The organism is Massilia scottii, assembly GCF_030846495.1.
Taxonomy (GTDB): Bacteria; Pseudomonadota; Gammaproteobacteria; order Burkholderiales; family Burkholderiaceae_D; genus Telluria_A; species Telluria_A violaceinigra.
The window spans coordinates 1-57671 of sequence record NZ_JAVCWM010000037.1; the positions used below are offsets into that span (position 1 = coordinate 1).

A 57671-nucleotide genomic window follows, 5' to 3' on the forward strand; every position below is an offset into this window, starting at 1 on the left:
CCGCACAAGGCGGCTTTTGCACTAACTGGCGTCCCCAAGGGGATTCGAACCCCTGTACTCACCGTGAAAGGGTGATGTCCTAGGCCTCTAGACGATGGGGACCTGAACTGTTGTCAGGTAGTGGCAACTACCCGCAATGTACAAACTACATCAAAACTTGGTGGAGGTAAGCGGGATCGAACCGCTGACCTCTTGCATGCCATGCAAGCGCTCTCCCAGCTGAGCTATACCCCCCATGTAACGCGAACTACTCTGCGCTGGAATAACAAAGAACCGATTCATCGACTCTCTGGTAATACTGGCGTCCCCAAGGGGATTCGAACCCCTGTACTCACCGTGAAAGGGTGATGTCCTAGGCCTCTAGACGATGGGGACAGAAATCTGTCCTGGACGTATTCTACATCCTGACCTGCCCTACTGCACCAATAAAAAACCCTGACGTATCAGGGCGTTTAGCGGTACTAAACTGCGGCTGCATTCTACTACATCTTGCTGCTATTTACTACTCGAATCCTGGCGTCCCCAAGGGGATTCGAACCCCTGTACTCACCGTGAAAGGGTGATGTCCTAGGCCTCTAGACGATGGGGACCCGGTACTGCAATCAGGTAGTGGCATCTACCTGCAATCTACTGCTACAACTTCTTCGATTAGTGGTGGAGGTAAGCGGGATCGAACCGCTGACCTCTTGCATGCCATGCAAGCGCTCTCCCAGCTGAGCTATACCCCCGTCCGTCGAAGAAGCAGAATTATATACTAGGGCTTGCAATATGCAAAGCCCCGAGGCCAACAATTTAAACTTCGACTTTCAGGCGTGACAGAACCAGTTCACGGCCCAGCAGCACCAGCACGGCATCGATCGCCGGGGTCTGCAACTGGCCGGTCAGCAAGAGGCGCAGCGGCATGGCCAGCACCGGCATCTTGATGCTGTTAGCAGCCAGCACTTCCTTGATCATCGCGGCCAGCGCTTCGCGCGTCCACTCGACCGTGGCGCAGCGCTCGGCGAATTGGGCCACGACAGGCTTGACGGCGTCGGTCAGGTGCTGGGTCATCAGCGCCGCGTCCGGCTGCGGCGTGCGGTAGAACAGCATCGCCGCATCGGCCAGTTCATTGATGGTATTGGTGCGATCCTTCATCAGCGCCAGCGCGGCAGCCAGGTCGGGCGCGCCGTCGAACTGGGCGCCCTGCGCTTCCATCCGCGGACGCGCCAGCGCGGCCAAGCGGGTGTTGTCGGCCTGCTTGATATAGTGATTGTTCAGCCAGGCCAGCTTTTCCAGGTCGAACTGGGCAGCCGAGCTGGTCAGGTGATCCGTATTGAACCACTCGCAGAACTGCTCCATCGAAAAGATTTCATCATCGCCGTGGCTCCAGCCCAGGCGCGCCAGGTAGTTCAACATCGCTTCCGGCAGGATGCCCTTGGCCGGGTAATCCATGACGCTGACGGCTGAAGTGCGCTTGGACAGCTTCTTGCCTTCATGATCGAGGATCATCGGCAGGTGACCGTACTTCGGCAAGGGCGCACCGATGGCGCGCAGGATATTGATCTGGCGTGGGGTGTTATTGACGTGGTCGTCGCCGCGCAGCACGTGGGTAATCTGCATGTCCCAGTCGTCGACCGCCACGCAGAAGTTATAGGTCGGCACGCCGCCCGGACGGGCGATGACGAGGTCGTCCAGCTCCTTGTTGGAAATCGTGATCGTGCCCTTGACCACATCGTCCCAGCTGACATCGCCGTCGAGCGGGTTCTTGAAGCGCACCACCGGCTCGCGGTCGGCCGGTACCGCAGGCAAGGTCTTGCCCGGCTCCGGACGCCAGGTACCGTCATAGCGCGGCTTTTCGCCGGCAGCCGTAAAGCGCTCGCGCATGGCGTCCACTTCTTCCTTGGAGGAATAGCAGTGGTAGGCGGTGCCCGCTTCCAGCATCTGGGCCAGCACGTCGCGGTAGCGGTCCATGCGCTGCATCTGATAGAACGGGCCTTCGTCGTGCGTCAGGCCCAGCCACTGCATGCCGTCGATGATGGCCTGCACCGCTTGCGGCGTGGAACGCTCGACGTCGGTGTCTTCGATGCGCAGCACGAAGGTGCCGCCGAAATGGCGGGCATACGCCCAGCTGTAGAGCGCGGTGCGGGCGCCGCCAAGGTGGAGGTAGCCGGTAGGGCTGGGGGCAAAACGGGTGCGGACGACGGTCATGGGATCGGTATGCGTAGATAAAGAGAAGTATTTTACAGCGTCGCCGCCGCGCCGCCCATCGGCGCCGGCGCGGCGGCGAAACAAACGTGCCCCTACAGGCTGACGACCTGCAGCATCGGCGCCGGCACGCTGCGCTCGGCCACGCCGAGCAGGTGGGCATGGTGGGTGAACACGATCACCTGGTGGTCCTTGGCGAAATCGGCGATCGCGCGCAAGGCCAGCGCCGCGCGGCCGTCGTCGGAGGTCATCAAGACGTCGTCGAGCACCACCGGCAGGTCGTAGCCGGCGTCGCGCCGGATTTCCAGCGCGGCCAGCCGCAGCGCCAGGTAGAGCTGGTCGCGCGTGCCCTCGCTCAAGCCCTCGACCCGCACCTGGCCGCCATTGTCGCGCTGCGCCAGCAGGACCGGCTTGGCACCGGCATCGTCGCTGACCAGGCGCACGAACAGGCCGTCGGTCATCTGCTGGAAGTAGCGCGAGGCCGCCAGCAGCATCGGCCCTTGGGCGCGCTCGCGGAAACGCTTGAGCGCCTCGTCGAGCAAGGCATGCGCCAGGCGCGAGCGCATCCACGGCGCGATCGCCAGCCGTACCCCGGCCGCATCGCGCTCCATGAGCTCGCGCGCCACGGCCGCGGTATCGGCGGAATCGACCGCTTCGAGCGCGCGGCGCGCCGTTTCTTCGGCCTGGCGCGCGCTGCGCAAGCCCTCCTCCAGCGTCGCCAGCTCGGCCGAGACCTGGTTTTGCTCGTCGTTCATGCGCTCGGCATCGTAATCGCGCAGGAGCGCGCGCAGTTCGTCCACCGGCCGTGAGGATGCCGTGGCGAGGTCCCTGCGCACCCGGTCCGCCTCGGCCTGGGCCTGGCGCTTGCGCTGCGATTGCGCCTCCGCCGCCGGCAGCGCCTCGGGCGAATCGACCTCGGCCGCGCGGCACAGCCGCTCCAGTACCGCTTCATGGCGCAGCGCCAGGCTTTCCTGTTCGCGCTGGCGTTCCTGCCCCTCTTCCAGCGCCTGCTGCTTGAGCGCGCGTTCGCTGTCGATCCGCCTTGCTTGCGCCAGCCTCGCCTTGAGCTGTTCGACGTAGTGCCGCAAGTCAGCGGCCGGCGTATCGCCCAGCGCCTGCGCCAGCTCATGCCCCTGCCCCAGCAGCCGCTCGAAGGCCTGCTGCGCGCGCAGCTCGCGCGCGGTAACGCTGTCGAGTTCCGCCTTGGCCTCGCCCAGGCGGCCGAATTCGAGCAGGCGCGCGCCCGCCGCGGCCACACCGGCCTGCGGATCGAGGTGCAGCGCGCCGTACACGCCCGACGACACCGCCGCCGCCGCGCCGGCCAGTTGCTCTTCCAGGGTCTTCTGCTGCGCCTTGAAGCGGCGCTGGTGCTGTTCGCGCTCGGTGCGCTTGCCCAGCGCCGTGCTGAGCGCATGCTGGCGCCGCTCGATGTCGTTCTCGATCTCGCCCACCAGCGACCACAGGGTGGCCAGCGAGCCGTTGGCCGGCGCTGCCACGCCCACCGCCGATATCGCGTCGCACAGATCGTCCACCAGCGCGCGCTCGGTTGCGCGCGCCATCTCCAGCTCATCGGTCAGCGATTGCAGGTTGGCGCCCTGCTCGCGCGCCTCGGCAAGCCGGGACTGCCATTCGCGCAGCGCTTTCGGCGCCAGTTGCGGCAAACCGCGCGCCGCCAGCGTGGCGTTCCAGCGTTCCTGCGCTGCCGCGCTGCGCTGCCCGGTCGCCGCGCGTTCGTGTTCGATGTCGGCCAACTGCTGCACAAGCCGTGCCAGCTCGTCCTGGCTGCCCTGCAGCTGCGTGGCGCGTTCGGTGTCGCACGCCAGCTCGTCGACCAGCCGGTCGGCATCGCGGACATCGGCTTCAAAGCTGTCGAGCAGTGTGCCGGGCGCGGGATTGCCGCCGGCGTTCGCCTCGCGCACCTGCGCCCAGTGGCCGTCGCGCTGGCCACGCGCAGCGCGCACCTGCGTCATCGTCGGTACCGCGCCGGCGGCCAGCAACTGCTCGCATCTGGCCGCGGCCCCCGCGTGCTCGGTCTTGAGCTGCGCAAGCTGCTTGCGCAGCGCGGCCAGTTCGGCGTCCGCCGTGTCGAACTCGCTGCGCGCGGCATCGATTTCACTATCGAGCAAGGCGCGCACCTTCGTGAGCGCCACCTCGTCCGCCAGCCCCAGTGCCGCCACATCGGCCGCGACCTGACGCTCCAGCTGCCGGATGTCGGCCGGAAGCTGCTCCTTGCGCTTCATCAGCACTTCCTTGCGCCTCGCTTCGTCGCGCACCGCATGCAGGGCGCTGACCAGTGCGGGCGCCGGTAACGCGTCGGCGGCCTGCTCTTCATCGTCCTCCAGCGGGAGCGCCGATTCCAGATGCTGGTGCAGCCGCTGTTGCGCCACTTTGAAGTCGCCGAGCACCTCCTCGATACGGGCGCGCGCGGCCGGCGCCGGCGCCAGTGCCAGCACGGCGAGCGCCGCCTCGCCGGGCAGGATGGCGCGCGCGCGTTCGTCCAGCAGGCGGCGCGCCTCGGCCACCTGGTCCGCGGCGTCGGCAATCGTGTTGCGCAGGCTCTCGAACGATTCCGCACTGGCGGCCAGGCGCTCGATGCGGGCGGCCGCGTCGAGCGCCGCCTGGTCCGGCGCCAGGGCCTTGAGCTGGGTGGACAAACGCTGCACGGCGTCCTGCGCCGCTTGCGCGTTCTGGCATGCGGCGGCCAGCCCCGCCTGCGCGGCGGCCCGCTCGGTGGCGGCGTTTTCCGCCAGCAGCGGCACGTCGTCGAGTTCCGACAGCATGGCGCCAGCCTCGTCCTGGGTGCGGATCAGCGGCGCCACGCCGCGCAATTCGGACAGGCGCAGCTGCCGGCGGTTGGCCTCCGCGTGGCGCACCTCCAGTTCGGCCAGCCGCTTGGCCGCCGCCTGGTGCTCCTTGAAGCGCTCCGCCCACCATGCCGGCTTGATCTGGGCGGTCTTCAATTCGGCATGATGTTCGCCGTAGCTGCGCAGCGCCTCGTTGATGCGCCCATTCTTTGCGCGCGCACCGGGCATGAAGTAGGTGCGGGCCGACTGGTCGAGCCGCTCCAGCACCGACGGAATGCTGCGCACGCCGGCGCTGGCCTCGAACAAGGCCGCGCCGATCTCGCCGTGGCCAGCCAGCAGCGCCTCGCCGCCGTTGCGCAGGCGGTCGTGGTCCAGGCCGAACATGGCCTCGTAATCCTCCTTCGACAAGCCGCAGGTGATCAGCGCCTCGACATCGGGCGTGACCGGGCTGCCGTCGGCATACTGCAGGGTGTTGGTGCGGCCCTTGCGGCGCATGATGTGATAGGACTTGCCGTTGCGGTCCACCAGCACCCCGCCCAGCAGCATGTTGCGGTGCTCGTGCACGAAATTATCGCGGCTCAGCTGCGGTATGCCGAAGCGCAGGTCCGAGATCGCGCGCAGGGTCGACGATTTGCCCGCTTCGTTGGGGCCATGGACGAACACCACGTTCTGTCCGGCGCTGCCGAAATCGAGCTTGCGGTCGGTGAAGGGACCGAAGGCGGTGAGGTGCAGTTCGCGCAGTTTCATCGTGCGATTCCTTCCATGCCGCCCAGATGGGCGAGGACGGTCGCCTCGGCGTCGGCCAGCAGCGCGCGCAGCGCTTCCGGCGGCAACCCGGCAGGGTCGCAATCGGCAAGGCCGGGCGGCAAGGTCCCCAGGGCGCCGAGCTGCGCGAGCGCCCATGCGCGCAGGTGTTCCTCGCTTGACGCGATCTCGTCGACCAGCTGCACCACCTCGCCGACCGCATCCTCGCGCTTCAGGGCAGCGTCACGGTCGAGCGGCGAGCGCAGGTCGAGCTGGACTTCCTCGACCCACAGGTCGGCGCCTTCGAAATCCTGGGTGCCGGCCTGGATGGCGGCGGCAATGGTGCCGGGCTGCTCGGCCTCGATGCGGTGCAGCTCGGTCTGGCCGCCGACGATCACCCGCAGCGCATGCAGGCGCCCGAGCTCGCCGGCCACCAGCTCGCCTGCCGCCTTCATGAAACGCTGGCGCAAGGCATTCAGGTCGGGCGCGCCGCCGGCGTCCAGTTGCAGCCGGTGCCAGCGCACCACGTCCAGCGGCACGAACTGTGCGCTCGTGATGGCGCCGCCGTCCACCGTCACCAGTTCGCAGCCCTTGGGGCCGGTCTCCTTGGCGTGTCGTCCCTGCAGGTTGCCGGGATAAACGATGCGCGGATGGGCCTCGCGCACGACCTCGCGCGCATGCACGTGGCCCAGCGCGAAATAATCGTAGCCCTTGGCGCACAGCGCCTCGACCGTGGTCGGCGCATACACGTCGTGCCCGCCCCGCCCATTCAGGCTGGTGTGCAGCACGCCGATGTTGAACATATTGGCGATGGCGTCGGGATAGTGCTCGACCAGGTCTTCCGGCACGGCGCGGTTCGGGAAGCTGCGTCCATGCAAGGCCACGCCGAGTCCGTCGATCGTGAAGGTCTCGACCGCGCTGGACTTGAACGTATGCACGCCATCGACCGGCGGAAGCTGCTTGGTGATCTGGCTTTCGGCGTCGTGGTTGCCCTTGACGATGTAGACGCGGATGCCCTCGCGCGTCATGCGTACCATCTGGTCGCGAAAAAACAGGCCGGTGCGGAAGTCGGCCCAGTTGCCGTCGTAAATATCGCCCGCCAGGATGACGAAATCGACTGTCTGCTCAATCGCGAGGTCGACCAGGGCCGACAAGGCCCGGCGCGTAGCCCCGCGCAACTCCTGCACCGGAGCGCCATCGTAGCCGTTCAGCCCGCGCAAGGGGCTGTCGATGTGCAAATCGGCGGCGTGAATAAATTTCATAATCTGACCTCGGTAAGTGACCTCGACAAACGGCAGCCGTATTGTAGTGGCTACTGGCAAGGATTTGCTTACTCTTGCGAACTGCGGACCAGGCGCCCGCCTGCCGCACCGCCGTCGCACGTCCACGCAACGAAGTCCGGCCATGCGACGACTCCTGTTTTTGCTGCGGTACTGCGGCTGCGTCGGCTCAAGAACAGCGTGGCGGCTGCGCGCTATCGTCGCCACGTAAGTCACCTCATCGATGGCCGTGCCGCCAGGCATCCCGCGCTTCCCGGCCGGAAGCGACCTCTCTGGGAAATCACCATGAAACGACGCACCTTCTTAACGATGGGCAGCGCAGCCGCCCTCGGCAGCGCCCTGACGGCTTGCGGCGGGTCGGACGAGCCGCCACCTTCTTACCAGCCGGAACCACCGGCGCAGCTGGGCTCGGTGATTGCCTGGAATAATATTGCCCTCGACGCCGTGCGCGCCACCCGCATGGCGCCGCCGATCGCCGCGCGCGCACTGGCGATCGTCCATAGCGCCATGTATGAAGCATGGGCCGCCTACGACAGCGTCGCCCTCGGCCAGTACCTTGGCTCCCAGCTGCGCAGGCCGGACGCCGAACGCACGCCCGCCAACAAGGCGCTGGCGATCAGCTTCGCCGCCTACACGGCCCTGCTCGATCAGTTTCCCAGCCAGCAAACCGCCTTCGATGCGCACCTCGCCGCGCTGAACAGCCGCCCGATCGACGCCTACAACAACAGCGCCACGGCTCCGCGCGTGGGCACCATTGCCGCGCACGCGGTGCTCGACCGATGCCGCGACGATGGCGCCAACCAGGACGGCAAGCTGACGCCGGGCGGCGTGCCGTTCGCCGATTACAGCGGCTACCAGCCGCGCAATCCGCCGCTGCTGGTCACCCAGCCCACGCCGCGCGCCAGCATTCCCTTCCCCGGCCTGTGGCAGCCGCTTTCTTTCGACGCCGGCGGCGTGCGCCGCACGCAAGCGTTCCTGACGCCTTTCTGGGGCGGCGTGCGTCCGTTCGCCCTGGGCGCGGGCGGCCAGTTCCGCCCGCCCGCGCCCGCCGCCTTCGGCAGCAGGGAATTCATCGACCAGGCCGAGCAGGTCGTCCAGGTCCAGGCCACCCTGACCGAACGCCAGAAGGCGATCGCCGACTACTGGGCCGGCAGCACCGTCGGCGAGCTGCCCGGTTCCTACTGGTGCCGCTTCGCGCAACTGATATCGGAGCGCAACGATTACAGCGACGATGACAACGTCAAACTGTTCTTCGCCCTGGCCAATGCGGTGTTCGACGCCAGCATTGCCGCCTGGGACGCCAAGCGCGCCTACGATTCGGCGCGCCCGATCAGCGCCATCCGCTATCTGATGCAGGGCCGCATCATCCAGAGCTTCGGCCCTGAAGGCCCGGCCGGCGGACTGCGCGCGGTCGCCGGCGAAGCGTGGATGCCCTTCCATCTGGCAAGTTCGCCCACGCCCGCGTTTCCCGACCACGTGTCCGGCCACAGCACCTTCAGCGCCGCCTCGGCCGACATCCTGCGCCGCTTCACCGGCAGCGACACCTTCCGGCACGAGGTGACGATAGCGGCGCGCTCGCTGCTGATCGATCCGGCCCTGCCGTCCGCGCCGGTGACCCTGGCATGGGAAACGTTCAGCGATGCCGTGGCCGAAGCGGGGATCTCGCGCGTCTACGCCGGCATTCATTTCGAGCGCGCCAGCACCGATGGGCGCACCCTGGGCACCCAGGTTGGCGCCGCCGTGTTCGCACGCGCACAGGCGCTCTGGCTGGGTTACGCCTGAGGCGGTAGCCTGAGGCGGTAGCCTGAGACGGCAGCCCGGGCCGCGAGCGCACCTGGCCCCGGCTGTCCGCACCCTGCCCTTCCGGCAAAAAAGACTTCCCAAAATTAACGTCAGCGGTTAACTTACTATCTTTAATCATTTGCCAACGGTCATGGGCCGCTGGCATTGCTCCTCCATGACTTTGAACGCCGATCAAATCCTCGCACTGGCGCCCGATGCGAGTTCCGCCAAAGCCGGCAGCCAGCTGGCAGGGCCCGCCAAGTGGGGCAACCTGGGCCGGACCGACACCGCCGTGTGGGGCGAATGCCAGGGCAGCGGCACAGTCCCCTACCGCACCCAGATCGACCTGGGCGAGCCGGCCTTCAAGTGTTCCTGCCCCAGCCGCAAATTTCCCTGCAAGCACGGCATCGGCCTGTATCTCTTATTAGCCAGCCATGGCCCCCTGTTCGCCGACGGCGCACCGCCCCAGTGGGTCAGCGACTGGCTCGACAGCCGCCAGCAGCGCAGCGAAAAGAAACTCCAGACCGCCGCCGAAAAAGCCATTGCCACCACGCCCGAGCAGGCGGCAGCCCAGGCCGCGGCGGCGCAAAAGCGCGAGGACAAGCGCGACAGCAAGGTCGCGGCCGGCATCGCCGAACTGCAAACCTGGCTCGAAGACCTGGCGCGCGAAGGCTTGTCCACCCTGCGCGCACGCGGCCCGGCGTTCTGGAACGACATTGCCGCGCGCATGGTCGACGCCCAGGCCGCCGGCCTGGCAGCGCGCCTGCGCCGCGCCAGCGGCATGTGCTTCGACACCACCCTGCCCGACTGGGAAACCCAGCTGGCGCGCGAACTGGCGTCGATCTACCTGCTCGGCACCGCCTGCCGCCGCCTGCCGGACCTGCCGCCCGAACTGCAAAGCGACGTGCGCACCCTGGTCGGCTGGACCGTCACCCAGGAAGAGGTGCTGGCCCAGGCCGGCGTGCAGGACCGCTGGCAAGTGCTGGCCCAGCACACCGGCGACAACGAGCGCATCCGCGCGCGCACCACCTGGCTGCGCGGCATGGCGAGCGGACGCTGGGCCATGATCCTGCAGTACGCCGCCGGCACGCAAGGCTACGACAAGGTGCTCGCCCCCGGTACCCAGTTCGATGGCGAACTGTGTTTCTATCACAGCGCTTATCCGCTGCGCGCCCTGATCAAGCAGCAAGACGCCTTCAGCACGCTCGATACCAGCCTGGCAAGCCCCCCAACGCTCGACGCTTCGCTGGCGGCCTACGCCGGGGCGCTGGCGCGCAACCCTTTCCTCGACCGCTTTCCGCTCGTGCTCGACGCCATGGTGCCGCATGCGGGCGGCGCGCCCCACCTGGCTGGCGCCGACGGCCGCATCATCGCGCTGCACGCTGGTTTTCGCCACCTGTGGCCCCTGCTCGCGCTCAGCGGCGGCCATCCGGTGACCGTGATTGGCGAATGGGACGGTTATGCCATCGTCCCGCTCAGCGTGTTCGCCGAAGGCCGCTTGCATCATTTTGACAACGAGACCGTAGCATGAGTTCCCCGCTCCCGATAAAGATTCACAAGACACTCCAGATCGGCACCTCGCGCGCCGCCCCCGGCTTCGACGACGACTTGCCGCTGGCCCTGCGCGAAAGCGTGCGCGGCCGTCCCGGCGCCGCTGCCGCCACACAGGAAGAAAACCTGTGGCTCTCGCTGGCCGCCCATGCCCTGTGGCAGCGTGCCGGCCATCAACCAGCCGCGCCGGAGCCGGCCGCGCCCGCGGCGCCATCGAGCGACAGCGATACCCTGCGCGCCTGTCCGGCGCAGGCCGAACGCGCGCTGGCGCTGCTGCTCCAAGATGAATTTGCGCAGGTGCGCTCCGAATGGCTGCGCCTGGCCAACGCTTACAAATGCCGCCTGCCGCCCCGTCTGCTGCCGGGTGTGCTGGACATGGGCACCGCGCATCGCCCCTTGCGCGCGCTGATCGACGGCGTGCTCGGCGCGCGCGGCCACTGGCTGGCGAAGCAGAATCCCTCCTGGAACTGGGTGGGGGCCGATACCGACGATGTGCGCCTGCTGTGGGACGATGGCAATATCGAACAGCGTGCCAACGCCCTGCGCGACATGCGCGCCCAGGATGGCGCCGCCGCCCTGCAGGCCCTGCAAGCGACCTGGCCGAGCGAAACGCCGGAACACCGCGCCACCCTGCTCGGCTGCCTGTCGGTGGGCCTCGGCCTGGCCGACGAAGCCTTCCTGGAAAGCGCGCTCGACGACAAACGCAAGGAAGTGCGCAGCGTGGCCCAGCGCCTGCTGGCCGGCCTGCCCGGTTCGCAACTGGCGCAACGCATGCTGGCGCGCGCCATGCCGCTGCTGCGCGTCGAGCGCAACGGCGACTCGGCCCACCTGCTGGCGGACGTGCCGCATGAGCGCGACAAGAGCATGCAGCGCGACGGCGTCGGCGCCGGCCTGTACCCCGCCATGGGCGAAAAATCGGGCTGGCTGGTCGACATTCTGGCAGCCGTGCCGCCGACGTACTGGTCGAGCACCTTCGATGCCTCGCCGCGTACCTGTTTGACCCTGGCCATGGCCAGCGAGTTCAAACACACGCTGCTGCTGGGCTGGTCGAGCGCGCTGCAGCGCAGCCTGCAGGCCGGCTACGATGCCGGACTGCACGCCTGGTTCACCGCCTTCCTCGACCTGTATTTGAAGTCCTCCGGCATCCACACCCACATGCCGCGCGATTTTTTCGGCCTGTTCGGCACCCTGCCCTTCGATGCCGCCGACGACTTGCTCAGCACCCTTGTCGAAGCGACGCCGGCAGCGTGGATGCGCGCCCATTCGAGCCTGATCGACATGCTCGACGACGCTGCCAAGAGTGCCCAGCGCAACTGGCCGCTGGCCTTGTCCAGGGCCGTGGTCAGCCGCATCCAGGCCGGCTGCGCGGCCAACACGCTGCAGAGCTGGTCGCTGAGCTACACCATGGCCTCGCTCGCGCTGGTGCTCGACCCGCGCGCCATCGACGCCTACGAAAACGGCTGGCCGAAAGACATCCCCGAGTTCGCGCAATGGGAAGACACGGTCGACAAATTCCTGCGCACCCTGCGTTTCCGACACGATATGTATCAATCTTTTCAGGAGCAATCCGTATGACCGCCATTTCTACCATCCTGCGCCAGCACGCTGAAACGCAGTACGCCGAGGAACTCGCAGCGCTGGCCGCGGTCGACACACGCCAGCGTCCGCCGCGCTGGAAACTGTCGCCATGGGCAGTGTCCAAATACCTGCTGGGCGGCACGCTGGACAATGGCGTCGAGATCAGCGCCAAGTACATCGGCAATGCGCGCGTGATCGAAATCGCCGTGGCCACGCTCGCTACCGACCGCGCCCTGCTGCTGCTCGGCGTGCCGGGCACGGCCAAGTCGTGGGTGTCGGAACACCTGGCCGCCGCCATCAGCGGCGATTCGACCATGATCGTGCAGGGAACCGCCGGCACCAGCGAAGAAGCGGTGCGCTTCGGCTGGAACTACGCGCAGTTGCTGGCCAAGGGCCCGTCGATGGAAGCGGTGGTGCCAAGCCCGATCATGCGCGCCATGCGCGACGGAAAAATCGCCCGCGTGGAAGAACTGACCCGCATCCCGAGCGAAGTGCAGGATAGCCTGATCACCATCCTGTCGGAAAAAATGCTGCCGATCGCCGAGCTCGACGATGAAGTGCTGGCGCAAAAAGGTTTCAATATCATCGCCACCGCCAACGACCGCGACCGCGGCGTGAATGAGCTATCGAGCGCGCTCAAGCGCCGCTTCAACACCGTCGTCTTGCCGCCGCCGGCCACCGCCGACGAGGAAGTGCGCATCGTCGAAACCCGCGTCGCCAGCCTCGGACGCGCGCTCGAGTTGCCCGGCGAAGTGCCGGCACTGGAAGAAATCCGCCGCGTCGTCACCGTGTTCCGCGAACTGCGCGCCGGCGTCACCACCGACGGCAAGCGCAAGATCAAGGCCCCCAGCGCCAGCATGAGCACGGCCGAAGCGATTTCGGTCATTACCAACGGCATGTCGCTGGCCGCCCACTTCGGCGACGGCACCATGCGCGGCGCCGACGTGGCCGCGGGCATGATCGGCGCCATCATCAAGGATCCGGTCCAGGACCGCGTCGTGATGCTGGAATACCTCGAAACCGTGGTCAAGGAACGCGAAGGCTGGAAAGACCTGTACCGGGCTTGCCGCGACGTGATGAATTGACTGGCCGATGAGCGTTCATTTATTCGGCATCCGCCACCACGGTCCGGGCTGCGCGCGCAGCCTGGCGCAAGCCTTGCAGGCGCTGCAGCCGGACTGCATCCTGATCGAAGGCCCGCCCGAGGCCGACGACCTGATTGCCTTCGCCGCCGATCCGGCCATCAAGCCGCCGGTCGCGCTGCTGGTCTACGTGCCGGCCACGCCGCAGCGCGCCGTGTTCTATCCGTTCGCCGAGTTCTCGCCGGAGTGGCAAGCCATGCGCTATGCCACCGCCAACGGCGTGCCGGTGCGTTTTTGCGACTTGCCGCAGGCGCACCGTTTGGCCGAGCCTGAGGCGTCCGAGCCGGCTGCCGATGAATCCGAAGCCGGGGAATCCGATACCGACACCGACGAACTGCACGAAGACCCGCTCCAATGGCTGGCCAACGCGGCCGGTTTTTCCGACACCGACACCTGGTGGGACCATCTGGTCGAGCAGCGCGCCGACAGTCTCGACCTGTTCGCCGCCATCGCCGAGATGATGACCACGGTGCGCACCGAGATCGCCGCGCCGCCCAATCTGCGCGAGCAGCAGCGCGAGGCGTGGATGCGCAACGCCATTCGCCTGGCCGAAAAACAGGGCCACCAGCGTATCGCCGTGGTCTGCGGCGCGTATCACGTGCCGGCGCTGGCGACCATGCCATCGGCCAAGAGCGACAACGACTTGCTCAAGGGTTTACCCAAGGTCAAGCTGGCCGCGACCTGGACGCCGTGGAGCTACGGCCGCCTGGCGTTTCGCAGCGGCTACGGCGCCGGCGTCACCGCGCCCGGCTGGTACCACCACATGTGGAGCCACCCGGCCCAGGCCAGCCTGTACTGGCTGACCGATGTCGCCATCCTGCTGCGCAAACACGACCTGGACGCCTCGTCGGCCAGCATCATCGAAGCGGTGCGGCTGGCCGATACGCTGGCGGCAATGCGCGAGCGGCCCCGTCCGGGCCTGGGAGAGCTGCAGGAAGCGGTGCGCGCCGTGTTCTGCTACGACAGCGACACTCCGCTGCGCCTGATCCACGACGCCCTGCTGATCAACGACCGCTTGGGCGAAGTGCCCGAAGGCGTGCCGACCCTGCCGCTGCCGCAGGACGTGCAGGCCCAGCAAAAGCGCCTGCGCCTGCCGGTCAAGGCCGATCACAGCCAGCTCGAACTCGACCTGCGCCAACCGGCGCATCTGGAAAAAAGCGTGCTGCTGCACCGCCTGGTGCTGCTCGGCGTCGACTGGGGCCGTGCCGAACGCGTCACCGGCAAGACGGGCACCTTCCACGAATGGTGGCGCCTGGCATGGGAGCCGGAATTCGCCATCCGCCTGATCGAAGCGAACGTCTGGGGCGGCAGCGTCGAAGCGGCCGCCACCGGCAAGGCGGTCAGCCAGGCCACCGAGGCGACTACCCTGCCCGAGCTGACCGCGCTGATCGAACAGGTACTGCTGGCCGACCTGCCGCGCGCGGTCGATTTGCTGATGCAGCGCATCCAGGAAGTCGGCGCACTCACGCCGGACGTGGGCTTCATGCTCGCGGCCCTGCCGCCGCTGGCGAGCGTCATGCGCTACGGCAGCGTGCGCGGCACCGATACCAGCGCCATCGGGCAAGTGGTCGACGGCCTCGTCAGGCGGGCCTGCATCGCCCTGCCCTTCGGCGTGCTGGGCATGGCCGACGAACCGGCGGCCGAACTGGTCAGGCAGCTGATCGCCGCCGACCGCGCCATCCGCCTGATCCAGGAAGAAGCGCTGCTGGACGCCTGGTTCGGCGCGCTCGACCAGGTGGCGGGCAATGAACTGTCGCATCCGCTGATCAGCGGCCGCTGCGCCCGGATTTTGTCGGAGCAAGGCCACTGGGATGAAGAACGCACCGCGCGCGCACTGGCCTTGCGCTGTTCGCATGCGAGTGCGCCGCTGGCCAGCGGCAACTGGCTCGAAGGCTTCCTGCAGGGCAGCGCCGCCCTGCTGCTGCACAACGACAGCCTGTGGAGCTTGGTTAACAACTGGATCAATCGCCTCGATCCGGAAAGCTTCGTCGAACTGCTGCCGCTGCTGCGGCGCACGTTTGGCGCCTTTGAAGCGCCGGAGCGGCGCCAGCTGAGCGAACGCGCCGGCAGCGCCGGAGGCACGGTGATTATCGCCGCGTCCGCCGGCAGCCTGGATGAAGCGCGCGCGCGGCTGGTACTGCCGGTGCTCGGCATGATCCTCGGCGTCAGCACTGCAACCTCAACACCGGAGACCGTTCATGTCCCATGAGCTCACCCCGCAGGAACAAACGCGCCGCTGGCGCATGGTATTGGGCAGCGAACCGAACCAGCCGGAAGTGTCGCTGGGCGCCGATGACCTGGCCATGGACCGGGCGTTGTCGGCCCTGTACAACCCGCCGCCGGGGCGCAATGGCGGGCTGGGCGCGTCGGCGCCGAACGTATCGCGCTGGCTGGGCGACATCCGCCAGTATTTTCCGTCGAGCGTGGTGCAGGTGATGCAGAAAGATGCGCTGGAGCGGCTGGGCCTGGAGCAAATGCTGCTGGAGCCGGAAATGCTCAAGGCGGTCGAGCCGGATGTGCATCTGGTCGCCACCCTGCTCAGTCTGAATCGGGTCATGCCGAACAAGACCAAGGAAACCGCGCGCATGGTGGTGCGGCAAGTGGTGGACGAGCTCGAGCGCAGACTGGCCAGTCCGTTCCGGCAGGCGGTGGCGGGCAGCCTGAACCGCGCCACGCGCAACCGCCGGCCGCGCCATCACGAGATCGACTGGCTGCGTACGATCCGGTCCAATCTGCGCCATTACCAGCCCGAGTACCGGACGATTATTCCGGAAACGCGCATCGGGTTCGGGCGCAAGGGGCAATCGCTGCGCGACATCGTGCTGTGTATCGACCAGAGCGGTTCGATGGCGCCGTCGGTGGTGTACGCCAGCGTGTTCGCGGCGGTGCTGGCCAGCATCAAGGCGGTCAGTACATCGGTGGTGGTGTTCGATACGGCCGTGATCGACCTGACGCCGATGCTGGCCGATCCGGTCGATGTGCTGTTCGGTACGCAGCTGGGCGGCGGCACCGATATCAATCGGGCGCTGGGGTATTGCCAGGGCTTGATCGAGCGGCCGGCCGATACCATTTTCGTGCTGATCAGCGATTTGTACGAGGGCGGGAATAATGCCGAGATGCGCAGACGAGCCGCGGCGATGGTGGCGGCGGGCGTGCAGGTGATTGTGCTGCTGGCGCTCGACGATAACGGGGCGCCCGGTTATGACCACGCGAATGCGGCGTATTTTGCGGCGCTCGGGGCACCGTGTTTTGCGTGTACGCCGGATTTGTTCCCGGAGCTGATGGCTGCGGCGATCAAGCGCAGCGATGTGGGACAGTGGGCTGCGGAGGCGGGGATTGTGGGGATTAAGCCGTAACTCGTCGTTCCCGCGCCAAGGCGGCGCGGGAACGACGTTTGAGAGCTTACGGTGCTATCGACGTCGCCTCATACGCCCCGATATCGAGCTGGCTGATCACCGGCCGGCCGACCCAGAACGCCACGTGCTTGTACTGCGCCACCGGCGTGAGCGAATATCCCGTCGCCGACACCCCAGGATCGGTGCCCGCATTGACCACCAGCGGCGATGGCGTCGGCCGCAAATCGTACGTCGCGCGGTTCACGAACCCCGGCGCGATCGAGCGGTAATTGGTCTTGGCCACCGTGCTGACCTGCGTACTCAAGGTCCCGATCCCCGAAAAGATATTATTCTGCAGCAGTACCGGCTTGGTCACGCCCGAACCGACCATCACGAACACCCCGCGCGCCGTATCGTCGTTCACAAACGTGTTATTCACCACATACAAATCGTGCCCGGTATTGGTGGCGCCCTCTTCCCCGTAAGCGAGCATCGCCCCGTTCTGGTTGGCGGCCGGCTGCTGGATCACATTGCCGATCACGTACGAGGTGCCCGCATTCGGCAAATCGATCTCGTAACTCGGCTGCCCCGCCGCCGTCGAACCGGTCTCGCCCGGACGCAGGCTGGAAAAACGGTTGTACAGGATATGGTTGGTCTGCGCGCGCGACTTGAGGTTGTGGCCCACGTGCGCATCATGCGAGAAGTTGCGGCGGAACATCAAACTGCGCACCTTGCCGATATACAGATTGTGCGTCTGCCCCGTCCCATACCCGTTGCGGCCGAATTCGGTGCCTTCGATGACGATATCGCTGAGCGGATTCGCACCGCTGAGAATGCCATTTTCATTGCTATGAAGGAAACTATTGCGCAAGGTAAAGCCCGTCCCTTCCAGGCGCAGCGCCGCGCCGTTGCGGTCCGGAACCTTGGCGCCGTACATTTCCACGTTTTCGATCAGCACGGTGTTGCCGACCACCACCCAGATCGCCTTGCCCATCGCATTCTTGCCGGCCGCATCGATGCGCGGACGGCCGTTCACGCCCTGGATCGTCAGGTAACTGGCGTAAATGGCGCAAACGTCGCCGCTGTACACCACGCCACCTTCAATCTGGATCCGGTCGCCGTTTTTTGCCGCCGCAATCGCGCGGCACGGGGTCGCGTAGGTCTTGCCCGGGCCAACGCTCAAAATCGCGGCCGAGGCCACACCTTGCACGCCCAACACTGCCACTGCCGACACGCAAGCAGCACGCACTATGTTTTTCTTTATCATTTTGTCTCCAGGGGGAGCAGGTGGGCGTACGGACGCATCCCTGCGAAAAATCAACTTGGTACATGACCATTGTCAAAGCGTCATCCTGCGCGTATGGTAACCGCAAGTTGTCGATTCTACGAGGAAGTTATCAGCACCGTCGCGCCTGAGACACGCCCGGCCGTGGCCGGCCGCTCAGGGAACCTGCACGTTGAGGCGCTTGCCGAGCTTGCGCAGTTCGCCGCTGTCGACATAGGCATTGAAGGCGCGGTCGAAGCGCGCGCGCATGATGTCGTATTCCGGGCGCTTGGGGAAGGCGAAAAAACCACGTTGCAGGGAAATGGTGCGGCCGACCGGCACCACCTTGCCCTCCAGCGCCAGCAGCGGAATCACCGGCTCGGTATTGCGCACGTTGCTGGCAAACAAGTCCACCCGCCCGTGCGCCAGCATGGTCAGTGCCGATTCGACCGAATTGGTCACGCTGACCGACAAGTCCTTGAGTGCGGCATTGAACTCGTCTCCGTAGGCCCAGCCGTTGATGATGACGATGCGCTTGCCGCGCAGCGAGGCGTAGAGGCCATCCCAGGCGAACGGGGCGGTGCTGCGCGAAAAGAACACCATCTGGTCCTGGTAAAAAGGACGTTCGGAGAAGATGAAGAGCTCAAGCCGCTCGGGCGATTTGTAGGGGCCGACGAGGATATCGGCCTGCCCCTGCGCCGCCATCGACTGCGCGCGCGCCCACGGGTACAGCTCGAAATGCACCGGCTGGCCCAGTTCGCCGGCAATGGCGCGGATGATCTCGACCGCCATGCCCGAAAATTCGCCATTGGCGCGCTCGTACACGCGCGCAAAGTGCGCGCCGACGACGAGCAGCTCGCGCGGCGCGGCACCAGCCGGCAGGGCCAAGGCCGCGGCCGCGCCCAGCAACAGGGCGCGTCTGGCAACATCCACAGGGGAATCGGAGCGCTTCATGGCGGAAATTGTTTTCTCAATAAGAACAATTGTACTGCCGCCAGCGCTCGCGCGGGAATTACTTGACGGTCACCGTAATCGACTTGCTCATCGGCGTGCCGTAAGACTGGTGCGCACCGTTGGCGAACTGCATCGTCAGGGTGTACTCGCCCGGTGGCAGCTTGACGTCGGTTTCGGTCTGGCCCTTGCCGAAATGCAAGTGCTTGTCGTCGAAGGGGATCGAATCGCCTTCCTTGATCGCGGCGCCGTTGATGACCAGGTGATGATGGCCCGAATTGGCCACCAGCGCGCCGGCCGGCTTGACATCCATGCCTTCGACGGCGAATTTCACCTTGAACGGGCTCTTGACGGTCGCGCCGTCGGCCGGCTCGACGAACGAGACCGATTGGGCCGACGCGGCCGCCATGGCCAGCAGGGATGCGGAAAAGACGACGTGCTTGATGAAAGATTTCAAGTGAATTCCTTTGCGGTTGGTAAAAGGCTGCCTGGCGCAGGGTGCGCCAAACGTTGCCTATTTTGCACGTGGGCGCCGGCAAGCGCCACACATTAGCCTGGCTTAGTCATTCTTGATGACGATGCTCGGAAACTTGCTGGTCATGTCTTTCGCCTTTTCGGCGATCTTGATGGCCACCTTGCGCGCAATGTCCTTGTAGATCTGCGCCACCGGGCCGTTGGGCTCGGCCACCACCGTCGGGCGGCCCGAATCGGTCTGTTCGCGGATCGACATCGTCAGCGGCAAGGCGCCGAGGAATTCCACGCCGAAGTCGGTGCACATTTTCGCCCCGCCGCCATGGCCGAAAATGGCTTCGGTGTGGCCGCAGTTCGAGCAGATGTGCGTGCTCATGTTTTCCACCACGCCGAGGATCGGAATGCCGACTTTCTCGAACATTTTCAAGCCCTTGCGGGCGTCGAGCAGGGCGATGTCCTGCGGCGTGGTGACGATCACCGCGCCCGTGACCGGCACTTTTTGCGACAGGGTCAGCTGGATGTCGCCGGTGCCTGGCGGCATGTCGACGATCAGGTAATCGAGGTCGCGCCAGTTGGTTTGCTCCAGTAACTGCTGCAGCGCCTGCGTGACCATCGGGCCGCGCCACACCATCGGCTCGTCCGGATCGATCATGAAGCCGATCGAGGACACTTGCAGGCCGTGGTTTTCCAGCGGCTCCATGGTCTTGCCGTCGGTGGTTTCCGGACGCCCGTTAATCCCCAGCATCATCGGCTGCGACGGACCATAAATGTCCGCGTCCAGCACGCCAACGCTGGCGCCCTCGGCCGCCAGTGCCAGCGCCAGGTTGACCGCCGTGGTCGACTTGCCCACGCCACCCTTGCCGGATGCCACCGCGATGATGTTCTTCACGTTCGGCATGATCTTCAAGCCGCGCTGCACGGTGTGGGAAATGATCTTGGAATACACGTTCGGATTGATCCGGCCCGCGCCCGGCAGGGCCTGCAGGGCGGCCACGATGGCGCTGCGGATGGGGTCGATCTGGCTTTTGGCCGGATAGCCGAGTTCGACGTCGAGCGCGATATCGTTGCCGTCGAGCTTGATATTCTTGATCGTCTTGGAAGAAACGAAATCTTTCTGGGTGTTCGGATCGATAACCGCCGTCAGTGCATTCTTGACGTCTTCTACTGTGATGCTCATGTAAATCTCCAGGGAATATGATGCCGAAACATGCCGAAGTTTAGCGCAAATCGCCCTGTCAAGCCTTGCCTGAATGGCAAATCCGGGCAAACCCCTGTGCGCAGTCGGGTCATCCGCTGGTAAAATGCTTCTCTGTTTTTCTTGATAAACTTTCCAATAAGCGCATTTCAACCATGACTCGCAAGCTGTTCGTCACCACCGCCCTGCCTTACGCCAACGGCGCCTTTCACATCGGCCACATGATGGAATACATCCAGGCCGATATCTGGGTCCGTTTTCAGCGAATGCAACGCGATGCGGACGGCCAGCGTGAAGTCCACTTCGTCTGCGCCGACGATACCCACGGCACGCCGATCATGATCGCGGCCGAAAAGGAAGGCATCACGCCCCAGGAATTCGTGGCCAAGATCGCGGCCGACCGTCCGCAATACCTGGACGGCTTCCACATTGCCTTCGATAACTGGTACTCGACCGATTCGCCTGAAAACGTGGAGCTGTCGCAAGGCATCTACCGCAAGCTGCGCGATACCGGCCTGATCGTCACCAAGACGGTCGACCGCTTCTTCGACCCGGTCAAGGGCATGTTCCTGGCCGACCGCAACATCAAGGGCGAGTGCCCGAAATGCGGCGCCAAGGACCAGTACGGCGACAATTGCGAAGTCTGCGGCGCGGCCTACCAGCCGACCGAACTGGTGAACCCGTTCTCGGTGTTCACCGGCTCCACGCCAATCCTGAAGCCATCGGAACAGTATTTCTTCGCCCTGTCGGACCCGCGCTGCTACACCTTCCTCAAGGAATGGCTGAACACGCCTGGCCGTTTGCAGTCGGAAATGGTGAACAAGGTCTCCGAGTGGCTCGGCGACGCCGGCGAGAAACTGGCCGACTGGGATATTTCGCGCGATGCGCCCTACTTCGGCATCCCGATTCCTGATGCGCCGGGCAAGTTTTTCTATGTGTGGCTGGACGCGCCGGTCGGCTACCTGGCCAGCCTGAAAAATTACTGCAGCAAAAAAGGGATGGATTTCGATGCCCTGCTGAACGATCCGGACACCGAGCAAGTCCACTTCATCGGCAAGGATATCGTGTCCTTCCACCTGCTGTTCTGGCCAGCGATGCTCAATTTCGCCGGCCACCCGGTGATCGACAAGCTGAAAGTCAATGTGCACGGCCACCTGACACTGAACGGTGAAAAGATGGCGAAGTCGCGCGGCACCGGCATTTCGCCGCTGCGCTACCTCGACCTGAAGATGAATCCGGAATGGCTGCGCTACTACATTGCCTTCAAGCTGAACTCGAAGGTGGAAGACCTCGACTTCAACGGCGAGGACTTCATTGCGCGCGTGAATAGCGACCTGATCGGCAAATACGTCAACATCGCCAGCCGCTGCGCCGGCTTCATCGCCAAGAATTTCGAGGGCAAGCTGACCTCCACCCTGTCGCCGCACGCGCAGCAGTGGATCGGGCGCGCGCTGACGGTTGACGGCAATGAACGCCAGGCCAGCATCGCCGCCAACTTCGAGAGCCGCGAGTTCGGCAAGGCGCTGCGCGAAATCATGGAAATCGCCGACATCACCAACCAGTATGTCGATGAAAACAAGCCGTGGATCTTGGCCAAGGACCCGGAAAAAACAGCGCAACTGCACGATGTCTGCACTACCGCGCTGATCTTGTTCCGCCAGATCACCATCATGCTCTCGCCGGTACTGCCGCAAATTGCCGCCAAGGTCGCCGAATTCCTGCGCGACGACGCATTGAGCTGGAGCGACACGACGGGCGCCGCCGTGTACGAAACCATGCTCGGCCGCGAAATCGGCGCCTACAGCCACCTGATGACCCGCATCGATGCCAAGATGGTCGAAGCGCTGATCGACAAGCCGGCCGTGGTGGCCGTGCCTGCACCGGCGCCAGCCGTCGCCGCGCCGGCACTCGACGCGCCGGAGCGCGGCGATATCGAAGAACTGGCGCCGGAAATCAAGATCGACGACTTCACCAAGATCGACCTGCGCATCGCCAAGATCGTCAACTGCGAACAGGTGGACGGCTCCGACAAGCTGCTGCGCCTGACCCTGGACGTGGGCGAAGGCCGTCTGCGCAACGTGTTCTCCGGCATCAAGTCGGCCTACACGCCCGAGCAACTGATCGGCAAACTGACCGTGCTGGTGGCCAACCTGGCGCCGCGCAAGATGAAATTCGGCGTCTCCGAAGGCATGGTTCTGTGCGCGTCAGCCGCCGATGAGAAAGCCAACCGTATCGACGGACCGCCCGGCTTGTATGTGCTGGAACCATGGCCGGGCGCGCAGCCGGGCATGCGTATCAGCTAAGGACGCCGATGAACCTCGTGGTGCGCCCGGCTGGCGATGACGACGCCCAACTGATCGCCGACCTGACCCGGGCTTCCTGGGCCGGTACGGTGACAGTGACGTCGAGCGGCCACCGCGAGACCGCCCAGCGCGTGGCCGAACAGCTGCGCGACGGCGGCGCCTTCATCCTGTTGCTGGACGATGCACCGGTCGGCTCGGTGCGCTGGGCTCCCCACGAATTCGAGCCGGACGTATGGGAAATCCGGCGCATGGGCGTGCTGCCGCAATACCGCGGCGGCAACCTGTCGCAGCACCTGCTCGAAGCGGTGATCCACCAGGGCCTGGCCAGCGGCGTGCAGGAACTGCGCCTGGCCGTGCGCGACGACCAGCCCAGGCTGCTCGACCTGTACGCCGCCTACGAATTCGAGCTGGCCGACGAACTTGAATACTCCCACGCCAACGCGCTCGAACCGCCGCCGCGCGTCATGCGGCGCGTGCTGCGCCATTGAGACGATCGCTACGCTTGTACCTAATCGCATGGCTGCCGATATCGGGCGCCGCAAGCGGGGGGCTATAATGTCGCGCTTGACGAGAAAAACAACATGCCCCGCACCTGCGCCCTCATGGCGCCGGCCGGGGTGGTGGGCCCGGGGCCCGAACCTTCTTACTTTTGAGTGGTATCTATGACCGAATTGACTTCCTTGAGGCACATCCCGCACGCCAACCTGTTTCGCAAGGGCGACGTGTTCGTACTGTTCGGCGAACTGTTCGGCCGCGGCTACGCTAACGGCCTGATCGATGAGGCACGCAAGGCCGGCATGACCATCGTCGGCATCACCGTCGGCCGGCGCGACGAGAACAACGCGCTGCGCGCACTCAACGAAGAAGAACTGGCCGAAGCCGAAGCCAAGCTGGGCGGACGCATCATCAACGTGCCGCTGATGGCCGGTTTCGACCTCGACGCGCCCGAAGGCGAACAGAACCCGACCGAGATGCTGTCCGGCCTCACCCTCAAGGGCTGGCAGGACGAAAAGCTGGACTGGGCCGCGGTCGAGCGCTGCCGTGAAGTCGGCGTGCGCCGCTTCGCCGCCTCCGCCGCCCAGGCCATGGCCGAGATCGACAAGCTCATTCCAGACGGCAGCAACGTCTTCTTCGCCCACACCATGGCCGGCGGCATTCCGAAGATCAAGGCTTTCCTGGCCATCGCCAACCGCATCTACAAGGGCCGCGGCGAGCGCTTCATGTCCTCGCGCGAACTGCTCGATAGCGACCTCGGCAAGCTGATTTTGATGAACTTCGACGAAGTCACCGCCAACACCCTGCAACACCTGATTACCGCCAGCGCCGCCATCCGCGATCGCATCACCGCCAAGGGCGGCCAGGTGCGCTACACGGCCTACGGCTACCACGGCAGCGAGATCCTGATCGACGGCAAGTACCAGTGGCAGACCTACACCAACTACACCCAGGGCTACGCCAAGATGCGCCTCGAAAGCGTTGCGCAGGCAGCCTGGGCGCAGGGAGTCAGCGCGACCGTGTTCAACTGCCCGGAAATCCGCACCAACTCGTCGGACATTTTCGCGGGTGTCGAACTGTCGCTGTTCCCCCTGCTCGCCGCCCTGAAACGCGAAGGCGGCGGCGCCTGGGCCGAGCAGCAATGGGCCACCTGCCAGGAACTGCTGAACGACGGTGTCTCGCTGCAAAGCCTGATCGACCAGATCGAGGCCTATAACAATGACCCGGTCAGCGCCAGTTTCCGCAATTTCGATGCCTGGCCGATGGACAACACGCCGCCCCTGGCGGAAGTAATGATCGGCACCTCGGACGACATGACCAAGCTGCACAAGGACCGCAAGGCCCTGATCACCGACCACCTGAGCGCGCTGGTGCTGGAAAGCGCCGGTCCGCTGATGTTCTACGGCGCGGCCGAGAAAATTGCCCCGGTGGTGTGGCTCAATCACGACATCATCGCCAAGCAACTGAACCTGCTGCACCCGTAAGCGCGCGAGCGCAACTGGTCGTCGGCCGCCATGGCGGCCGACGAATTCCCCCTGCCGCCTTGCTCGCGGTAAAATAGCATTGTCCGCTACCCAAGTCGCTACCCGCGTCGCTACCCGTGTCCATATCATGAAACTGACCAAACAATTCCAGCTTTACGAATCCGACCACACCAAGTTCATCCGCGAACTCAAGGCCAAGAATCCCGAGATGGAGGCCGGTCAGATCGCCGGCCGTGCGCTGCTGTGGGACAAGGCACCGACTTCCCTGGCCGAGCAGGATAAAACCAAGGAATCGCGCGTCAGCCAACAAGCGTACGTGTACCAGAACAAACTCTGACGTCCAGGGGCGAGACCATGTTGCCAGAAGAGGCGGCGACGGAAGAACTCGCCACCGAGCCGGGTGGCTTGCCCACCGACGCGCCTGCCGCGCCGCTCGAGCTGCCGGCGGTGCTGGAAACGCCGCCCGAAGTGCCCGCCTTTGCCCGTTTATACGGCGAGCCGCTGCTGCGCATGCCGACCGACCTGTTCATCCCGCCCGACGCGCTCGAAATCTTCCTCGACGCCTTCGAAGGTCCGCTCGACCTGCTGCTGTACCTGATCCGCAAGCAAAACTTCAACATCCTCGACATTCCGATGGCGCAGGTCACCCTGCAATATCTGAAATATGTCGACCAGATCCGCCTGCACAACCTGGAACTGGCCGCCGAATACCTGCTGATGGCCGCCATGCTGATCGAAATCAAATCGCGCATGCTGCTGCCGCAGCGCGTGGTCGACGACGACCTGCTCGACACCTACGATCCGCGCGCCGACCTGGTGCGGCGCCTGCTCGACTACGAGCAGATCAAGCTGGCCGCCTACGAAATCAACGCCATTCCCCAGCTCGACCGCGACTTCACCCGTCCCGCCTTGTTCGTCGAACAGAGCAACATCCCCAACTGGCCCGATGTCGACCCGGTGGACTTGCAGCGCGCCTGGCTGGACGTGCTCAAGCGCGCCAAGCTGACCCAGCATCACCGCATCAGCCGCCAGGAACTGTCGGTGCGCGAGCACATGACCTCGATCTTGCGGCAACTGCAATCGGCGCGCTTCGTGGAATTCGCCGATTTGTTCCAGGGCCAGGGCGGCGTGCCCATCGTCGTGGTGCACTTCGTGGCCATGCTGGAACTGGCCAAGGAAACCCTGATAGAAATTACCCAAGCCGAACCGTTCGCGCCGATTTACGTGCGCCTCGCCTACTCCCCGGCGTAAGCCGATTCATTTGATACCCGTTTGAGGAACTGCCCCCATGAAAATCATCTCTTCCGTTGAAGAACTGCGCGACCAGCTCAGCGGCCAGCTGCGCACGGCCTTCGTGCCGACAATGGGCAACCTGCACGAAGGGCATCTGTCGCTGATGCGTCTGGCGCGCAAGCATGGCGACCCGGTGGTGGCCTCGATCTTCGTCAACCGCCTGCAGTTCGGGCCGAACGAAGACTTCGACAAATACCCGCGCACCTTCCAGGCCGACGTCGAAAAGCTCGAAAAGGAAGGCGTGTATGTGCTGTTTGCGCCGACCGAGAAGGACTTGTACCCTGAACCGCAAGAATTCCGCGTCAGCCCGCCGCAAGACCTCGGCAATACGCTCGAAGGCGAATTCCGTCCGGGCTTTTTCACGGGCGTGACCACCATCGTCCTGAAACTGTTTTCGTGCGTACAACCGAAGGTTGCCGTGTTCGGCAAGAAGGATTACCAGCAGCTGATGATGGTGCGCAACATGAGCCGTCAATTCGCCCTGCCGACGCAGATCATCGCGGCCGAGACCTGGCGTGCCGACGACGGGCTGGCGCTGTCGTCGCGCAATATGTACCTGTCGGAAGCTGAGCGGGCTGAAGCGCCGGCGCTGTACCAGAGTCTGAATGCCGTGGCCAATGAAGTGCGTTCCGGCCACCTGGACATTTTCCAGCTTGAACACAAGGCGATGGAAGACCTGGCGCGGCGCGGCTGGAAGCCGGATTACATCTCGATCCGCAAGCAAAACGACCTGCAGCCGCCGACCGCGGGCGACCTGGCGCAAGGCGCGCCGCTGGTGGTCCTCGCCGCGGCCAAGCTCGGTACCACCCGCCTGATCGACAACCTCGAAATCTGACACCGCCGCGCCAACGCTGACACAGGAAGGCGAAAAGCTCCGACACCCGGGACACCCGGGGTCAAGGGATTCGGCTATAGCGAAAACATACGTAACAAGAATGATGAGATCGACTCCCGGTTGATTGCACGCTACTGCCTGGCCATGGAACCCGAGCCATGGACGCCACCGCCCCTGGAGCAGCGTCAGCTACGGGCCTGGACGTTGCGCGTTCAAGCATTAAAAGACATTCGGCAGCAGGAAGTGAACCGGTTAGAAGCCCACACGGTTGCCGGCATGCGGGACGTTGCAGCCCATGTGACGCAGCACATCGTCTGGCTCGATGCCGAAATCAACAAGCTGGAGAACGAGATCGACGATCACATCGACCGGCATCCTGGGCTCAAGGACGATGCGCGTCTCATTGCCAGCATCCCTGGGATCGGCATGACGACTGTCGCCCGACTCCTCGGTCACCTTGGAGACATTCGGCGCTTCGACAATGCGAAGGCCTTCGCTGCCTTCCTGGGCGTCACCCCAAAGCAGCGCACTTCAGGCAGCTCGGTGAGAGGAAGAACGATGGTGAGCAAGGCCGGCAACTCATCTTTGAGGGCAGCGCTGTTCATGCCAAGCATGGTGGCGCGCCGCCATAACCCGATCTTGCGACAGTTCGCCGAACGCCTGTTAGCCACCGGAATGTCGAAAAAGGCCGTTATCGGCGCCGTGATGCACAAGCTGACACACCTGATCTACGGTGTGATTCGCACAGGCGCCCCCTTTGACGCAAATTATTTACCGAACCGACTTGCTATTCAAGACGGTATCTGACCCCGGTTTTGCTCTGACCCCGGTTTTGCTTTTTCCAGGTCGCAGCCAAAATTCATCCGGCATCGCAGCGCAGCTCACTGAAATCAACTTCCTTGAGCTTGTCTTTGTGAATAAACACCATCAGCTTGGCGCCGTCCTGCCAGCACCACTGCAGCGTCTCATGCGAGACCAGCGTCATCAGGCATACCCAGTCCTTCTCCGGTGTTGGATCGTACGCCAGGGAATCGAAGGATGGATACCCGAGCAGGTAATCATCCGCTTGCAATTGCCATAAAGCACTGAACACGCGGTCCGCCTCCTGGCTATACTCGTCGAACGGCCAGTCATCGCGCAGCTCGTAATGCCGGGGAATGCTGATTCCTGCTTTGAAATCAAGTGCGGCACTGTGGCCCGGGTTCCTGTCGGAAGCGATGACATGCGCTAGCTGGTCTGGATTGTCCCAATAATAGGCGACGACATAATCGGGATCTCCCCAAAAACACTCGCCATCCTCGTCGCTCGCATAGAACAAGCTCAACACGCCCGTGCTCGGCAACGCCGACGGCGACGCGATATCACTGAAGTTAATCTGCCCGAGGAACCGATACTGGCCGACGGCGTGCGTCGGCCACACAAAGCCGGCCGGCACCATCGGCATGCCACCAAACCGGCTCGCTGACGCTGCGGCCACGCCGTCCAGCAAACGCATCTCGATACAGGGTTGCGCAATATCACGCAGGTAGCCGAGATGCGCTGTCAACGGCGCAAAATCCTCGGATGCCTGGATCGTGGCTGCCAACGCGTCGATATTCATTGCAATAATCTTTCTCCGCTAGCGAAAGTCATTCTAAGGGGTAAGCTGATCCGGCCTCAGAATCTGCCCTTGAACTTGCAGTTGCTGGCGCCGCGCTTGCGTGTTTTGCAGCGCTCTACTCGGGTCGTGCCTTGCGCGTCGTTATCGATCTCGACCGCGAACAGCCTGCCGTCGACGCAGCGCGCACTCCACAGCGCCGTGTCGCGCTCGTCGCTGCCTTGGTAGATCGCGCGCTTGATGCCGATGCATTTGATGCCCGCATCCGTCACCGCCTCTCCCAGCGCCGCCTTGCGTTTGGTTTGCGTCATCTTGGCCAGCGTCATGTGGACCGGATTGGCGCATGCCGCGCCCGAAAACACGGCGATCAGGGCGCCTGCGATCACACGTGAGATCAATTTTTTCCCCACAAAATTTCCTTTATTCAGTGCCAGCACGGCCGGCGACACGTTCGATTGTTCGGATTCCCGCTTCCATTTTTTTGCGCGCGGAGGCATTGGCCGAGTGCACCCGCATCGCAGGCGGGCGAAAACCCGCGGTGAATACCTGTTCCTCGATCCACAGCACGACGTCGTAACCGGTGCCGCGCGCGTCATCGCCCAGATCGTGGTCGAGGCTGATGTGCGTCACGTCCCCGCTCGCCAGCAAGGCAATCGCCTCGTCCGGCCAGTACACCCGCACCCAGCCATCGGGCGTAGCTCGCTCATCGTCCAGATAGACTTTCATGCGTAATGGCATTTTAGCAAGATAACCTCCGTCAATGGATCACAAAGCTATATCCCGTCCCCATCCATTTCCGGATCGGCACGCCAAACATGACGGCGGGCGCAAAGCGGCACTTTAACAGCGCGCGAATGGCGGCTTTGTCCAGCGCCTCGAATCCACTCGTTTTCATGACCCGCGCATCGATCACCTGACCGTCCTGCGCAACCAGAAAGGCGGCGGTGACCAAGCCTTCTTCCCCGTTGCGCAGCGAACCTTTAGGGTAGTCCGGCGAGGTGCAATATCGGAACGGCGACCACGGCGATGGAACAATCCGGGCCTCCACGTCGACAGAGGGCGTCTCGTCCGGTGTCTTCGGGGTGTCGCTTGGCGGCGCGGCCGCTACCGTCGGAGCCACGCCGGCGCTATCCTGGGCCTGCGCACCGGCGCTCGCGGCCAGCAGGCTGGCAAGCAGAAGGAGACGTCCGATCCGGACGGGTGAGAGCAATGCGCCGTTCTTCATGTGGATTCTCGGTCGTGAAAGAACCGGGGTCAGACCTCCGATCAGAAATCTTTCTAATCGGAGGTCTGACCCCGGTTAAGCAACAAAGGGAACGCGCAGGGTCAGGTGCTGACGTTTTGCGCCCAGGCCAGTGCCGACAGGTGGGCCTTGTTGACGTCGACCGGCAATATGTTGATCGACTTGGCCAGCGAGGCCACCAGCTGCGAGTTGAGCTCGCACGCTTCAGCCAGCGCCAGGTACGGACCATAGGCGCCGCCACGGGTGAGCAGCGCGCGCACCACTTCGTCCGGCAGCTGGATGGTCTCGAGCACTTCTTTCATCGACAGGCCCAGCAGACGGTCGAGCAGCGAGAACATGCCGGTCATGAACAGGTTTTCGCTCTCGCTGCGCGGCAAGCCTTTGTTGCCGAGCAGCTCGGTCAGGCGGCCGCGCACGACCGCCGTTTCCATCAGCACCGGCGAGTAGCCGCTGGTGCTGGCCGTGGCCAGCAACAGGGTCAGCCAGCGGTACATCGGCGAGTAGCCGAGCATGGTGATGGCCTGGCGCAGCGATTGAATTTCGCGCCCGACCCCGAAACCGGCCGAGTTGATGAAGCGCAGCAGCTTGTACGAGAGCGCCGGATCGCGCTTGAGCACGCTTTCGATCTTGGGAATGTCTTCGTTCTTTTGCACCATCTGCATCAGCTGCAGGATGATGGTCTGGGCCGGGTTCATGCCCTTGACGGGCGTGCCGGCGCGCGGCGTCAGGTGCAGCTTGCCGACGAAGGCATCGAGCCCGAGCGCGGCGCAGGCATCGAAGTCGGCCCAGGTGGTGACCGGACGGCCCACCATGCGCACCGACGATTGCTTGGCGGCCGCATAGGTGCGCGCCTGAGCCGCCACGTCGGCGCCCGAGAAGCGCACTTCGATGTAGGAAGCGCTCATGCCCAGGTTCTTGCCGAGGTGGGCCAGGTCGCCGTCGCGCACCGAAATGCCGACGCCGCCGGCGCGCAAGCCCTGCACCGCGGCCAGGGTGTCCGGGTCGGCCAGGTCGGAAGCCTTCATGGTCAGCACGGTGCGCTCGGGCGGCATGGCGAACAGGGCGTCGGTCGAAAGCATGTTCGGGACCGCGTCGAGGAACAGGACTTTGTCTTTCAGCAGCCAGCCGTGCTCGTCGTCATTGACGTTTTCGGCGACGAAGCCGATCAGCGCCTCGAGCTCTTCGTCGGTGACGGGCTGGCCTTCGTGATGCTGCCAGGATAATTCATAACCGATCACGCGCTGCTTGGGATCGAGCAGGGGTTCGCGGACGATAAAGTTTGATTCGTGCATTGTATGGGTCGTGTAGGTGATGCCATGCGAAAGCGGGGCAATGCGCCCCGCCTGACTCAAAATCTCAGCCGGCTTAAAAGCCCAGGCTGTCCAGCAGATCGTCGACCTGGCCCTGGTTCGACACCACGTCGTGCCGGGTGGGGTCGATCTGCGGGCCATTGAGCAGCCCGTTGTCGTATTCGCGCTTGACCTCGGCCGGCGCAAAATCGACCAGCATCTGCACCAGTTGCTGTTCCAGGTTGCGGGTAATGGTGGTCACCTTGGTGATCACTTGCCCGGTCAGGTCCTGGAAGTCCTGGGCCATCATGATGTCCATCAGGTAGCCCTTGGTGGCGCTGCTGGCGCTGCGTGCCTGGGCCATGGCCGCCACGCTGCGCTCGGCCAGCGCGCGCCATTCGGCGTCGCTGGTGGCGGGCGCGTCGAGCAGCGACTGCCACGAGGCCGACAGGCCGGCCGCGCCGCTGTCGATCTGGTCCTGCAGGGGGCCAGCCCCTTCGGTCGCGGTGAGCACCTTCTGGGCTGCCTGTTCGGACAGGCGCGCCACGTAGTCGAGGCGGTCGCGCGCATCCGGAATGTCGCTGGCGGCTTTTTCGATCAATTTGTCCAGGCCAAGGCCGCGCAGGCTCTCGTGCAGCGCGCGCGTCATGTGGCCGATACGGCTGAGGAACTCGTCGTGCACGCCCGGCTCGTCCGAACCACCGTCCGCCTGGCCCGCGCCTCCGGTGAGGTGCTCGCTCATGGTCACGCTCCGCTTTTTTCGAGCTTCTCGAAAATCTTGTTCAGCTTTTCGTCGAGCGTGGCGGCCGTGAACGGCTTGACGACATAGCCATTGGCGCCGGCCTGGGCGGCGGCGATGATGTTCTCTTTTTTGGCTTCGGCCGTCACCATCAGCACCGGCAGCTTGGCCAGCGCGGGGTCGGCGCGGATGTTTTGCAGCATGGTCAGGCCATCCATATTGGGCATGTTCCAGTCCGAGACCACGAAGTCGAAGGTTTCGCTACGCAGCTTGGCCAGCGCCATGACGCCGTCTTCCGCCTCGTCGACATTGGCATAACCCAGTTCTTTCAACAGATTACGCACAATGCGGCGCATCGTGGAGAAATCGTCAACAACTAAAAAACGCATCTTTGGATCAGCCATTAAATTACTCCGTTGATTCTCTTACTTAGGTTATTGACAGACTTCCCCCTACTGGCGAAGCAGACTAAAGGATAGCAGTTTTGTTGCTGTGAAGCGAATAAACGAGCAGCAAAAAGACAGTAATTCGGGCCAAACCGGACCAAAGCGGATCAAACGCGCAACGCGCGGCTGCCATGCGTTGCCAGATAGCCAAGGACCATGCCCGGCAGCGCGCTCAGCGCCCCCACTTCGTGGGTGCCGCCCATGGCGATCGCTTCGCGCGGCATGCCGAACACCACGCACGATGCCTCGTCCTGGGCGAAGTTGTAGGCGCCCGCCGTTTTCATGTCGAGCATGCCGGCCGCGCCGTCCTTGCCCATCCCGGTCAGGATCACCCCGACCGCATTTTTGCCGGCCGCCTGGGCCGCCGAGCGGAACAGCACGTCGACCGAGGGGCGGTGCCGGTTGACCGGTTCGCTCTGCTCGATGCGGGTCACATAATTGGCGCCCGAACGCGCCAGCAGCAGGTGCGAGTGGCCCGGCGCGATATAGGCGTGGCCGGGCAGCACGCGCTCGTCGCCGGCCGCTTCGCGCACGCTGATCTTGCACAGGGTGTCGAGACGGCGCGCGAACGAGGTGGTGAACCCTTCCGGCATATGCTGGGCGATCAGGATGCCGGGGCAGTCGGACGGCATCTGCATCAGGAATTCGCGGATCGCTTCGGTGCCGCCGGTGGAGGCGCCGATGATGATCAGCTTTTCCGACGAGGTAAGCGGATTGCGCAGGGCCGGCAGCGCGCCGGCCGGCTTGTCGCCGGTGACGGTGCGCGGCTTGATGCGCGCCTTGGACGCGGCGCGGATCTTGTCCGAGATCAGTTCCGTGTATTCGCGCATGCCGCTCTGGATCGAGATCTTCGGCTTGGTCACGAAATCGACCGCGCCCAGTTCCAGCGCGCGCATGGTGATTTCGGAACCGCGCTCGGTCAGCGAGGACACCATCACCACCGGCATCGGGCGCAGGCGCATCAGCTTCTCGAGGAAGTCGAGGCCGTCCATCTTGGGCATCTCGACGTCGAGCGTGAGCACGTCCGGGTTGGTCTGCTTGATCAGTTCACGCGCCACCAGCGGATCGGGCGCCACGCCCACCACTTCCATGTCGGGCTGGCTCGAAATGATCTCGCTCATGACGCTGCGGATCAGCGCCGAGTCGTCCACGATCAGTACTTTGATCTTCATATAGGGCTTTCAGGATTCAGGAGCGGTAGGCTAGAACAGATCGATCGCGCCGCCGACCGGTTCGACCTTGAGGCGGCTGGCGTAATCGAGTTCGCGCCGCGCCAGGGTATCGTTATGGGTCTGCATCAGCTTCTTGACCAGTACCTTGCCGGTGCGCGGGAAAAAATACACCTTGCGCGGCCAGATGTCGTTCAGGTCTTCGGCCACCACGCGCATCTTTTCGGTTTTCAGGAAGTTCATGACGAACGCCGCATTGCGTTCGCCCACGTTAATCGCGGTAAAGCCGCGCAGCACCGCGCCGCCGCCGAACACTTTCGCTTCCATGTTCTCGCGCCGCGCGCCGGCCTTGAGCAGGTCGTTGATCAGCACTTCCATCGCGTACGTCCCGTAGCGCATCGAGGCCGAAATCGGGCTGTTCGGGTCACTGCCGCCGTCCGGCAGCATGAAGTGGTTCATGCCGCCCAAACCGGTGACCTTGTCGCGGATGCAGGCCGACACGCAGGAACCGAGCACCGTCACGATCAGCATGTCCTTGGGCGTGTAGTAGTACTCGCCCGGCAGGATCTTGGCCGCGTCGCAGTCGAAGGTGCGGTCGTAATACACGTTGGTTGCGAATTGTTCTTTGATTTCGATAGCCATGTTCAGTTCTCAGTTCACTGCGGGTCGCATCAGCTCCGGCGACCATCGAGTTCGTACACGGTTTTGCCACGCAGTTTGAGCGACTCCGACACATACAGGAAATTCTCGGAGTGGCCGGCAAACAGCAGTGCGTCGGGCTTCATCAGCGGCACGAAGCGCGACAGGATCTTGCGCTGGGTCGCCTTGTCGAAATAGATCATCACGTTACGGCAGAAAATGACGTCGAACGGGCCTTTCAGGGGCCAGCCGTCGCCCAACAAATTGAGCTGCTTGAAGGTGACCAGCTGGCGCAGTTCGGGACGCACGCGCACCATGCCCTCCTGGTCGCCCTTGCCGCGCAAGAAAAAGCGCCGCGCCCGTTCCGGTTCGAGCTTGTCGATGCGGTCGATCCCGTAGACGCCGTTGGCGCCCGTGGCCAGCACGTTGGTGTCGATGTCGGTGGCGATGATCTGCACCGGCGGCGTGAGCGTGTTGAACGCTTCGCACACGGTCATGGCGATCGAATACGGTTCCTCGCCGGTGGAAGCGGCCGAGCACCAGATCTGGATCGGATGGTCGCGCAGCTTTTTCACATGCTCGGCCAGCAGCGGGAAGTGGTGCGACTCGCGGAAGAACGAGGTCAGGTTGGTGGTGAGCGCGTTGGTGAACGACTCCCACTCCTCGCCCAGGCGCCCCGCTTCCAGGTCGTCCAGGTAGCGCCCGAACGAGACGATGCCGGTGGCGCGCAGACGGCGCGCCAGGCGGCTGTAGACCATTTCCTGCTTGCTGTCGGCCAGCGAAATGCCGGCGCGCTCGTAAATCAGCGCGCGCACGCGCTCAAAATCACTTTTGGTGAAGTTGAATTCCTTGACGGTTTCCGTTTTCGTTTGCGTCACCTTGCTTCACCCTGTTTCCGTTTGTATGCGCGTGCGGCCGGCTGGCCGCCGGCCGCTTAAAACTCTTCCCAGTCGTCTCCCGGCGCCGCCGCGGCCAGCTTGCGCGGCTTGGCCGCCGGCGCCGGCCTGGCCACGGTGGCGACCGCGCGCGCCGGGGCGCGCTGCGGCGCCGGCGCGGCGCGCGATGGGGCAGGCGCATGCACGGCCGCCTTGCGCTCGTCGCCATTGAGCTTGAAGATGCTCACGGCGGCGGCCAGCAACTGCGCCTGCTCCTGCATGCTTTCCGCCGCTGCCGCGGCTTGCTCGACCAGGGCCGCGTTCTGCTGCGTCATTTCGTCCATCTGGGTGATGGCCTGGTTGACTTCCTCGATGCCGTTGCTCTGTTCCTGGGTCGCCGCGGTGATCTCGCCCATGATGTCGGCCACCTGCTTGATCGAGGTCACGATCAGGTCCATGGTCTGGCCGGCTTCGTCGACCAGCTTGCTGCCGGCATCGACCTTGTCGACCGAGTCGCCGATCAGCGACTTGATTTCCTTGGCCGCACCGGCCGAGCGCTGCGCCAGGTTGCGCACTTCCGAGGCCACCACCGCGAAGCCGCGGCCCTGTTCGCCGGCGCGCGCCGCTTCCACCGCGGCATTCAGCGCCAGGATGTTGGTCTGGAAGGCGATGCCGTCGATGACGCCGATGATGTCGACGATCTTGCGCGAGCTTTCCTTGATCGAGCCCATCGTATCGACAACCTGCGACACCACGGCGCCGCCCTTGACCGCCACCGACGATGCCGACACGGCCAGCTGGTTGGCCTGGCGCGCATTGTCGGCATTCTGCTTGACGGTGCTGGTCAGTTCTTCCATCGAGCTGGCCGTTTCTTCGAGCGAACTGGCTTGCGACTCGGTGCGCGACGACAGGTCGGCGTTGCCCGAGGCGATTTCCTGCGAAGCCACGGTGATCATGTCGGTCCCGGAGCGCACGTCGCCGACGGTCTTCGACAGGCTGTCGTTCATGTCCTTGAGCGCCTGCAGCAGTTCGCTCGTTTCATCCTTGCCCTCGACCCGGATTTCCGAGGTCAGTTCGCCCGCGGCGACCTTCTTGGCCACCCGTACGGCGCCCAGCAGAGGCGCGGCGATCGAGCGCGTGATGACCAGGGCGCACACCACGCCCAGCGCCACGGCCAGGGCGCACACCGCGAACATGATCATGCCCACGCGCTGGTCGGCCAGCACCGACTTCTTGAGGAAATCGTCCGCTTCCAGTTGCTGCTTGTCGACCAGCTTGTTGAGGACATCGAGCGTCTTCTGGTTCAGCGGATCGATGCGCTGGGCGATCACCTTGGCCGCGCCTTCGCTGTTAAACGCCAGCACCTGGCCGATGGCTTCCTTGAAGGCGACGTCGACCTCCTTGTCGAGCGCGGCGATGTCGGACAGCAGCCTGGTTTCGGCTTCGTCCAGGCCCGTCGCCTGCAGCCTGGTGCGCGCATCCTCATAGCGCTTGCTCTGCACCTTGACCTTGTCCTGTTCCTTCTGCATCAGCGCGACGTCGGCCTGCAGGCCGATATTGCGCATGGCGATGCCGGTTTCGAGCATCGCGCTCTTCATGCTTGCCGCATGCAGGTTCTGGGCGCTGGAGCTGGCCAGGCCAGTCATCAGGCTGTTCTTGTTGCGCGAATTGAGCAAACTCGCCATCAACGCCATCGCCACCAGAATCAGCAGGATACTGCCGAAACCGAAGGCCAGACGCGTACCAATTTTAAAATCGCGCAGATTCATCGTTCTCTCCTCGATACTTCATATGATGGTGGCGTGGCGGCTTCTGTCGAGCCGCTGGCGCCGGCATTGCGGTTGTATGTCTTGCGTGTCTCAGGCGGCCAGTTTTTCGATCAGGCCCATTTCGCCCGACGACATCAGCTTGTCGATATCGATCAGGATCAGCATGCGCTCGTCGACCGTGCCCAGGCCCACCAGGTAGTCGGAACCGAAGGCGGTGCCCATTTCCGGGGCCGGCTTGATCTGCTCGGGCGTGAGCGTGGTCACGTCGGAGACGCTGTCGACCACCATGCCCATGATGCGCCCGCCGATGTTGAGGATGATGACCACCGTGAACTGGTCGTACACCGGGGTGCCGAGGTTGAACTTGATGCGCATGTCCACCACCGGAATGATGATGCCGCGCAGGTTGATCACGCCCTTGATGAACTCCGGCGCGTTGGCGATGCGGGTCACCACTTCGTAGCCGCGGATTTCCTGCACTTTCAGGATGTCGATCCCGTATTCTTCGGAGCCGAGCGTGAAGGCCAGGAACTCGCTTCCGGCGCCATCCTTGACGTCGCCGTTCTTGGAGGAGGTTGAGGTCATTGACATGATAAATTCCTATCTGGTTGCTGGTATTGGTTAGGAGAAGATGGCGTCGTCGGCCAGCTGGCGCGAGGAGCGCATCAGGGCCGAGACATCGAGAATGAGCGACACGCCGCCATCGCCGAGGATGGTGGCGCCGGAAATCCCGGTCACCTTGCGGTAATTCGATTCGAGGTTCTTGACCACGACCTGCTGCTGTCCGACCAGATCATCGACAAACAGCCCGGCCTTGCGCCCGTCCGACTCCAGGATCACGACGATGCCTTCGCACGGATTGGTAAAGCGCGGCACGATGTCGAACATCTGGTACAGCGGAATCAGGGGCAGGTATTCGCCGCGCACCTTGATCACGGGGCCGCGCCCGGAGATTTCCTTGATGTCTTCCGGCGAAGGCTGGAGCGACTCGACCACGAAGCCGAGCGGCAGGATATACACTTCTTCGCCGCAGCGGATCGACATGCCGTCCAGGATGGCCAGCGTGAGCGGCAGCGAGATCGAGATCGTGGTGCCGAAGCCCTTGGCCGAGCGGATATCGACCGAGCCGCCCATGGCCATGATGTTGCGCTTGACGACATCCATGCCCACGCCTCGTCCCGACACGTCGGTGACGGTTTCGGCGGTCGAAAAGCCCGGCGCGAAAATGAGCTGCCACACGTCCGCGTCGCTCATGTTCTCGTTCACCGGCAGCCCGCTCTGGGCCGCCTTGGCGAGAATGCGTTCGCGGTTCAGGCCAGCGCCGTCGTCGGATACTTCGATCACGATATTGCCGCCCTGGTGGCCGGCCGAGAGGAACAGGCGCCCCGCTTCGGTCTTGCCGGCGGCGGCGCGCGCTTCCGGCATTTCGATGCCGTGGTCGATGCTGTTGCGTACCAGGTGGGTGAGCGGATCGACGATGCGCTCGATCAGGCCCTTGTCCAATTCGGTGGCGGCGCCGTTGGTGATGAAGTCGACCTTCTTGCCCAACTTGGCCGCCAGGTCGCGCACCATGCGCGGAAAGCGCGAGAACACGAAATCCATCGGCATCATGCGGATCGACATGACCGCTTCCTGCAGGTCGCGCGTATTGCGCGTGAGCTGGCTGACGCTGTTCAACAGGCGCTCGTGCAGCATCGGGTCGAGCGCGTCGCTGCGCTGCTCGATCATGGCCTGGGTGATCACCAGTTCGCCGATCAGGTTGATCAGCTGGTCGACCTTCTCGATCGAGACGCGGATCGACGACGATTCGGCGGCGGCGTGCTTGTCGTCCTTCTTGACGACTTTTTTCTCGGCCGTTTCGGTGACGTCGAGCGGCTCGGCGCGCACCACTGCCGGCGCGGCGCTGGCCGCCGGCGGCGCAACGATGCCGGCGCTGGCGCGGATATGTTCGATCGGCTGGAAGAAACCGTAGCCGCGCTCTTCGTCGCTCTTGTCCTGGCTCGGCGCGTCGATCGGGTCGAAGAAGCCGTAGCCCATGTCGTCTTCGACCTTGGCCCGTTCGCGGTCTTCGATGACCTGCTGCTCGGGCGTGAGCGCGGGCGCCTCGAAGATTTTCAGGTCGTCGGGATTGAGCACGAAGGAGCAGATCGCGACGATGTCCTCGAGCGACTCGTGGGTGGTGACGGTGATCGCATGCCGGTCGTCCGGCAGCGGCATGACCGACACGCGCCCGAGCAGCCCCAGTTCGGCGGTCAGCGCATTGACGTCGCGCTGCTCGACATGCGGCATCTCGATGCGAAAGCGCCGCCCGCCGCTGCTCACGTTGGCCTTGATCGAACTCTGTATGAACGACGGCGCCGGCGGCGCGGCCACCGGCACCACATCCTGCGAGAGCTCCTGCAGCATCATGCGCACGTCGGCCACGGCGTCCTGGTCGACGTGGGCGCCGTTGCGGTGGCCGTCGAGCTGCATCTTGAGGATGTCCTTGGCCGCCAAAAAGGCGTCCACGTGCTCGGCGGTGAGCGCCATTTCACCCTTGCGGATGCGGTCGAGCAGCGACTCGAGGATGTGCGTCACTTCGGTCATGTCGTTCAGGCCGAACGTCGACGAACCGCCCTTGATCGAGTGGGCGGTGCGGAAAATGGCGTTCAGGTCTTCCGGATCCGGCGACGCAATGTCGACGGCCAGCAGCAGACGCTCTTTTTCGGCCAGCAGTTCTTCGGCTTCATCGAAGAAGACCTGGAAAAACTGGCTTATGTCGATGGTCATGTTCAGACTCCGTGAATTTCGCGATGCATCATTGCGCGTGCTCCCACCCCGGTCATCAGCCGATGACTTTTTTGACCACTTCGATCAGGCGCTGCGGGTCGAACGGCTTGACCAGCCAGCCGTTGGCGCCGGCCGCGCGTCCCTTGGTCTTCATTTCATCGGACGATTCGGTGGTCAGCATCAGGATCGGCACCTTCTGGTACGCGGGCAGGCCGCGCAGCAGCTTGATCAGCGACAGGCCGTCCATGCGCGGCATGTTCTGGTCGGTCAGCACCAGGTCGACCGTCTGCTGCTTGGCCTTTTCCAGCCCGTCCTGGCCGTCGACCGCTTCCACCACGAGGTAACCGGCGGCCTTGAGACTGAATGCCACCATCTGGCGCAGCGAACTGGAATCGTCGACTGCGAGTATTGTTTTAGCCATTTTTGCTCCTGCTTTTTTTAAATCGGGGGCACCGCGCCCATAATCATCGAGAGTGAACCTTAAAACAGTTCTATGTCGCCACTTTCCAGATGCTGCTGATTGACTGCTTTTCTTAGTACACTGCGTAATTCGAGCGACTGGATCGCCAGCGCCATGCTGACCTTGCCGAGCAGTTCGACGATTTCCTCGCTGCCCGCCTCCGGCACGATGTCGGCGCCGTGCGAGCCCAGGGTGCCGAGAAATTCGCGCAGGCCGGTCACCCGTTTCAGGGTGCGGTCGATCAGCTGGCTCGTCATGTCCTGGAACTGCATGCTGGTGATCGCCGTGTTCACGTGCGCGCCGATCTCGCCCGACATGCCGCCCAGGCGCGCGCGCTCTTCCGCGCTCGGGGTGCCGCCGGCCAGCAGCAGGTTGATGGTGTCCTGCTGGGCTCCGACCGCCGTGTGGATCGCCATGAAGCTGCTGGTGAGCTTGTCGATGGCTTCCTCCAGCAGCAGCTCGGTCTGGATCAGATCGGTCTCGACTTCCGTCAGGTGCTTCTTGCCGTGATCCGACACGCCCGACAGCAAGCGCTTCACGTGCGAGCCCAGTATTTTCTTTCTTGTCATTCGCCCTCTCCCCTATCTTCCCTGACCATCATGGCGCTGCCTTCGGCACCGCCGGTGCCGCTGTTTTCCCTGCCGCCGCTGCCGGCGTAGCGGCGCCCGGCTGCTCCGGCACGTCCAGCGAGGCGCCATCGCGCATCACCGCTTCTTCGGTGCGCTTGTTCATCACGATGATGCTGATGCGCCGGTTCGCCGCACTGAATGGGTCCTGGCGGTCCAGCGGCGCGGCCGCGGCCAGCCCCACCACGCGCAGGATCTTGGCGTCGTTCATGCCGCCGATGACCAGTTCGCGGCGCGAGGCGTTGGCGCGGTCGGCCGACAATTCCCAGTTGCTGTAGCCGGTGTCGCTCATGTAGGGCGTCGAATCGGTGTGGCCCGACAGGCCGATCCGGTTCGGTACTTCGTTGAGCACGATCCCGATCACGTGCAGGATGTCGCGCGTGTACGGCTGCAGTTCGGCCTTGGCCAGGTTGAACATGGGGCGGTTCAGTTCGTCCACGATCTGGATGCGCAAGCCTTCGCTGGTGATATCGAGCAGCAGCTGGTTCTTGTACTTTTTCAGCAGCGGATTGGCCTCGATGGTCGCTTCCAGCTTGGCCTTGAGCGTTTTCAGGCGGTCCGCCTCGGCCGCTTCGAGGATCGCCCTGGCCGCCTTCAGGTCGTAATTCTTCTTGTCCGGATCGTTGCTGCCGCGCTTGACCTGGCCGTTGCGGCGCGACAGGTCCTGGCCGCCGCCCTGCACGATCGAGGAACTGTCGCCGCTGCCCGAGCCGCCCGCCATCGCCACCTTCAGCGGGGTCTGGAAAAAATCGGAAATGCCGTTCAAGTCACCCTTGCTGGTCGAACCCAGCAGCCACATGAGCAGGAAGAAGGCCATCATCGCCGTCACGAAGTCGGCGTAGGCGATCTTCCAGGCGCCGCCGTGGTGGCCGCCGGCGGTCTTCTTGATGCGCTTGACGATAATCGGGCGCAAGCCTTCATCGGACATAAGCGCTCCGTGCGGTCGGCATCATGCGGGAAGAAGGGGCGCTGTGCATGATGGGCTTATTTGGTCTTCGATTTCTTGATGTGCTCTTCCAGCTCGGCAAAGGTCGGGCGCTCGGTCGAATACAGCACCTTGCGCCCGAATTCGACCGCCAGCGCCGGCGCGTAGCCGTTCAGGCTGGCCAGCAGGGTCACTTTCACGCACTGGAACATCTTGGTCGACTCTTCCAGCTTCTGCTCGAGCAGGCTGGCCAGCGGACCGACGAAGCCGTACGCCAGCAAAATGCCCAGAAAAGTACCGACCAGCGCCTTGGCGATCAGGATGCCCAGTTCGGCCGGCGGAATGCCGACCGACTCCATGGTGTGCACCACGCCCATCACCGCGGCCACGATGCCGAACGCCGGCAAGCCGTCGCCCAGCTTGGCGATGCAATGGGCCGGCACCGCGCCTTCATGGTGGTGCGTTTCAATTTCGTTATCCATCAGATTTTCGATCTGGAAGGCGTCCATATTTCCCGATACCATCAGCCGTAGATAATCGGTCATGAATTCGACAATATGGTGGTCGGCCAGCACGCCGGGATATTTGGAAAACACCGGGCTTTGTTCCGGGTTTTCGATATCGCCTTCAATCGACATCAAGCCTTCCTTGCGCACCTTGGAAAGGACGTCGAACAGCAGCGACATCATTTCCATATACAGGTCCTTGGTATAACGCGAACCCTTGAACAGGCTGGGAACGGCCTTGAGCGTGGCCTTGATCGATTTGCTATTGTTGCCGACGAAGAAAGCGCCGAAAGCCGCACCGCCGATCATCACCAGTTCGAGCGGCTGGAACAGCGACGCGAGGTGGCCGCCACTGGCGGCAAAGCCGCCGAAGACCGACCCGCAAACGATGATGTATCCGAGTATGACTAACAAAGTGCGCTGACTCCCAAGGTGGAAAGAGCTCGGGCAGCGCCCGACGTTTTAAAGATAACAACGCCAATATATGAATGGCAATTCATGCTGTCGGATCTTTAAAAAGCTCGATTCATTTAATTTACATACGGAACTACAATAGCGTGAGACGGCGCGAGCGGCAAGGAAAACCCTCCCGGTTGTCTCCTAAAAGTGCCATCCGTACAGAGGCGCGCCACGCCCTGTAGGCATAAGAATAATATCCGGTGTTTTTTCCGTTATCAGAAACTCATAACTGAGCAAAATCGCACCCGGACGCATCTCCCTGGAGGCCTTCTTCCATAATGCGCTCATGGCCGCCGGCGACAGATAAGCGAACACCGCATCGTAGTTACTAAAATCAAGATTGTCGTAATCGCCACGCACGAAACGGGCGCGGCTGCCGCTCAGGCGCGCGCGCATCCAGCTGAGCAGCCACGGCAGCGGCGCCAGTTCGATGCCGACAAATTGCGAGGCCGGCCGGCGGCGCGCCATCTCCATCGTAAAGCCGCCCAGGCCGCTGCCGATATCGACCACCAGCAGCGGCTTGTCGTTCGGCAGCAGCTTGTCGACTTCATTCCACACCCACTTGCCGGACGGGTAGTACGGCACCTGGGTGCGGAAGGTCGACCAGTACAGCGCCAGCAGGAACAGGAAGATGGCCAGAAACAGCAGCGGCGGAATCTGCAGGCGGTGCGTGCCCATCAGGGCCAGCGGAAACACCAGCTGGATGCCGAGCCACCACACGGCCAGGCCGCGCAGGCGCGTCAGGGCGCAGGCCAGGATGCCCTGGATCAGGGCGGCGTCGGCGAACGACACGACGGCGCCGGCGCGCGCCAGCAGGAACACCACGATCAGGGTCAGCGGAGCGGCGGCGCACTGCAGCACCAGCGCCTGCGCCGCGGGTGCGCGCCAGATGCGGCGAAGGGCAAGACTTGCGCCCTGCCCTTCGGAGTTGCCGCGCGCAGGTTGGCCGGGGCCGGTCACGCGTTCAGGAGCGCGGCTGCCGCGTCGTGTGCGTCTTTGGCATCGCTCGCGTCCTTGGCATCCTTGGCGTCCTTGACCTTCTTGGTCTTGCCGGCGCGCGAAGGCATGTTGCACAGGCCGCACTGGTAAGCGTGGTTCAGGTCCAGGCAATCGACCACGAACTTGCCCTGGCACTTGTCGCACGGGGCCATGGCCAGCATCTTGCTCTGAAAGAAGCGCACCAGGGTCCACGCGCGCGTCAGCGACAGCAGCGGTTCGACCCCTGGCTCGGGCGGCATTTGTTCGAGGTACAGCTTGTAAGCCTTCATGACCGCTTCGATGCCGGTGGCGCCGGCGTGGTCGGTCAGGAATTTATGAATGTTGATGAACAGCGAGGAATGGATATTCGGCTGCCAGGTGAGGAACCAGTCGGTCGAGAAAGGCAGCATGCCTTTCGGCGGCGAGACGCCCTTGAGTTCCTTGTACAGCTTGAGCAGGCGTTCGCGCGAGAGCGAGACCTCGGTTTCGAGCAGTTGCAGCCGGGCGCCAAGGTGAATCAATTCGATCGCCAGCTGGATTTCCTGGGCTTCCGATACGACGCTTTTCTTGGACATGAGGACTCCCGATGTTGCTGTTTTCAGCGGCGCTTGCTGCAAAAAAGCCAACGAGCTTTAAACGATTTCTTCGACTGCCTGGCCAGCCATCAGGATGGCGGCGTGGGACTGGGCGAGAACGCGGTCTTTGCTGTTGTTGGTCAACATCGACAGAATAGCACTGTCGTCGAAACGGAAGCGCGCCAGCATCATGTTGCCGCCGGCCAGCTTCAGGATCTGGGAATTGCTCATGTTTTCGATCAGTTCGGCGATGTCCGCCGAAATCCCGAGACGGAAGATCGCGGTCACTTTGTCGGCGCGGATCATCTGCTGGGCGAGCATCAGGTAGCTCAGGTTCGCATCACGAATTTCAGCCATCATGTCGTTCGCAGTCATTTTCCGTCTCCTTCAATCCGTTGAAATCTGGCGCTGTGTTCGTATTGCCAGTGAGATAGATTCTGACTGTACAGCAACAATACGAGAATAGGCGCGCGCCTGTATTTTGGGTGAGGTACAGATGAGGCGAGTCCGTAGGTGTTCGTCCTACGAACCCTGCCGGATCATGGTCGCGCCCCTATGAAACCAGGGCGGAAATACGAATTGTGGGACGCGGTGTAACTGACCCGTCGACGCGGTTTTTCTGTCGTCTTGTACCGGTTACGTCAAACTGTTGGAGAACTTGAGGCTTTTTTAAAAATAATTTGAAAAAACTTCAAACTATTTTCCGGATTCCCCCGTGTCTGAGTTGTTAGCGGCATGCCTGGACGAAACTTTAGGGCCGGAATGCATCTTTTTTAAAATATTTTTGTGGCGAAAAATTTAAGTGTGTCGCCGATACAACTCATCAGCGACACACGGGCGTCGGAGGCGGCCTGGCGAGCGAAGCACTCACGCAGGCGTTTTTATTGGCTCGTCATGCATGCCGATGCGAGCCGGCCACGGTGTTGAACTACTTGCATGCCCTGTCATGGGCACTGCGCGCGCGCAGCTCGCAAGTTCCGTTCAGGCCGTCTTCAGGGACTGCGCACGACGGCGTGCCAAGCCCACGACGCCCAGGCCAAGTGCCATCAGCGCATAGGTCTCGGGTTCGGGAACAGCGCTGATGGTGACGTCGCCGGGCCCGCCAATGGTCGTGCTGTGCTTGCCATACTCGAAGCCTTCAAAACCGGTAATCACCAGTACGTAAGTCGTGCCGGCGTCCAGGTTGGCCACGAAGCCCGATGTGGTCGTACCAAGAAGATCGTCGTTACCGATCAGGGCGTTCGTCAGCGACGAGCTGGGATCGAAGCTCGGGCTGTAAAGGAAAGCCAACGAGTCGAAAGCCGCCGTCGTCAGGAACGAGTACGCGCCCGCTGCCGACACCGTGAATGTGAATTGGTTGAAGCTGACATCCGTGCCGATTTCCGACAAGCCGGAAAGGTTCTCGACCGGTCGATCAAAGATGGCGGCGCCAGTCGTGTCGCCGGTGATGGTGTGGATGGAATCAGCCTGGGCGGTCGATGCAAAGGCAAAAAAGGCCAGGGCGAGCAGTGTCGATTTCAGAAACATGGTCATTCCTTTTTGATAGTTGCTAAGTCATTGGGTGGGAGGGTGAAAGATCAGGCAAGACCGCAGCGCTCGTAAACAGCGCGTGTCTTGCCGGAATGTTGCTATTTGGTTTGCGCTGGCAGGATGGCAATCCGCCGGCCTCGCCCGTCGACCGAAATGGTCGGCGCCGTGCTATCGGCGCTGGATCTGGCAGCCTGGCCGTTTTGCACGGTGAACGACGAAATCGTCGTACGTCGTTTGCCGTCAAACTGACCATCGACCTGCACCGCCAGATTGCTCGTGCCCGCTCCTGGCTTGTAGTTGACAAGCAGCGTCATCACCTGGCCAGCGGCGAACGTCCCGCCGATGACGGGTGACCTGGTTCCAATCACGGTCAGGCCATCCACGCCGTAGACCCGGACATTGACCTGCTGCGCAGCCGACTCGAAGGCGATCTTCAGCGTGGCTTGTTGCGCTTGCACCATTCCGACGATTTCTACGGGCGCCTGTGGCTTGGCCTGGACGGCCGCGGCCGTGAATGAGGTGATCAGTCCGACGGCGAGCGCCGCCGCCAGCGTTGAAATTTTCACTTGCATGATGGCATCCTTAGGTAGGCGGGGAACGCTTTAGCGAACCGCTTTGGTTTTTCGATTGACAATCGCGGCCTTGCGCGCGATATCACCGCTTGCGATGCGAACCGACGCGCTGTATGGGCCGTTCGATTTGGTAACGAAGCCTTGGACCGTGAGGACGTACGCCTTGTTCGCCTCGGCAAAGAACGAGAGTTGCTCGGTTCCGGTGGTGTCATTGTCGGCAACGGCGATCTTCTTGCCGTCTTCGAGCAGCGTGAGCCCGATGTCTCTGCTTGAGGTCCCGCTGACCTGGATCGGACCTGCGGCAGGGCTGGTGAACCTGATGTAGCGGTTCGCTCCAAGCCGGTTGATGTTGTCCACTTCGGCCAGGAACGTCAGGGTCAGGCTATCGCCGTCCACCGTCATCTGCCGGAAGACCGGCAGGTTCGCCGCGTTGTAGCCGCTGTGGGTCTCGCCGGTCCCGAACGCGTCTTGAATGGGGTCGATACGCGACTGCGAAGTCAGGCTGTCGATGGCCGCAATCGTGGAGGCCGAGGTGCCGGGGACTGCTTTCAAGGCGCTGATGAACGAAAAAATGGAAGTCACAGCCGGGGTACTCTTCTGCCCCCCCGTCATGATGTCGTAGATCGGTCCCAGTCCAAGCGCCACGTCGTCAAACGACTCATTCGCCGGGTCGAAGAGGTCATACAGCACGGATTGCACCGACGCTTCGGAGAACCAACCCGGCTTCGGATCGTTGGAGTCGTTGCTTTCCATGTCGATGACGAGCGTAGTTTGGGCCTGGCCGGCTCCTCCGGTATCCCTGTATTTCGCGTCCGGAAAAAGGATTATCGCACTCAGCGCATTTCCCCACCCTTCGCCAAAGGCAAGCCGTGGATCGATGATGTCGCCAGCGCCGTGAGTGCCACCGATGCTGTCCGAGCGACCCATCTTATCTTCAAAGTAATGACCCCATTCATGCACCATGACATGGGCATCGTATTCGTCGGTATCCACATCCGCCTTGCCGAGGATGAAGATTCCACCCGAGCCACTGTTGTAGTGCGACGTGTTGATCTGGCCCAAAGCAATATCGCCAACTTCCGGGCGATTGTTGACGCTCCAGTTAATTGGCAGCAAAGGAAAATTCACCTGGGGTCGCACCGCCGTGAAAGCGCGTGCCGTCGCGTAGAGCGTGTCGAGGCTGGCAAACGGTGCAGCCGCACGCGCGCCCGTGTAGGACGACCCTCCCCAGCCGCTGCCTGCGTTCAGGTCCTTGACGGTGACCGCTGCGGTCGTCGTAATTGCGGGAGACTCCAGCGTGTACAAGGCGTTGCCGTTGGTGTTGTCCTGAACCCGCAATGGCGGATTGGTCGTCTCGGCGAACGCCCGGACCCGGACCCGCGTTACCAGATCGGGAACCGGGAAGCTGTAGCTACCGTCTTCCCCTGAGGTGGTGGCCGCGAGTTCCCTGTTCGTGCCGCCCTCTTTGCTGTATTCGACCAGCACCACCCGCACGTTGCGAATGGGCTTGTGCACAAGCGCGCTGTAGTTAAGGCCGTCCTCCAGCGTCGACGGTACCCGGTCATATGTCAGCTTTCCGTACAACACCTTGCCCTTGGTGTCGGCTTTGGCGTCGTTCACAGCCAAACCTAAAACGCCGAACAAACAGAGTGCCCCGACGCCAACGAGCCGAGCCAGGCGGCTCGTCTCAAGCTGGCGAAGGCCATATCCAAATGTGCCCCGAACACGCATGAAGATCTCTCCTATAGGTCAATCACCAAAAAAACCATGGCACCCGCTGTTGCCTTGGTCACGTTTCGTCGCCCAGGGCTGTACTGGCCGCAGCAAGCGCGGGGCTCATACCGCGCTGCGGCAGATTTGCCTGTTAACAATATCTCATTGTTAACAAATATTTAAATATTTTTAACACTTGTCAGATGCTGACGCCGCCTCTTGCTATTCGTTGGACAAAAACAACAAGCAGCGAATTGCTGTTACCTGCCATACCAATACCGCCCATGCGCCTGCTGGACTACATCCACTGGCTGCTTGGCGTCAGCTCCGGCGGCAAGGCCGCACCAGGGGATATCCTGATGGCCGAGGTGATCGACATACTGGCCACCAGGCTGCGCACACCGCTGCAGGTCCAACGTCAGCGTCCGGCCATTCTTGCAATTACCCATATCTTTCCGAGGCCAGGTCGAAGCCGAACTGCCTGTCTGCCAATCGGCGCATCCCTCGCCACTCCAGAGCGCCGATGGCGTTCAAGATCAATGCCACGCAGCAAATCCTTCATAGTCTTTTTTACTAGCATTTCTTATATGTTAATTTTGTTTTTAAGTTAATTTTCCTGCATGGCCCGCTGACAAGACGCGGCGAATTCTTGCTACACTCCCGCATTGGCTCAAATTAGATGAAGCCTAAAGTATTTCTTAAGGTGAACGATGAACCGTAACGACTGCCTTGCCCTCGACGCCGGCGATGCCCTCGCCCCCCTGCGCCAGCAATTCGACTTGCCCGACGGCGTGATCTACCTCGACGGCAACTCGCTGGGCGCCCGTCCGCGCACGGCGCTCGCCCGCGCGCAAGACGTGATCGCGCGCGAATGGGGCCAGGACTTGATCCGCAGCTGGAACACGGCCGGCTGGTTCGACCTGCCCAAGCGCCTCGGCGACCGCCTGGCCCCGCTGATCGGCGCGCGCGCCGGTGAAGTCGTTGTCAACGACACCACTTCGCTCAACCTGTTCAAGGCGCTGGCCTCGGCCCTGCACATGCAGTCCGGCGCGCCCGGGCGCAAAGTCATCGTCACCGAACGCGGCAATTTCCCCACCGACCTGTACATGGCCCAGGGCCTGACCAGCTGGCTCGACCGCGGCTACCAGCTGCGGCTGGTCGACTCGGTCGAAGAGCTGCCCGCCGCCATTGGCGCCGACTGCGCCGTCGTCATGCTCACCCACGTCAACTACCGCACCGGCTACCAGCACGACATGGCCGCCATGAGCCGCCACGCGCACCAGCAAGGTGCCCTGATCCTGTGGGACCTGGCCCATTCGGCCGGCGCCGTACCTGTCGACCTGCAGCGCGACGGCGCCGACCTCGCCGTCGGCTGCACCTACAAGTACCTCAACGGCGGCCCGGGCGCTCCGGCCTTTATCTGGGTGCCGGAACGCCACCAGGGGGCCTTTACCCAGCCGCTGTCGGGCTGGTGGGGCCACGCCAACCCGTTCGCCATGGCGCCCGAATTCGAGCCCACCGCCGGCATCGGGCGCGCCCTGTGCGGCACCCAGCCGATCGTCTCGCTGACCCTGGTCGAATGCGGGCTGGAAGTGTTCGAGCAGACCGACATGCACGCCATCCGCGCCAAGTCGCTGGCCCTGACCGATGCGTTCATCGACCTGGTGGAGACGCGCTGCGCCAGCCATCCGCTCGGTCTTGCCACCCCGCGCGAGCATGCGCGGCGCGGCAGCCAGGTCAGCTTCACCCACCCGCACGGCTACGCGGTGATGCAAGCGCTGATCGCGCGCGGCGTCATCGGCGACTACCGCGAGCCGGCCATCATGCGCTTCGGCTTCACGCCGCTGTACACCAGCTTCGCCGACGTATGGGATGCGGTCGAGATCCTGCGCCAGATCCTCGACGACCGAGCCTACGATATTGCCGCCAGCCGCGGCGCCGTTACCTGAAAGCGAATCATGTCCGATGAAGCAAAATGCCCGGCCCAATGGCACGGCGCCAAGATGGATTTCAGCGAAGCGATGAGCTACGGCGATTACCTGGGACTCGACCAGATCCTCAACGCCCAGCATCCGCGCTCGCCCAATCACAATGAAATGCTGTTCATCGTGCAGCACCAGACCAGCGAACTGTGGCTCAAGCTGATGCTGCACGAGCTGCAGGCCGTGCGCGTGAACCTGCGCGCCGGCGAACTGGCGCCCGCCTTCAAGATGCTGGCGCGGGTGGCGCGCATCATGGACCAGCTGGTGCACGCCTGGGACGTGCTGGCCACCATGACGCCGCCCGAGTACACCGCCATCCGCCCATTCCTGGGCGCGTCGTCGGGCTTTCAGTCGCACCAGTACCGCGAACTCGAATTCCTGCTCGGGAACAAGAACGCGGCCCTGCTGGGCGTCCACGAAACGGCGCAGGCGGCCCACGCGGTGCTCGAGCGCGAGCTGCGCGCGCCGTCGGTGTACGACGAAGCGGTGATGCTGCTCGCGCGCAGCGGCTTCGCCATCGCGCCCGAACGCCTCAACGCCGACTGGACCCTGCCTACCGCCGCCGACGAATCGGTCAAGGCGGCCTGGCTGGCCGTGTACCAGGAACCGTCGCGGCACTGGGCCTTGTACGAACTGGCCGAGAAGCTGGTCGACATGGAGACGGCATTCCGCTACTGGCGTTTCCGCCATGTGACGACGGTCGAGCGCATCATCGGTTTTAAAACCGGCACCGGCGGCACGGCCGGCGTGAGCTACCTGCGCAAGATGCTTGACGTGGTGCTGTTCCCGGAGCTGTTCGCGCTGCGCACGGCGCTGTAAGCGGTTCAAGAGGCGCTTCCCGGCTGCACTTGCCGTAAGTCAGTGTTTCTTCCACGACGCAGAGCGGGAACGTTTCCATTGACTTCGCCGGCACGCTGATGTCCAATGCTTCACAGTCACCTGAAAACGATTTCGCCTATAACATCAGGGACTGCCGCGGCGCCGCGCGCGCCGAATGAAGCATCGAGATGGCACCAAGCCCGATCCCGCCCTGGCCGTCGCCCCTCGCTCACGAACATCCACTCAGGAGACAATAGCGATGAGCATGACCCTCAGCAAGACAGCAGCATCCCGTCCGACTTTGCGCACCACCCTCATCGCCCTGGCGCTGTCGCTGTGCGCCGGCGCCGCGCTGGCCGACGTGCCGGCCCTCACGGTCAGCGGCAACCAGGTGCTGGTCGGCGGCAAACCGGGCAGCATCAGCGGCAGCAGCATGTACTGGTCCAACACCGGCTGGCCCGGGGAGCGCTTCTACAACGCCGGCGCGGTCGGCTGGCTCAAGGACGACTGGAAGGCCAAACTGGTACGCGCCGCCATGGGCGTGGAAGACCAAGGGGGCTACATCCAGTTCCCGGCCGCGAACAAGGCGCGCGTGAAGGCCGTGGTCGATGCCGCCATCGCCAAGGACATGTACGTCATCATCGACTGGCACTCGCACTACGCCTTCCGCCACCAGAACGAAGCGATCGCCTTTTTCCAGGAGATGGCGCGCACCTACGGCCACAACAAGCACGTCATCTACGAGATCTACAACGAACCGAAGGACGACGTGACCTGGGACGCCAACGTCAAGCCGTACGCGCAGGCCGTGATTGCGGCGATCCGCGCGATCGACCCGGACAACCTGATCATCGTCGGCTCGCCGCACTGGTCGCAGGATGCCGACATCGCCTCGCGCAATCCGATCACGGGCCACAGCAACATCGCCTACACCCTGCACTTCTACGCCGGCACCCATGGACAATTCCTGCGCGACAAGGCCGCCACCGCCATGAACAACGGCCTGGCCCTGTTCGTGACCGAGTGGGGTTCGGTCAACGCCGACGGCAATGGTGGCGTCAACTACCCCGAAACCAATGCCTGGATCGACTTCATGAAGAAGCACAACATCAGCAACGCCAACTGGGCGCTCGACGATGCCAGGGAGGGTTCGGCCAGCCTGGTGCCGGGCGCCAGCGCCACCGGCGGCTGGGCCAACTGGGACCTGACCGAATCGGGCAAGCAGGCCCGCGAAACCGTGCGCAACTGGCCGTCCAGCGCGGACACCGGCTGCACGACGGCCACGGTGCCGGCCACCATCCAGGCCGAAGCGTACTGCCAGATGAGCGGCGTGCAGCTTGAATCGACCGGCGACGCGGGCGGCGGCCAGAACGTCGGCTACATCGACAGCGGCGACTGGATGAACTACACGGTCGACGTGCCATCGGCAGGCCTGTACACGGTGTCCTACCGCGTGGCCAGCGCCAATGGCGGCGGCAACATCAGCCTGGAACGGGCCGGCGGCAGCCCGGTATTCGGCACCAAGGCGGTGCCCTCGACCGGCGGCTGGCAGACCTGGAGCACCATTTCGCACGACGTGCAGCTCCCGGCCGGCAAGCAGTCGATCGGCATCGCGGCCAAGGCTGGCGGCTTTAACCTGAACTGGATCAGCATCGCCGCGGCCGGATCGGGCGGGCAGATCGCGCTGATCCAGGCCGAGGACCACGCGAGCATGAGCGGCGTGGAGTCGGAGCAGACCAGCGACGCCGGCGGCGGCAGGAACGCCAGCCATATCGACAGCGGCGACTGGATGTCGTACACCAACGCACCGGTGCTCATTCCCGAAAGCGGCGCCTACACCATCGAATTCCGGGTCGCCAGCCCGGGCGGAGGCGAACTGAGTTTCGAGGAAGCCGGCGGCAAGCCGACCTACGCCACAGTGGCCATTCCCGCCACCGGCGGCTGGCAGAACTGGGCCTCGGTCAACAAGACCGTGACCTTGGCAGCCGGCAGCCATGCATTCGGCATCTACGCGAAACAGGGCGGCTGGAACCTGAACTGGATCAAGGTGAGCAAGGGCGCGCGCTAAGCTGGCCCATGCCGTCGATGCTTGCGGCGGCCAGGCACGCCGCCGCAAGCGTACGGCCGCTGCATGCGCGATGCCCGGGCGGCATGGGTGGCCGCGTGCGCAGCTGGCCCCCGCCTTTAGTCGTACAATCGACGTAATCAAACGACTGACGCGGAGGGGTAATGGATTGCGACGTACTGACTTTGGCGGGGATCTGGAACTCGGGCCCGTCGCACTGGCAAACGCACTGGGAGCACCGCAACCCGGCATGGAAGCGCGTCGCGCACCGCGACTGGAATAATCCCGATCGCCAGGAATGGGTGGACGAGCTGGATGCGGCGATTGCCATGAGCGAAGGTCCGCCGATCCTGGTGGCGCACAGTTTGTCGTGCGCTCTGGTGGCGCATTGGGCGCGTTCGGAGTCGGTGCTGAGCATCGGCGGCGCGTTCCTGGTGGCGCCGGCCGACGCGGAAAGCGCGTCGTTTCCATCCGAGGCGGTGGGGTTTGCGCCGATGCAGCTGCAAAAGCTGCCGTTTCCGAGCATTGTGGTGGCCAGCACCAACGATCCTTACGTGTCGATCGAACGCGCACGCGCGTTTGCCCAGGCGTGGGGCAGCCGCTTCGTCGAGATTGGCGACGCGGGGCATATCAATGGGGATAGCGGGTATGGGGACTGGCCGGAGGGGGAGAAGCTGCTGGGGGAGTTGTGCAGGCAGGTGTCGGGATAGGCACCAATTTCAACTAATATCACGTTGACTTTCAGACCGTCATTCCCGCCTGCGCGGGAATGACGGATCTTATGACGGTGGTGCTAAATAAGAGCGTTACTTCGCCCCAGCCAGCAGCATCTCATTCAAGCGCTTCACAAACGTCGCCGGGTCGCTCAGCGAACCGCCTTCGGCCAGCAAAGCCTGATCGAACAGAATGTGTGCCCAGTCGCCGAACTGGGTACTCGCTGCGTCTTCGTTCTTCAAACGCGTCACCAGCGGATGGTTCGGGTTGATCTCCAGGATCGGCTTCGATTCCGGTGCACTCTGCCCCGCCGCCTTCAGCATGCGCAGCAGATTGCCCGACAGTTCGTTCTCGTCGGCCACCAGGCAGGCTGGCGAATCGGTCAGGCGGAACGTCACGCGCACATCCTTGGCCTTCTCGCCCAGCGCCGCCTTCATGCGCTCGACCAGTTCCTTGTACGAGGTCTCGGTCTCTTCGTGTTCCTTCTTCTCGGCTTCGTCTTCCAGCCCGCCCAGATCCAGACCACCCTTGGCCACCGACACCAGCTCCTTGCCTTCGAACTCGGTCAGGAACGACAGCATCCATTCATCGACGCGGTCCGTCATCAACAGCACTTCCACGCCCTTCTTGCGGAAGATTTCGAGGTGCGGGCTGTTCCTGGCCGCGGTGTAGCTGTCGCCAGCCACGTAGTAAATCTTTTCCTGGCCTTCCTTCATGCGCCCGATGTAGTCGGCCAGCGAGGCATTCTGGTCGGCGTTGTCGTTGGCCGTGGAAGCGAAGCGCAGCAGCTTGGCGATGCGGTCCTTGTTGCCGGCGTCCTCGCCGATGCCTTCCTTGAGCACCTGGCCGAATTCGGTCCAGAAGGTCGTGTACTTGTCCTTCTTTTCCTGCTCGTCGGCGTTGGCCAGTTCTTCCAGCATGCCCAGCACGCGCTTGGTCGAGCCTTCGCGGATCACCTTCACGTCGCGCGACTCCTGCAGGATCTCGCGCGACACGTTCAGCGGCAGGTCGTTCGAATCGATCACGCCCTTGATGAAGCGCAGGTAGGCCGGCATCAGCTGCTCGGCATCGTCCATGATGAACACCCGCTTGACGTACAGCTTGATGCCGCCGCGCTTGTTGCGGTCCCACAGGTCGAACGGGGCGTGGCTCGGCACGTACAGCAGCTGCGTGTACTCGCTGCGGCCCTCGACCCGGTTATGGGTGTGGGTCAGCGGAGCCTGGAAGTCGTGCGAGACGTGCTTGTAGAATTCCTCGTACTGCTCGGGCGTGATGTCGCTCTTGTTGCGGGCCCACAGCGCGCTGGCCTGGTTGACCGTCTCGACTTCGTCCTTGAGCACCGTCTCGCTTTTCTCGGCGTCCCACTCGTCCTTTTGCATCACGATCGGCAGCGAAATATGGTCCGAGTACTTGCGGATGATCGATTTCAGCTTCCAGCTCGACAGCAACTCGTCCTCGCCTTCGCGCAGGTGCAGGATGATATCGGTGCCGCGCGCCGTTTTCTCGATCGCTTCGACGCTGTAATCGCCCTCGCCCGCCGACTCCCAGCGCACGCCCTCGGATGCGTCGGCGCCGGCGCGGCGGGTTTCGACCGTGATCTTGTCGGCGACGATGAAGCCCGAGTAAAAGCCCACGCCGAACTGGCCGATCAGGGCCGCGTCGGCCTGCTGGTCGCCGGAGAGCTTACCGAAAAATTCCTTGGTGCCCGACTTGGCGATGGTGCCCAGGTGCGAAATGACTTCGTCGCGGCTCATGCCGATGCCGTTGTCGGAGATGGTGACCGTGCGCGCTTCCTTGTTGAAGGCGACGCGGATTTTCAGTTCGTGGTCGTTGCCGTACAAAGCGTCGTTATTGATCGCCTCGAAGCGCAGCTTGTCGGCCGCGTCGGACGCGTTCGAAATGAGCTCGCGCAGGAATATCTCCTTGTTCGAATACAGGGAGTGGATCATCAGTTGCAGCAACTGTTTTACTTCTGCTTGAAAACCAAGGGTTTCTTTTTCGGCAACAGCCATTTTTAGTCCTCGTGTAAGACGGGTTGAACGGATTGGAGAGAAATGGGGGTGTTCCGGGCGATTTCAAGGCCCGCGAGCTCAGCGCCGCAGTTCCCTCGCCAGGAACTCCCACACGCCAGGTTCCTGCGAGGTCGACACGTTCATGCGCATCCGGGTCGAGGGCAGCTGGCTGGGCGAAAACAGGGCGCCGGGCGCCAGCAGCAAGCCTTCGGCCATGGCGCGTTCGGCCAGGGCGATGGTATCGATGCCGGTGTCGGCCCAGACGAACATGCCGGCCGGCGGCGCCACGTCGACACTCAAGCCCACCTTGTCCATCTGGCGCACGGTGCGCGCGCGGACCTGGTCGAGCCGGCCGCGCAGGCGGTCCACATGCTTGCGGTACAGGCCCTCCGAGAGCACCTTGTATACCACCCGTTCGCCGATGTCGCTGGTGGTGAGCGTGGCCAGCATCTTGCGGTCGCACAGGCGCTGGGCCCACTCGGGAGACGTGGCGATGAAGCCGACCCGCAGGTTGGCCGCCAGCGACTTGGAAAAGCCGCCCAGGTAGATCACCCGATGCAGCTGGTCGAGCGCCGCCATGCGCGTGGCCGGCTGCACCGCGCTGCCCGGATGCAGGTCGCAATAGATATCGTCTTCGACGATGGTGAAGCCGTGTTCCTCGGCGATGCGCAGCACCTGGAACGCCTTGGCCGCCGACAGCGAGGTGGAGGTGGGATTGTGCAGCACCGAATTGATCACGTACAGCTTGGGCTTGTGCAGCGCCGCCATGGCGGCCAGTTGCGCGATGTCGGGACCGTCGGCCAGGCGGGCAATGCCGACGACCTTCAGACCCATCGCCGCGAACGCGCCGAACATCAGGAACCAGGCCGGATCGTCCACGAAAATGGTGTCGCCAGGGCGGGTGAACTCGCGCGCCACGAGGTCCAGCGCCTGGGTCACGCCGACGGTGGTGACGATCTGCTCGGGCGCGGCGTCGATTTCCAGTTCGGCCAATTTCAGCTGGAGCTGCTGGCGCAGCGGCAGGAAGCCCTGCGGCGCACCGTAGTTGACCAGCAGCGCCGCGCTCTGGCGGCTCACGGCACGCAGCGCGTTGGCGATCATCGGGCCATCGAGCCATTCGGACGGCAGCACGCCGGAACCGGGCACGCGCTGCGATGGCGCCGGGCGGAACATGTTCCGGATCAGCCAGACCACGTCGAGCGGCTTGGCTTCCAGCGCTGCCGGCGGCGCGTCGGGCATGGACCGTTCGCCGGCGTTCAGGGGCGAGCGCTCGCGTACGAAAAAACCGGCGCCGCGGCGCGACTCCACATAGCCCTTGGCCACCAGCTTGTCGTAGCTGGCCACCACCGTGAAGCACGACACCCCGTGGGTGGCGGCGAACTGGCGGATCGACGGCATGCGCGCGCCGCTGCGCAGCAGCTTGTCGTCGATGCGGTTTGACACCGAGCGCACGATCTGGTCGATCAGCGTTTCGCCCGAGCCGCGCGTGAGCAGGCCGATGGCGGGATTGCTTGTATTGGTCATGGCACCGTCACAGTATGCGTAATTATATGGTTAAGTGTATTGGTACTGTACTGGTTTTCTCGTCTAGGATACACCTATCGACCTTCCGCTTCCACCCTTTGAAAGAGCGCCATGTACCTGCCTTCCCTCGCCGAACTTGATGCCGCCGCCGCCCTGGTCTACCGCGCCATGCCGCCCACGCCGCAGTATTCGTGGCCGCTGTTGAACGAGGCGGTCGGCACCGGCGTCTGGGTCAAGCACGAGAACCACACGCCGCTCGGCACCTTCAAGGCGCGCGGCGCGGTGGTCTACCTCGACGCGCTGGTGCGCCGCGCGCCCGAGGTGCGCGCCATCATCGCCCCGACCCGCGGCAACCATGGCCAGGCGATTGCCTTCAGCGGCGCGCGCCTGGGGCTGCAGGTGACGGTGGTGGTCCCGCACGGGAACAGCGTCGAAAAGAACGCCTGCATGCGCGGCCTCGGTGCGCGGGTCATCGAACATGGCGACGACTTCCAGGCAAGCCGCGAGCATGCGCTGGCTCTGATGCGCGAAGAAGGGCTGCACATGGTGCCGTCGTATCACGAGGATCTGGTGGCGGGCGTGGCCAGCGGCTGGCTCGAACTGTTCCGCGCCCAGCCCGACCTGGACCTGGTGCTGGTACCGATCGGCCAGGGCTCGGGCATCTGCGGCGCGATTGCGGCGCGCCACGCGCTGGGCGTCAAGACGCGCATTATCGGCGTCGTGTCGAGCCATGCGCCGGCGTACCAGCTCTCGTTCCGGGCCGGGCGCAGCATCGAGGCGGCGGTCAGCACCGTGGTGGCCGACGGGCTGGCGTGCCGCGTGGCCGATGCCGCTTCGCTGGTGGCCGTGCTCGAATGCGCCGACGACGTGCTGGCCGTGACCGACGACGAAGTGGCGCGCGCCATGCGCCTGTACTACCGCTGCACCCACAACCTGGCCGAAGGCGCGGGTGCGGCGGCGCTGGCGGCGGCCATGCAGATCAAGG

The 57671-nt window shown here is 63.7% G+C and carries 51 protein-coding genes and 5 tRNA genes (1 of these 56 running past the window's edge); 19 read left to right on the top strand and 37 right to left on the bottom strand.

All coding sequences use genetic code 11. The annotated features are described in order from the left end of the window. Nucleotides 1-26: 26 nt before the first annotated feature. The 8 genes from RBA41_RS30555 to RBA41_RS30590 form a co-directional block, all read right to left on the bottom strand. Nucleotides 27-102 (bottom strand) — tRNA-Glu (locus RBA41_RS30555). 56 nt (nt 103-158) lie between these two features. Then, nucleotides 159-234, bottom strand: a tRNA-Ala gene (locus RBA41_RS30560). A 65-nt stretch (nt 235-299) separates the two neighbouring features. After that, nucleotides 300-375 (bottom strand) — tRNA-Glu (locus tag RBA41_RS30565). Between the two features lie 139 nt (nt 376-514). Further along, a tRNA-Glu gene (locus tag RBA41_RS30570) sits at nt 515-590 on the bottom strand. Nucleotides 591-652: 62 nt separating this feature from the next. Further along, nucleotides 653-728 (bottom strand) — tRNA-Ala (locus RBA41_RS30575). Between the two features lie 64 nt (nt 729-792). Next, a complete protein-coding gene (gene gltX / locus RBA41_RS30580; RefSeq protein ID WP_306628129.1) occupies nt 793-2187 on the bottom strand; it encodes a glutamate--tRNA ligase in 1395 nt (464 codons plus the stop codon). Nucleotides 2188-2279: 92 nt separating this feature from the next. Next, nucleotides 2280-5735 (bottom strand): ATP-binding protein, encoded by a 3456-nt coding sequence (locus tag RBA41_RS30585; protein ID WP_306628130.1) that lies wholly within the window; start codon nt 5733-5735, stop codon nt 2280-2282. Continuing rightward, complete coding sequence (locus tag RBA41_RS30590) at nt 5732-6994, bottom strand: metallophosphoesterase family protein (protein WP_306628131.1); 1263 nt, start codon at nt 6992-6994, stop codon at nt 5732-5734. Before RBA41_RS30590 ends, RBA41_RS30585 begins: the two co-directional genes overlap by 4 nt. 303 nt (nt 6995-7297) lie before the next feature. Between RBA41_RS30590 and RBA41_RS30595 the strand changes: the two genes are divergently transcribed. The 6 genes from RBA41_RS30595 (at nt 7298) to RBA41_RS30620 (ending at nt 16421) form a co-directional block, all read left to right on the top strand. Continuing rightward, nucleotides 7298-8794: a vanadium-dependent haloperoxidase gene (locus RBA41_RS30595; RefSeq protein ID WP_306628132.1), complete on the top strand. Its 1497-nt coding sequence runs from the start codon at nt 7298-7300 to the stop codon at nt 8792-8794. Between the two features lie 175 nt (nt 8795-8969). Then, nucleotides 8970-10325: an SWIM zinc finger family protein gene (locus RBA41_RS30600; protein WP_306628133.1), complete on the top strand. Its 1356-nt coding sequence runs from the start codon at nt 8970-8972 to the stop codon at nt 10323-10325. After that, nucleotides 10322-11920, top strand: coding sequence for a DUF5691 domain-containing protein (locus RBA41_RS30605; RefSeq protein WP_306628134.1), 1599 nt, complete (start codon nt 10322-10324; stop codon nt 11918-11920). The genes RBA41_RS30600 and RBA41_RS30605 overlap by 4 nt, the downstream gene beginning before the upstream one ends. Nucleotides 11921-11925: 5 nt before the next feature. After that, the gene (locus RBA41_RS30610; protein WP_208640270.1) at nt 11926-13008 is read left to right on the top strand and encodes an ATP-binding protein; all 1083 of its coding nucleotides are present in this window, start codon (nt 11926-11928) and stop codon (nt 13006-13008) included. Between the two features lie 7 nt (nt 13009-13015). Then, the gene (locus tag RBA41_RS30615) at nt 13016-15274 is read left to right on the top strand and encodes a DUF5682 family protein (RefSeq protein ID WP_306628135.1); all 2259 of its coding nucleotides are present in this window, start codon (nt 13016-13018) and stop codon (nt 15272-15274) included. After that, entirely contained in the window at nt 15264-16421 is a 1158-nt protein-coding gene (locus RBA41_RS30620) for a VWA domain-containing protein (RefSeq protein WP_306628136.1), read from the top strand. The genes RBA41_RS30615 and RBA41_RS30620 overlap by 11 nt, the downstream gene beginning before the upstream one ends. A gap of 46 nt (nt 16422-16467) precedes the next feature. On the opposite strand, the gene RBA41_RS30625 is transcribed toward RBA41_RS30620, so the two are convergent. The 4 genes from RBA41_RS30625 to apbC form a co-directional block, all read right to left on the bottom strand. Further along, nucleotides 16468-17667 (bottom strand): right-handed parallel beta-helix repeat-containing protein, encoded by a 1200-nt coding sequence (locus RBA41_RS30625; RefSeq protein ID WP_306628137.1) that lies wholly within the window; start codon nt 17665-17667, stop codon nt 16468-16470. 174 nt (nt 17668-17841) lie between these two features. Continuing rightward, nucleotides 17842-18618, bottom strand: coding sequence for a substrate-binding periplasmic protein (locus tag RBA41_RS30630; RefSeq protein WP_306628138.1), 777 nt, complete (start codon nt 18616-18618; stop codon nt 17842-17844). A gap of 58 nt (nt 18619-18676) precedes the next feature. Continuing rightward, nucleotides 18677-19024 (bottom strand): DUF4399 domain-containing protein, encoded by a 348-nt coding sequence (locus tag RBA41_RS30635; RefSeq protein WP_306628170.1) that lies wholly within the window; start codon nt 19022-19024, stop codon nt 18677-18679. A gap of 150 nt (nt 19025-19174) precedes the next feature. Further along, nucleotides 19175-20263: an iron-sulfur cluster carrier protein ApbC gene (apbC, locus tag RBA41_RS30640; protein ID WP_306628139.1), complete on the bottom strand. Its 1089-nt coding sequence runs from the start codon at nt 20261-20263 to the stop codon at nt 19175-19177. Nucleotides 20264-20436: 173 nt separating this feature from the next. Here apbC and metG point away from each other — a divergent pair, with 173 nt between their 5' ends. From metG to RBA41_RS30675, 7 genes are all read left to right on the top strand, one after another. Next, nucleotides 20437-22584, top strand: coding sequence for a methionine--tRNA ligase (metG, locus tag RBA41_RS30645; RefSeq protein ID WP_306628140.1), 2148 nt, complete (start codon nt 20437-20439; stop codon nt 22582-22584). An 8-nt stretch (nt 22585-22592) separates the two neighbouring features. Next, nucleotides 22593-23072, top strand: coding sequence for a GNAT family N-acetyltransferase (locus RBA41_RS30650; RefSeq protein WP_306628141.1), 480 nt, complete (start codon nt 22593-22595; stop codon nt 23070-23072). A gap of 174 nt (nt 23073-23246) precedes the next feature. Then, complete coding sequence (locus RBA41_RS30655; RefSeq protein WP_306628142.1) at nt 23247-24563, top strand: enoyl ACP reductase FabMG family protein; 1317 nt, start codon at nt 23247-23249, stop codon at nt 24561-24563. 127 nt (nt 24564-24690) lie between these two features. Continuing rightward, nucleotides 24691-24900, top strand: a complete 210-nt coding sequence (locus tag RBA41_RS30660) for a DUF3460 family protein (protein WP_099876892.1) — start codon at nt 24691-24693, stop codon at nt 24898-24900. A gap of 17 nt (nt 24901-24917) precedes the next feature. After that, the gene (locus tag RBA41_RS30665; RefSeq protein WP_306628143.1) at nt 24918-25814 is read left to right on the top strand and encodes a segregation and condensation protein A; all 897 of its coding nucleotides are present in this window, start codon (nt 24918-24920) and stop codon (nt 25812-25814) included. A 37-nt stretch (nt 25815-25851) separates the two neighbouring features. Then, nucleotides 25852-26691, top strand: a complete 840-nt coding sequence (panC, locus tag RBA41_RS30670; protein WP_054267184.1) for a pantoate--beta-alanine ligase — start codon at nt 25852-25854, stop codon at nt 26689-26691. Nucleotides 26692-26778: 87 nt separating this feature from the next. Continuing rightward, nucleotides 26779-27498, top strand: a complete 720-nt coding sequence (locus RBA41_RS30675; protein WP_306628171.1) for an IS110 family RNA-guided transposase — start codon at nt 26779-26781, stop codon at nt 27496-27498. A 52-nt stretch (nt 27499-27550) separates the two neighbouring features. Here the strand turns inward: RBA41_RS30675 and RBA41_RS30680 are convergent, their stop codons facing one another. The 23 genes from RBA41_RS30680 to RBA41_RS30790 all read right to left on the bottom strand — a co-directional run bounded on the left by RBA41_RS30680 (nt 27551) and on the right by RBA41_RS30790 (nt 47477). Continuing rightward, nucleotides 27551-28291, bottom strand: a complete 741-nt coding sequence (locus RBA41_RS30680; protein WP_306628144.1) for a YwqG family protein — start codon at nt 28289-28291, stop codon at nt 27551-27553. A 56-nt stretch (nt 28292-28347) separates the two neighbouring features. Beyond that, nucleotides 28348-28686, bottom strand: a complete 339-nt coding sequence (locus RBA41_RS30685) for a hypothetical protein (RefSeq protein WP_306628145.1) — start codon at nt 28684-28686, stop codon at nt 28348-28350. A 22-nt stretch (nt 28687-28708) separates the two neighbouring features. Beyond that, the gene (locus RBA41_RS30690) at nt 28709-29014 is read right to left on the bottom strand and encodes a cyclic-phosphate processing receiver domain-containing protein (protein ID WP_306628146.1); all 306 of its coding nucleotides are present in this window, start codon (nt 29012-29014) and stop codon (nt 28709-28711) included. A gap of 31 nt (nt 29015-29045) precedes the next feature. Beyond that, nucleotides 29046-29513: an energy transducer TonB gene (locus RBA41_RS30695; RefSeq protein ID WP_306628147.1), complete on the bottom strand. Its 468-nt coding sequence runs from the start codon at nt 29511-29513 to the stop codon at nt 29046-29048. Nucleotides 29514-29614: 101 nt separating this feature from the next. After that, nucleotides 29615-30823 carry an EAL and HDOD domain-containing protein gene (locus RBA41_RS30700; RefSeq protein WP_306628148.1) on the bottom strand — a complete coding sequence of 403 codons (1209 nt, stop codon included), beginning with the start codon at nt 30821-30823 and terminating at the stop codon, nt 29615-29617. 73 nt (nt 30824-30896) lie between these two features. Next, on the bottom strand, nt 30897-31562 hold the full coding sequence (gene cheZ / locus RBA41_RS30705; RefSeq protein WP_306628149.1) for a protein phosphatase CheZ: 666 nt from the start codon (nt 31560-31562) through the stop codon (nt 30897-30899). A 2-nt stretch (nt 31563-31564) separates the two neighbouring features. Next, nucleotides 31565-31963 carry a chemotaxis response regulator CheY gene (gene cheY, locus RBA41_RS30710; protein WP_054267179.1) on the bottom strand — a complete coding sequence of 133 codons (399 nt, stop codon included), beginning with the start codon at nt 31961-31963 and terminating at the stop codon, nt 31565-31567. 149 nt (nt 31964-32112) lie between these two features. Next, the gene (locus tag RBA41_RS30715; protein WP_306628150.1) at nt 32113-33177 is read right to left on the bottom strand and encodes a protein-glutamate methylesterase/protein-glutamine glutaminase; all 1065 of its coding nucleotides are present in this window, start codon (nt 33175-33177) and stop codon (nt 32113-32115) included. 30 nt (nt 33178-33207) lie between these two features. After that, nucleotides 33208-33816, bottom strand: coding sequence for a chemoreceptor glutamine deamidase CheD (gene cheD / locus RBA41_RS30720; RefSeq protein ID WP_181002760.1), 609 nt, complete (start codon nt 33814-33816; stop codon nt 33208-33210). Between the two features lie 29 nt (nt 33817-33845). Then, entirely contained in the window at nt 33846-34691 is an 846-nt protein-coding gene (locus RBA41_RS30725; protein WP_306628151.1) for a CheR family methyltransferase, read from the bottom strand. A gap of 56 nt (nt 34692-34747) precedes the next feature. Continuing rightward, nucleotides 34748-36457 carry a methyl-accepting chemotaxis protein gene (locus RBA41_RS30730; protein ID WP_306628152.1) on the bottom strand — a complete coding sequence of 570 codons (1710 nt, stop codon included), beginning with the start codon at nt 36455-36457 and terminating at the stop codon, nt 34748-34750. Between the two features lie 90 nt (nt 36458-36547). Next, a complete protein-coding gene (locus tag RBA41_RS30735) occupies nt 36548-37042 on the bottom strand; it encodes a chemotaxis protein CheW (RefSeq protein WP_306628173.1) in 495 nt (164 codons plus the stop codon). A gap of 36 nt (nt 37043-37078) precedes the next feature. Next, the gene (gene cheA, locus RBA41_RS30740; protein ID WP_306628153.1) at nt 37079-39226 is read right to left on the bottom strand and encodes a chemotaxis protein CheA; all 2148 of its coding nucleotides are present in this window, start codon (nt 39224-39226) and stop codon (nt 37079-37081) included. 55 nt (nt 39227-39281) lie between these two features. Then, the gene (locus tag RBA41_RS30745; RefSeq protein ID WP_054267173.1) at nt 39282-39647 is read right to left on the bottom strand and encodes a response regulator; all 366 of its coding nucleotides are present in this window, start codon (nt 39645-39647) and stop codon (nt 39282-39284) included. 59 nt (nt 39648-39706) lie between these two features. Further along, on the bottom strand, nt 39707-40255 hold the full coding sequence (locus tag RBA41_RS30750) for a chemotaxis protein (RefSeq protein ID WP_306628154.1): 549 nt from the start codon (nt 40253-40255) through the stop codon (nt 39707-39709). A gap of 28 nt (nt 40256-40283) precedes the next feature. After that, nucleotides 40284-41240: a flagellar motor protein MotB gene (gene motB, locus RBA41_RS30755; RefSeq protein WP_306628155.1), complete on the bottom strand. Its 957-nt coding sequence runs from the start codon at nt 41238-41240 to the stop codon at nt 40284-40286. A gap of 56 nt (nt 41241-41296) precedes the next feature. Continuing rightward, entirely contained in the window at nt 41297-42157 is an 861-nt protein-coding gene (motA, locus tag RBA41_RS30760) for a flagellar motor stator protein MotA (protein WP_306628156.1), read from the bottom strand. A gap of 186 nt (nt 42158-42343) precedes the next feature. Further along, nucleotides 42344-43162 carry a class I SAM-dependent methyltransferase gene (locus RBA41_RS30765; protein WP_306628157.1) on the bottom strand — a complete coding sequence of 273 codons (819 nt, stop codon included), beginning with the start codon at nt 43160-43162 and terminating at the stop codon, nt 42344-42346. Continuing rightward, nucleotides 43159-43755, bottom strand: a complete 597-nt coding sequence (flhC, locus tag RBA41_RS30770) for a flagellar transcriptional regulator FlhC (protein WP_306628158.1) — start codon at nt 43753-43755, stop codon at nt 43159-43161. Before flhC ends, RBA41_RS30765 begins: the two co-directional genes overlap by 4 nt. 57 nt (nt 43756-43812) lie before the next feature. Beyond that, on the bottom strand, nt 43813-44130 hold the full coding sequence (gene flhD, locus RBA41_RS30775; RefSeq protein ID WP_054267168.1) for a flagellar transcriptional regulator FlhD: 318 nt from the start codon (nt 44128-44130) through the stop codon (nt 43813-43815). 606 nt (nt 44131-44736) lie between these two features. Continuing rightward, a complete protein-coding gene (locus RBA41_RS30780) occupies nt 44737-45288 on the bottom strand; it encodes an FxDxF family PEP-CTERM protein (RefSeq protein WP_374709621.1) in 552 nt (183 codons plus the stop codon). Between the two features lie 95 nt (nt 45289-45383). Next, a complete protein-coding gene (locus RBA41_RS30785; protein ID WP_306628160.1) occupies nt 45384-45857 on the bottom strand; it encodes a hypothetical protein in 474 nt (157 codons plus the stop codon). Nucleotides 45858-45887: 30 nt separating this feature from the next. After that, complete coding sequence (locus RBA41_RS30790) at nt 45888-47477, bottom strand: hypothetical protein (RefSeq protein WP_306628161.1); 1590 nt, start codon at nt 47475-47477, stop codon at nt 45888-45890. Between the two features lie 377 nt (nt 47478-47854). Here RBA41_RS30790 and RBA41_RS30795 point away from each other — a divergent pair, with 377 nt between their 5' ends. From RBA41_RS30795 to RBA41_RS30815, 5 genes are all read left to right on the top strand, one after another. Beyond that, on the top strand, nt 47855-48181 hold the full coding sequence (locus tag RBA41_RS30795; RefSeq protein WP_306628162.1) for a hypothetical protein: 327 nt from the start codon (nt 47855-47857) through the stop codon (nt 48179-48181). A 99-nt stretch (nt 48182-48280) separates the two neighbouring features. Beyond that, the gene (kynU, locus tag RBA41_RS30800) at nt 48281-49519 is read left to right on the top strand and encodes a kynureninase (RefSeq protein WP_306628163.1); all 1239 of its coding nucleotides are present in this window, start codon (nt 48281-48283) and stop codon (nt 49517-49519) included. Between the two features lie 9 nt (nt 49520-49528). Beyond that, a complete protein-coding gene (kynA, locus tag RBA41_RS30805) occupies nt 49529-50371 on the top strand; it encodes a tryptophan 2,3-dioxygenase (RefSeq protein ID WP_306628164.1) in 843 nt (280 codons plus the stop codon). Between the two features lie 259 nt (nt 50372-50630). Continuing rightward, nucleotides 50631-52439: a carbohydrate-binding protein gene (locus tag RBA41_RS30810; protein ID WP_306628165.1), complete on the top strand. Its 1809-nt coding sequence runs from the start codon at nt 50631-50633 to the stop codon at nt 52437-52439. Nucleotides 52440-52600: 161 nt separating this feature from the next. Further along, nucleotides 52601-53146 carry an RBBP9/YdeN family alpha/beta hydrolase gene (locus RBA41_RS30815; RefSeq protein ID WP_306628166.1) on the top strand — a complete coding sequence of 182 codons (546 nt, stop codon included), beginning with the start codon at nt 52601-52603 and terminating at the stop codon, nt 53144-53146. 96 nt (nt 53147-53242) lie between these two features. On the opposite strand, the gene htpG is transcribed toward RBA41_RS30815, so the two are convergent. After that, nucleotides 53243-55162 carry a molecular chaperone HtpG gene (gene htpG, locus RBA41_RS30820; RefSeq protein ID WP_306628167.1) on the bottom strand — a complete coding sequence of 640 codons (1920 nt, stop codon included), beginning with the start codon at nt 55160-55162 and terminating at the stop codon, nt 53243-53245. A gap of 78 nt (nt 55163-55240) precedes the next feature. Further along, nucleotides 55241-56686, bottom strand: a complete 1446-nt coding sequence (locus RBA41_RS30825; RefSeq protein ID WP_306628168.1) for an aminotransferase-like domain-containing protein — start codon at nt 56684-56686, stop codon at nt 55241-55243. A gap of 111 nt (nt 56687-56797) precedes the next feature. Between RBA41_RS30825 and RBA41_RS30830 the strand changes: the two genes are divergently transcribed. Continuing rightward, on the top strand, nt 56798-57671 hold the 5' portion of the coding sequence (locus RBA41_RS30830) for a threonine dehydratase (RefSeq protein WP_306628169.1). Its footprint extends 95 nt past the window's final position; only the first 874 of its 969 coding nucleotides appear in the window; its start codon is at nt 56798-56800; its stop codon lies beyond the right edge, outside the window.

Excerpts from the sequence above, each read along its gene's own strand:
- RBA41_RS30700 (WP_306628148.1), bottom strand. The coding sequence starts at position 30,823 with ATGCACGAATCAAACTTTATCGTCCGCGAACCCCTGCTCGATCCCAAG.
- RBA41_RS30780 (WP_374709621.1), bottom strand. The coding sequence starts at position 45,288 with ATGACCATGTTTCTGAAATCGACACTGCTCGCCCTGGCCTTTTTTGCC.
- RBA41_RS30620 (WP_306628136.1), top strand. The coding sequence starts at position 15,264 with ATGTCCCATGAGCTCACCCCGCAGGAACAAACGCGCCGCTGGCGCATG.
- RBA41_RS30810 (WP_306628165.1), top strand. The coding sequence starts at position 50,631 with ATGAGCATGACCCTCAGCAAGACAGCAGCATCCCGTCCGACTTTGCGC.
- RBA41_RS30795 (WP_306628162.1), top strand. The coding sequence starts at position 47,855 with ATGCGCCTGCTGGACTACATCCACTGGCTGCTTGGCGTCAGCTCCGGC.
- htpG (WP_306628167.1), bottom strand. The coding sequence starts at position 55,162 with ATGGCTGTTGCCGAAAAAGAAACCCTTGGTTTTCAAGCAGAAGTAAAA.
- RBA41_RS30695 (WP_306628147.1), bottom strand. The coding sequence starts at position 29,513 with ATGAAGAACGGCGCATTGCTCTCACCCGTCCGGATCGGACGTCTCCTT.
- RBA41_RS30600 (WP_306628133.1), top strand. The coding sequence starts at position 8,970 with ATGACTTTGAACGCCGATCAAATCCTCGCACTGGCGCCCGATGCGAGT.
- RBA41_RS30680 (WP_306628144.1), bottom strand. The coding sequence starts at position 28,291 with ATGAATATCGACGCGTTGGCAGCCACGATCCAGGCATCCGAGGATTTT.
- RBA41_RS30750 (WP_306628154.1), bottom strand. The coding sequence starts at position 40,255 with ATGACAAGAAAGAAAATACTGGGCTCGCACGTGAAGCGCTTGCTGTCG.
- RBA41_RS30590 (WP_306628131.1), bottom strand. The coding sequence starts at position 6,994 with ATGAAATTTATTCACGCCGCCGATTTGCACATCGACAGCCCCTTGCGC.
- RBA41_RS30625 (WP_306628137.1), bottom strand. The coding sequence starts at position 17,667 with ATGATAAAGAAAAACATAGTGCGTGCTGCTTGCGTGTCGGCAGTGGCA.
- flhD (WP_054267168.1), bottom strand. The coding sequence starts at position 44,130 with ATGACTGCGAACGACATGATGGCTGAAATTCGTGATGCGAACCTGAGC.
- RBA41_RS30715 (WP_306628150.1), bottom strand. The coding sequence starts at position 33,177 with ATGAAGATCAAAGTACTGATCGTGGACGACTCGGCGCTGATCCGCAGC.
- gltX (WP_306628129.1), bottom strand. The coding sequence starts at position 2,187 with ATGACCGTCGTCCGCACCCGTTTTGCCCCCAGCCCTACCGGCTACCTC.
- RBA41_RS30815 (WP_306628166.1), top strand. The coding sequence starts at position 52,601 with ATGGATTGCGACGTACTGACTTTGGCGGGGATCTGGAACTCGGGCCCG.
- motB (WP_306628155.1), bottom strand. The coding sequence starts at position 41,240 with ATGTCCGATGAAGGCTTGCGCCCGATTATCGTCAAGCGCATCAAGAAG.
- RBA41_RS30635 (WP_306628170.1), bottom strand. The coding sequence starts at position 19,024 with ATGGCGGCCGCGTCGGCCCAATCGGTCTCGTTCGTCGAGCCGGCCGAC.
- kynA (WP_306628164.1), top strand. The coding sequence starts at position 49,529 with ATGTCCGATGAAGCAAAATGCCCGGCCCAATGGCACGGCGCCAAGATG.
- RBA41_RS30660 (WP_099876892.1), top strand. The coding sequence starts at position 24,691 with ATGAAACTGACCAAACAATTCCAGCTTTACGAATCCGACCACACCAAG.
- RBA41_RS30730 (WP_306628152.1), bottom strand. The coding sequence starts at position 36,457 with ATGAATCTGCGCGATTTTAAAATTGGTACGCGTCTGGCCTTCGGTTTC.
- RBA41_RS30605 (WP_306628134.1), top strand. The coding sequence starts at position 10,322 with ATGAGTTCCCCGCTCCCGATAAAGATTCACAAGACACTCCAGATCGGC.
- RBA41_RS30595 (WP_306628132.1), top strand. The coding sequence starts at position 7,298 with ATGAAACGACGCACCTTCTTAACGATGGGCAGCGCAGCCGCCCTCGGC.
- RBA41_RS30650 (WP_306628141.1), top strand. The coding sequence starts at position 22,593 with ATGAACCTCGTGGTGCGCCCGGCTGGCGATGACGACGCCCAACTGATC.
- RBA41_RS30735 (WP_306628173.1), bottom strand. The coding sequence starts at position 37,042 with ATGACCTCAACCTCCTCCAAGAACGGCGACGTCAAGGATGGCGCCGGA.
- panC (WP_054267184.1), top strand. The coding sequence starts at position 25,852 with ATGAAAATCATCTCTTCCGTTGAAGAACTGCGCGACCAGCTCAGCGGC.
- RBA41_RS30745 (WP_054267173.1), bottom strand. The coding sequence starts at position 39,647 with ATGGCTAAAACAATACTCGCAGTCGACGATTCCAGTTCGCTGCGCCAG.
- kynU (WP_306628163.1), top strand. The coding sequence starts at position 48,281 with ATGAACCGTAACGACTGCCTTGCCCTCGACGCCGGCGATGCCCTCGCC.
- RBA41_RS30665 (WP_306628143.1), top strand. The coding sequence starts at position 24,918 with ATGTTGCCAGAAGAGGCGGCGACGGAAGAACTCGCCACCGAGCCGGGT.
- metG (WP_306628140.1), top strand. The coding sequence starts at position 20,437 with ATGACTCGCAAGCTGTTCGTCACCACCGCCCTGCCTTACGCCAACGGC.
- cheZ (WP_306628149.1), bottom strand. The coding sequence starts at position 31,562 with ATGAGCGAGCACCTCACCGGAGGCGCGGGCCAGGCGGACGGTGGTTCG.
- cheY (WP_054267179.1), bottom strand. The coding sequence starts at position 31,963 with ATGGCTGATCCAAAGATGCGTTTTTTAGTTGTTGACGATTTCTCCACG.
- RBA41_RS30630 (WP_306628138.1), bottom strand. The coding sequence starts at position 18,618 with ATGAAGCGCTCCGATTCCCCTGTGGATGTTGCCAGACGCGCCCTGTTG.
- cheD (WP_181002760.1), bottom strand. The coding sequence starts at position 33,816 with ATGGCTATCGAAATCAAAGAACAATTCGCAACCAACGTGTATTACGAC.
- RBA41_RS30615 (WP_306628135.1), top strand. The coding sequence starts at position 13,016 with ATGAGCGTTCATTTATTCGGCATCCGCCACCACGGTCCGGGCTGCGCG.
- apbC (WP_306628139.1), bottom strand. The coding sequence starts at position 20,263 with ATGAGCATCACAGTAGAAGACGTCAAGAATGCACTGACGGCGGTTATC.
- RBA41_RS30690 (WP_306628146.1), bottom strand. The coding sequence starts at position 29,014 with ATGAAAGTCTATCTGGACGATGAGCGAGCTACGCCCGATGGCTGGGTG.
- RBA41_RS30585 (WP_306628130.1), bottom strand. The coding sequence starts at position 5,735 with ATGAAACTGCGCGAACTGCACCTCACCGCCTTCGGTCCCTTCACCGAC.
- flhC (WP_306628158.1), bottom strand. The coding sequence starts at position 43,755 with ATGTCCAAGAAAAGCGTCGTATCGGAAGCCCAGGAAATCCAGCTGGCG.
- RBA41_RS30785 (WP_306628160.1), bottom strand. The coding sequence starts at position 45,857 with ATGCAAGTGAAAATTTCAACGCTGGCGGCGGCGCTCGCCGTCGGACTG.
- cheA (WP_306628153.1), bottom strand. The coding sequence starts at position 39,226 with ATGACCATCGACATAAGCCAGTTTTTCCAGGTCTTCTTCGATGAAGCC.
- RBA41_RS30655 (WP_306628142.1), top strand. The coding sequence starts at position 23,247 with ATGACCGAATTGACTTCCTTGAGGCACATCCCGCACGCCAACCTGTTT.
- RBA41_RS30825 (WP_306628168.1), bottom strand. The coding sequence starts at position 56,686 with ATGACCAATACAAGCAATCCCGCCATCGGCCTGCTCACGCGCGGCTCG.